Source organism: Ruegeria sp. HKCCA6837 (genome assembly GCF_013034475.1).
Lineage (GTDB): Bacteria > Pseudomonadota > Alphaproteobacteria > Rhodobacterales > Rhodobacteraceae > Ruegeria.
In genome coordinates this window covers 172,291-229,961 of sequence record NZ_WQGD01000004.1, presented here as the reverse complement: position 1 = coordinate 229,961, position 57,671 = coordinate 172,291, and the positions used below count along the sequence as shown (strand labels likewise).

General features: G+C 56.4%; 48 protein-coding genes, 1 pseudogene and 1 riboswitch (2 of these 50 only partly in view). Of the genes and pseudogenes, 30 read left to right on the top strand and 19 right to left on the bottom strand.

The genetic code is table 11. The features are described 5' to 3' along the window. The 3 genes from sthA to GOV91_RS08605 form a co-directional block, all read right to left on the bottom strand. Window positions 1-200, bottom strand: partial view of a Si-specific NAD(P)(+) transhydrogenase gene (gene sthA / locus GOV91_RS08615; RefSeq protein ID WP_171235186.1) — the beginning only. Its footprint begins 1,258 nt before the window's first position; the window shows 200 of its 1,458 coding nt (coding positions 1-200); its start codon is at window positions 198-200; its stop codon lies beyond the left edge, outside the window. Between the two features lie 3 nt (window positions 201-203). Continuing rightward, window positions 204-1,037: an S-formylglutathione hydrolase gene (gene fghA, locus GOV91_RS08610; RefSeq protein WP_171176888.1), complete on the bottom strand. Its 834-nt coding sequence runs from the start codon at window positions 1,035-1,037 to the stop codon at window positions 204-206. A gap of 103 nt (window positions 1,038-1,140) precedes the next feature. Next, window positions 1,141-2,070 carry an AEC family transporter gene (locus GOV91_RS08605; RefSeq protein WP_171235185.1) on the bottom strand — a complete coding sequence of 310 codons (930 nt, stop codon included), beginning with the start codon at window positions 2,068-2,070 and terminating at the stop codon, window positions 1,141-1,143. Between the two features lie 147 nt (window positions 2,071-2,217). Between GOV91_RS08605 and GOV91_RS08600 the strand changes: the two genes are divergently transcribed. After that, window positions 2,218-2,850, top strand: a complete 633-nt coding sequence (locus GOV91_RS08600) for a TetR/AcrR family transcriptional regulator (protein ID WP_171176892.1) — start codon at window positions 2,218-2,220, stop codon at window positions 2,848-2,850. 92 nt (window positions 2,851-2,942) lie between these two features. Here GOV91_RS08600 and GOV91_RS08595 read toward each other — a convergent pair whose 3' ends face one another. From GOV91_RS08595 to GOV91_RS08585, 3 genes are all read right to left on the bottom strand, one after another. Beyond that, window positions 2,943-4,313, bottom strand: a complete 1,371-nt coding sequence (locus tag GOV91_RS08595) for an HlyD family type I secretion periplasmic adaptor subunit (protein ID WP_171235184.1) — start codon at window positions 4,311-4,313, stop codon at window positions 2,943-2,945. Then, entirely contained in the window at window positions 4,310-6,070 is a 1,761-nt protein-coding gene (locus GOV91_RS08590; RefSeq protein ID WP_171235183.1) for a type I secretion system permease/ATPase, read from the bottom strand. Before GOV91_RS08590 ends, GOV91_RS08595 begins: the two co-directional genes overlap by 4 nt. A 63-nt stretch (window positions 6,071-6,133) precedes the next feature. After that, on the bottom strand, window positions 6,134-9,334 hold the full coding sequence (locus GOV91_RS08585) for an S-layer family protein (RefSeq protein WP_171235182.1): 3,201 nt from the start codon (window positions 9,332-9,334) through the stop codon (window positions 6,134-6,136). 361 nt (window positions 9,335-9,695) lie between these two features. Here GOV91_RS08585 and GOV91_RS08580 point away from each other — a divergent pair, with 361 nt between their 5' ends. Together GOV91_RS08580 and phnY are read left to right on the top strand one after the other, a co-directional pair. Further along, entirely contained in the window at window positions 9,696-10,715 is a 1,020-nt protein-coding gene (locus tag GOV91_RS08580; protein ID WP_171235181.1) for a LysR family transcriptional regulator, read from the top strand. Window positions 10,716-10,795: 80 nt separating this feature from the next. Beyond that, window positions 10,796-12,244: a phosphonoacetaldehyde dehydrogenase gene (gene phnY / locus GOV91_RS08575; protein WP_171235180.1), complete on the top strand. Its 1,449-nt coding sequence runs from the start codon at window positions 10,796-10,798 to the stop codon at window positions 12,242-12,244. Here the strand turns inward: phnY and GOV91_RS08570 are convergent. Further along, window positions 12,238-12,948 (bottom strand): GntR family transcriptional regulator, encoded by a 711-nt coding sequence (locus GOV91_RS08570; protein WP_171235179.1) that lies wholly within the window; start codon window positions 12,946-12,948, stop codon window positions 12,238-12,240. The genes phnY and GOV91_RS08570 overlap by 7 nt on opposite strands. Before the next feature lie 71 nt (window positions 12,949-13,019). Next, complete coding sequence (locus GOV91_RS08565) at window positions 13,020-14,384, bottom strand: formimidoylglutamate deiminase (protein ID WP_171235221.1); 1,365 nt, start codon at window positions 14,382-14,384, stop codon at window positions 13,020-13,022. Between the two features lie 81 nt (window positions 14,385-14,465). Between GOV91_RS08565 and hutI the strand changes: the two genes are divergently transcribed. From hutI to GOV91_RS22680, 12 genes are all read left to right on the top strand, one after another. Next, complete coding sequence (hutI, locus tag GOV91_RS08560) at window positions 14,466-15,677, top strand: imidazolonepropionase (protein ID WP_171235178.1); 1,212 nt, start codon at window positions 14,466-14,468, stop codon at window positions 15,675-15,677. Next, a complete protein-coding gene (hutH, locus tag GOV91_RS08555) occupies window positions 15,674-17,212 on the top strand; it encodes a histidine ammonia-lyase (RefSeq protein WP_171235177.1) in 1,539 nt (512 codons plus the stop codon). Before hutI ends, hutH begins: the two co-directional genes overlap by 4 nt. After that, window positions 17,209-18,003, top strand: a complete 795-nt coding sequence (gene hutG / locus GOV91_RS08550) for an N-formylglutamate deformylase (protein WP_171235176.1) — start codon at window positions 17,209-17,211, stop codon at window positions 18,001-18,003. Before hutH ends, hutG begins: the two co-directional genes overlap by 4 nt. Continuing rightward, window positions 18,000-19,682 (top strand): urocanate hydratase, encoded by a 1,683-nt coding sequence (hutU, locus tag GOV91_RS08545; RefSeq protein WP_171235175.1) that lies wholly within the window; start codon window positions 18,000-18,002, stop codon window positions 19,680-19,682. The genes hutG and hutU overlap by 4 nt, the downstream gene beginning before the upstream one ends. Window positions 19,683-20,139: 457 nt before the next feature. Continuing rightward, window positions 20,140-21,120 (top strand): biotin synthase BioB, encoded by a 981-nt coding sequence (bioB, locus tag GOV91_RS08540; RefSeq protein WP_171235174.1) that lies wholly within the window; start codon window positions 20,140-20,142, stop codon window positions 21,118-21,120. Continuing rightward, window positions 21,117-22,250 carry an 8-amino-7-oxononanoate synthase gene (locus GOV91_RS08535; protein WP_171235173.1) on the top strand — a complete coding sequence of 378 codons (1,134 nt, stop codon included), beginning with the start codon at window positions 21,117-21,119 and terminating at the stop codon, window positions 22,248-22,250. The genes bioB and GOV91_RS08535 overlap by 4 nt, the downstream gene beginning before the upstream one ends. After that, a complete protein-coding gene (gene bioD / locus GOV91_RS08530) occupies window positions 22,247-22,867 on the top strand; it encodes a dethiobiotin synthase (protein WP_171235172.1) in 621 nt (206 codons plus the stop codon). The genes GOV91_RS08535 and bioD overlap by 4 nt, the downstream gene beginning before the upstream one ends. After that, entirely contained in the window at window positions 22,864-24,150 is a 1,287-nt protein-coding gene (gene bioA, locus GOV91_RS08525) for an adenosylmethionine--8-amino-7-oxononanoate transaminase (protein WP_171235171.1), read from the top strand. Before bioD ends, bioA begins: the two co-directional genes overlap by 4 nt. Beyond that, window positions 24,147-24,767 carry a pimeloyl-ACP methyl esterase BioG family protein gene (locus GOV91_RS08520; RefSeq protein ID WP_171235170.1) on the top strand — a complete coding sequence of 207 codons (621 nt, stop codon included), beginning with the start codon at window positions 24,147-24,149 and terminating at the stop codon, window positions 24,765-24,767. Before bioA ends, GOV91_RS08520 begins: the two co-directional genes overlap by 4 nt. Beyond that, window positions 24,764-25,519, top strand: a complete 756-nt coding sequence (locus tag GOV91_RS08515; protein WP_171176927.1) for a methyltransferase domain-containing protein — start codon at window positions 24,764-24,766, stop codon at window positions 25,517-25,519. Before GOV91_RS08520 ends, GOV91_RS08515 begins: the two co-directional genes overlap by 4 nt. 355 nt (window positions 25,520-25,874) lie before the next feature. Further along, the gene (locus GOV91_RS22685; protein ID WP_254440623.1) at window positions 25,875-26,192 is read left to right on the top strand and encodes an inositol monophosphatase family protein; all 318 of its coding nucleotides are present in this window, start codon (window positions 25,875-25,877) and stop codon (window positions 26,190-26,192) included. After that, on the top strand, window positions 26,144-26,410 hold the full coding sequence (locus tag GOV91_RS22680) for an inositol monophosphatase (RefSeq protein ID WP_371732288.1): 267 nt from the start codon (window positions 26,144-26,146) through the stop codon (window positions 26,408-26,410). Before GOV91_RS22685 ends, GOV91_RS22680 begins: the two co-directional genes overlap by 49 nt. 257 nt (window positions 26,411-26,667) lie before the next feature. On the opposite strand, the gene GOV91_RS08505 is transcribed toward GOV91_RS22680, so the two are convergent. Both GOV91_RS08505 and GOV91_RS08500 read right to left on the bottom strand, forming a co-directional pair. After that, window positions 26,668-29,079, bottom strand: coding sequence for a YbcC family protein (locus GOV91_RS08505; RefSeq protein ID WP_171235169.1), 2,412 nt, complete (start codon window positions 29,077-29,079; stop codon window positions 26,668-26,670). Window positions 29,080-29,093: 14 nt separating this feature from the next. Next, the gene (locus GOV91_RS08500; protein WP_171235168.1) at window positions 29,094-30,644 is read right to left on the bottom strand and encodes a proton-conducting transporter membrane subunit; all 1,551 of its coding nucleotides are present in this window, start codon (window positions 30,642-30,644) and stop codon (window positions 29,094-29,096) included. A gap of 115 nt (window positions 30,645-30,759) precedes the next feature. On the opposite strand from GOV91_RS08500, the gene GOV91_RS08495 reads away from it, so the two are divergent. Then, a complete protein-coding gene (locus GOV91_RS08495) occupies window positions 30,760-31,650 on the top strand; it encodes a LysR family transcriptional regulator (protein WP_171235167.1) in 891 nt (296 codons plus the stop codon). A gap of 2 nt (window positions 31,651-31,652) precedes the next feature. Here GOV91_RS08495 and GOV91_RS08490 read toward each other — a convergent pair whose 3' ends face one another. The 9 genes and pseudogenes from GOV91_RS08490 to GOV91_RS08455 all read right to left on the bottom strand — a co-directional run bounded on the left by GOV91_RS08490 (window position 31,653) and on the right by GOV91_RS08455 (window position 40,306). Further along, window positions 31,653-32,663, bottom strand: coding sequence for an iron ABC transporter permease (locus GOV91_RS08490; RefSeq protein WP_171176935.1), 1,011 nt, complete (start codon window positions 32,661-32,663; stop codon window positions 31,653-31,655). Window position 32,664: 1 nt separating this feature from the next. Then, on the bottom strand, window positions 32,665-33,615 hold the full coding sequence (locus GOV91_RS08485) for an ABC transporter substrate-binding protein (protein WP_254440622.1): 951 nt from the start codon (window positions 33,613-33,615) through the stop codon (window positions 32,665-32,667). 12 nt (window positions 33,616-33,627) lie between these two features. Beyond that, window positions 33,628-34,404: an ABC transporter ATP-binding protein gene (locus GOV91_RS08480; protein ID WP_171176937.1), complete on the bottom strand. Its 777-nt coding sequence runs from the start codon at window positions 34,402-34,404 to the stop codon at window positions 33,628-33,630. Beyond that, window positions 34,401-34,757, bottom strand: coding sequence for a DUF1636 domain-containing protein (locus tag GOV91_RS08475; protein WP_171176939.1), 357 nt, complete (start codon window positions 34,755-34,757; stop codon window positions 34,401-34,403). The genes GOV91_RS08480 and GOV91_RS08475 overlap by 4 nt, the downstream gene beginning before the upstream one ends. 238 nt (window positions 34,758-34,995) lie before the next feature. Further along, a riboswitch (cobalamin riboswitch) is annotated at window positions 34,996-35,194 on the bottom strand. Between the two features lie 99 nt (window positions 35,195-35,293). Further along, window positions 35,294-35,959 (bottom strand): D-lyxose/D-mannose family sugar isomerase, encoded by a 666-nt coding sequence (locus GOV91_RS08470; protein ID WP_171235166.1) that lies wholly within the window; start codon window positions 35,957-35,959, stop codon window positions 35,294-35,296. 15 nt (window positions 35,960-35,974) lie between these two features. Continuing rightward, window positions 35,975-36,901: a carbohydrate kinase gene (locus GOV91_RS08465; protein WP_171235165.1), complete on the bottom strand. Its 927-nt coding sequence runs from the start codon at window positions 36,899-36,901 to the stop codon at window positions 35,975-35,977. Window positions 36,902-36,940: 39 nt separating this feature from the next. Continuing rightward, window positions 36,941-37,921: a glucokinase gene (locus tag GOV91_RS22675; protein ID WP_371732291.1), complete on the bottom strand. Its 981-nt coding sequence runs from the start codon at window positions 37,919-37,921 to the stop codon at window positions 36,941-36,943. Between the two features lie 45 nt (window positions 37,922-37,966). Continuing rightward, window positions 37,967-39,268 (bottom strand): annotated as a pseudogene (locus tag GOV91_RS22670) (GH1 family beta-glucosidase); the annotation flags it as partial. Between the two features lie 6 nt (window positions 39,269-39,274). Next, window positions 39,275-40,306 carry a LacI family DNA-binding transcriptional regulator gene (locus GOV91_RS08455; RefSeq protein ID WP_171235163.1) on the bottom strand — a complete coding sequence of 344 codons (1,032 nt, stop codon included), beginning with the start codon at window positions 40,304-40,306 and terminating at the stop codon, window positions 39,275-39,277. Window positions 40,307-40,524: 218 nt separating this feature from the next. Here GOV91_RS08455 and GOV91_RS08450 point away from each other — a divergent pair, with 218 nt between their 5' ends. The 14 genes from GOV91_RS08450 to GOV91_RS08385 all read left to right on the top strand — a co-directional run. Further along, window positions 40,525-41,883, top strand: coding sequence for an ABC transporter substrate-binding protein (locus GOV91_RS08450; RefSeq protein WP_171176949.1), 1,359 nt, complete (start codon window positions 40,525-40,527; stop codon window positions 41,881-41,883). A gap of 55 nt (window positions 41,884-41,938) precedes the next feature. Further along, window positions 41,939-42,946 (top strand): carbohydrate ABC transporter permease, encoded by a 1,008-nt coding sequence (locus tag GOV91_RS08445; protein WP_171235162.1) that lies wholly within the window; start codon window positions 41,939-41,941, stop codon window positions 42,944-42,946. A gap of 3 nt (window positions 42,947-42,949) precedes the next feature. Then, window positions 42,950-44,098: a carbohydrate ABC transporter permease gene (locus tag GOV91_RS08440; protein WP_171235161.1), complete on the top strand. Its 1,149-nt coding sequence runs from the start codon at window positions 42,950-42,952 to the stop codon at window positions 44,096-44,098. A gap of 9 nt (window positions 44,099-44,107) precedes the next feature. Then, window positions 44,108-45,763 (top strand): alpha-amylase family glycosyl hydrolase, encoded by a 1,656-nt coding sequence (locus GOV91_RS08435; protein ID WP_171235160.1) that lies wholly within the window; start codon window positions 44,108-44,110, stop codon window positions 45,761-45,763. Between the two features lie 3 nt (window positions 45,764-45,766). After that, window positions 45,767-46,849, top strand: a complete 1,083-nt coding sequence (locus tag GOV91_RS08430) for an ABC transporter ATP-binding protein (RefSeq protein WP_171235159.1) — start codon at window positions 45,767-45,769, stop codon at window positions 46,847-46,849. A gap of 81 nt (window positions 46,850-46,930) precedes the next feature. After that, window positions 46,931-47,680 carry a sugar phosphate isomerase/epimerase gene (locus tag GOV91_RS08425; RefSeq protein ID WP_171235158.1) on the top strand — a complete coding sequence of 250 codons (750 nt, stop codon included), beginning with the start codon at window positions 46,931-46,933 and terminating at the stop codon, window positions 47,678-47,680. Further along, window positions 47,680-48,720: a LacI family DNA-binding transcriptional regulator gene (locus GOV91_RS08420; RefSeq protein ID WP_171235157.1), complete on the top strand. Its 1,041-nt coding sequence runs from the start codon at window positions 47,680-47,682 to the stop codon at window positions 48,718-48,720. The genes GOV91_RS08425 and GOV91_RS08420 overlap by 1 nt, the downstream gene beginning before the upstream one ends. A 27-nt stretch (window positions 48,721-48,747) precedes the next feature. Beyond that, a complete protein-coding gene (locus GOV91_RS08415; protein WP_171235156.1) occupies window positions 48,748-49,497 on the top strand; it encodes a basic amino acid ABC transporter substrate-binding protein in 750 nt (249 codons plus the stop codon). Between the two features lie 63 nt (window positions 49,498-49,560). Then, window positions 49,561-51,207: an amino acid ABC transporter permease gene (locus GOV91_RS08410; protein ID WP_171235155.1), complete on the top strand. Its 1,647-nt coding sequence runs from the start codon at window positions 49,561-49,563 to the stop codon at window positions 51,205-51,207. Then, complete coding sequence (locus GOV91_RS08405) at window positions 51,204-53,189, top strand: beta-galactosidase (protein WP_171235154.1); 1,986 nt, start codon at window positions 51,204-51,206, stop codon at window positions 53,187-53,189. Before GOV91_RS08410 ends, GOV91_RS08405 begins: the two co-directional genes overlap by 4 nt. 123 nt (window positions 53,190-53,312) lie before the next feature. Continuing rightward, window positions 53,313-54,437: an extracellular solute-binding protein gene (locus GOV91_RS08400; RefSeq protein ID WP_171235153.1), complete on the top strand. Its 1,125-nt coding sequence runs from the start codon at window positions 53,313-53,315 to the stop codon at window positions 54,435-54,437. 116 nt (window positions 54,438-54,553) lie between these two features. Then, complete coding sequence (locus tag GOV91_RS08395) at window positions 54,554-55,666, top strand: ABC transporter ATP-binding protein (RefSeq protein ID WP_171176972.1); 1,113 nt, start codon at window positions 54,554-54,556, stop codon at window positions 55,664-55,666. 12 nt (window positions 55,667-55,678) lie between these two features. Next, window positions 55,679-56,599 carry an ABC transporter permease gene (locus GOV91_RS08390; RefSeq protein WP_171176974.1) on the top strand — a complete coding sequence of 307 codons (921 nt, stop codon included), beginning with the start codon at window positions 55,679-55,681 and terminating at the stop codon, window positions 56,597-56,599. Beyond that, window positions 56,596-57,671: the 5' portion of an ABC transporter permease gene (locus GOV91_RS08385; protein ID WP_171235152.1), read on the top strand. Its footprint extends 196 nt past the window's final position; the window shows 1,076 of its 1,272 coding nt (coding positions 1-1,076); its start codon is at window positions 56,596-56,598; its stop codon lies beyond the right edge, outside the window. The genes GOV91_RS08390 and GOV91_RS08385 overlap by 4 nt, the downstream gene beginning before the upstream one ends.

Sequence of the window (57,671 nt, the reverse complement as noted above, 5' to 3'; positions counted from 1 at the left end):
TCACGCCAGCCCGAGAGGTTCAGAACCGTTTCACGCAGGGTCTTGGACGGGATGGTGCCGGTATGAACCGAAACACCGCCGAAGCGATCCTTGCGGTCGATCACAAGAACGCGACGCTTCAGTTTACCGGCTTGAATGGCTGCTGACCGCCCCGAAGGGCCGGACCCGATGATAATCAGGTCATAGTCATATTCGCTCATGCCTCAGTCTCCGTACAGCGCTTCCGCATGGAATGTGATGTGGTCTTCCATAAATGTGGAAACGAAGAAGTACGAATGGTCATAACCGGGCTGGAAGCGATAGGTTGCCTGCTGACGGCGCTCGGCGATGGCTTGGGCCAGCGCTTCGGGGCGCAGCAGATCCATGAACTGGTCATTGGCACCGGTATCGATCAGGATCGGGCCGTCGAACCCTTTTTCCTTCATCAGTAAAGATGCATCATGCTTGGCCCACAGGGTTTCATCACTGCCCAGATAGGCGCTTAACTGTTTGCGGCCCCAATCTGCACCCGTAGGGTTCGAAATCGGTGCAAAGGCGGAAACCGAGCGGAACCGTCCGGGCAGATTCATCGCCAAAGTCAGGGCTCCGTGACCGCCCATGGAATGCCCGGTGATGGCCTGGCGTTCGCTGTCGATCGCGAAGTTCTCAACCAGCAAGGCAGGCAGTTCTTCGGCGATGTAATCCCACATCTGGAAGTGCGGGGCCCATGGATCTTGCGTCGCGTTTACATAAAACCCTGCGCCCTGTCCCAGATCATAGTCTTCATGATCAGCGACCCCCTCGCCACGCGGCGAGGTATCGGGGAATACGACGGCGATCCCTTGTTCTGCCGCCCAAGCCTGCGCACCGGCTTTGGTCATGGCGTTTTCATGCGTGCAGGTCAGCCCGGAAAGGTACCACAAGATCGGAACCGGTCCGTCCTTTGCCTCGGCGGGAAGAAAAAGGCCAAAGGTCATGTCGCATTGGCAAGCCGAAGAGGCATGGCGGTATACGCCCTGCACTCCGCCAAAACAGGCGTTTTCCGAGAGGGTTTCCATCAGGCATAATCCTTACATTCGAGTCGCGACATGGCTAACGATCCAAAGACGCCGCGTAAAGTCCGACCACCTTCGGCACGAGTATTTTTCGAAATGCTGAAGGTCAAAGACCGCTCAGCCAGGTGATGGCCAGTGGCACGGTCAAGATGCTGGCCACCGTCGAAAGAAGAATGGCGGCCGAAGCCCTGTGTGGGGCTACCCCGTAATGTGCCGCCAACATGTAAACATTACCTGCTACAGGCAAAGCGGCGGCCGCGATTGCAACCGTGGCCGAAAAGGTATCAATCGGCACCAGCCAGATCAGTGCAACCGCAACACAGGCTGGGTGAATCACCAGTTTACAAAAGCTCAACCAAACGGCGATTTCGACACGTTCAGCAGATTTGTCGGCTAGTGACGCTCCGATGGCAAACAACGCACCCGGGGTAGCAGCACCGCCAAGAATGGTTAGAAAATCATACAAAGGTACAGGGACCGGGATTTCCATTGATGACCAGAGCAATCCCGCCGAGATGGACACAATCATCGGGTTTTTGAGTAACCCAAGCCCAATCAGTTTTAAGGTCGCGGGGGTCAACTTGCCATCGCGGCCTCCGTTAATCAGGATCACGATGAGGGACGAAAAAACAACCAGATCCACTGTCAGGACCACCATTACCGGTCCGATCGCGGCCTCGCTGAACAAAAGCGCCAGCATAGGCAGCCCCAAAAAGCCAACATTGCCGATGGCCGCGCATTGTGCCTCGACGGCTGCCGTTGGAACATCCAGCCCGCGCATCCATGCGACACAGGTCGCCAGAGCATACACTGCTATTGTGCCGATCAAATACCCAACGACGAGGCGCGCATTGAAGATTTCGGCAAAAGGCAAAGTGGCCGCAAAGCGAAACAGCATAGCTGACAGAGCAAAGAAGAAGACGAATTTGGTCAGATAGGCGGTGGCCTCGGCGGTGAAAAACCGCGTGCGCCCCGCCCAGTATCCCAGGCCGATTATCGCAAAAAAGGGTAGGGTGCGCAGAAAGACATCGACCATGGATCGACTCCTAGCATGGTTTGTCTTCGCTGCAAGTCGGTGGCCTCGTAGAGCGCGCGGAAGGTTCGATTAAGACGGAGTCCGAAAATCGTTGTATCTGAACCGAGCGGTTTATAAACTGGTACAACGTTCAATCCCGGAGATGACATGACCCAGACCGCCACCATCCTGCGCACAGGCCGTAAGTTTGATCAGGTTTTGCGCGGGGCTCGAGAGGTTTTCATGGCGGACGGGTTTGAAGGCGCAAGTGTGGACGACATTGCCCGCGCTGCCGGCGTGTCGAAGGCAACGCTGTACAGCTATTTTCCGGACAAGCGCCTTTTGTTCATGGAAGTGGCACAAAACGAATGTCGCCTGATGTCTGAGCGCATTCTTTCAATGATTGATGAGACCAAACCTGCGCGTGAAGTCCTGCAGATCGCCGCCACGCAGCTTACGGCCTTTCTTGTATCCGAATTCGCACAGCAAGTGTTTCGGATTTGTGTTGCCGAGCGGGATCGGTTCCCCGAACTGGGCCGTGCCTTTTACGAGGCCGGACCGCAGAACGGTCAAAGACAAATGGCAGCGTACCTCGAAAAAGCGGTGTCCAAGGGAGAGCTGTGTATCGAGGATGTGCAGATTGCAGCGGAACAATTCTCGGAATTGTGCAAGGTGCGCATCTGGTCGCGCGCTGCATTTGGTATTCAAAACTGCTTTCGCCAAGACGAAATCGATGAAATTGCGACGCAGGCTGTGGACATGTTTATGGCTAACTACGGGTGCGGACCGTCGAAAAAGTGATGGCCAACGCCCTGAACAGGACGTCGACCATCGTTCACTCACCAAAACACTCGATACAGATAAGCTTAATTCCAAAAGCCTTTTGAAATCCTTTACTCGATAAATGTTCGCGCCAAGCGATCACTTATGGGCTGCGCCAAAAAGGCAATTACTGCGCGCTCACCAGTGGTTACAAAAAGGTCTGCAGGCATTCCGGGCACCAGGTCCAGTGCCGCAACCTCGTCAGATTGCTGATCGTCCAGTTTGACCCGCGCTTTGTAGTAGGCTTCGCCGGTCCGTTCATCTTCCAACGCGTCGGCCGAGATATCAAAAATGGCGCCCTGCGCTTCGGGAACGTCGGCCTGGGCGAAGGCAGACATACGAATACGCGTGGCTTGTCCGACCTTCAGCTTGTCGATATCGCCTGGTTTCACACGTGCTTCGACAATCAACTCTTGATCGGCGGGCACGATTTCCATGATGTGTTCACCGGGCCTTATCACCCCGCCCGTGGTTGACGCAGCAAGGTTTACAACCCGACCGCTGGTTGGTGCTAGGATCTCGATCCGCTTGCGGCGCTCCACAACACCGGCAAATTGCGGACGCAAGAGGTCAAGCTGTGCATCGACAACGGCCAACTCACCTGCAAGGACTTCATCCCTCAGCTTTTGCCGACTGATCATTGTCAATTTCAACTCGCTGACCTGGTTTTCCGCCTGGGCAATCTGTGTCCGAAGCGAAGCATCGGCGCCCGAAAGCCGTTCAACCTCGATCTGCCGCGCACTGACCCGTGTGACCGCAACCAAGCCCTTGTCCAAAAGGGTCCGCAAGCCTTCCAGCTCTGTCTGCGTGATGGCCATCTGGTTCTGCGTGCTGATCCGTTGCTCGTTGAGGCCATCGATTTGATCGCGAAGCGCCGAAATACGTTGTGCGTTGATTTCCACCTCGGTCGCTCGGGCGCGGTATTCGGCATCAAACAGTTGTTTTTGCGTCAGAAAAGCAGAGGCCCAGTGCACGCGGCTCATACCTTGTTCAAAGCGCTGAAACGCTTGGGATTCGTCAAACCGTGTCTGCCCTTTCATCTGCGCGATCAGCCTGGCGCGGCGTACAGAAAGTTCGCCGATTTGGCTGCCCAGGACGTTCAGATCAACGTCGATTTCGGTGCTGTCCAAGCGGATCAGCGGTTGTCCCTGTTCAACAAACGCGCCATCGGTGACCAGAATGGACCGTATGATCCCACCATCCAGATGCTCGACGGTTTTGCGGTCTCCTTCAACGACGAAGGATGCAGGGGCCACAACAGCACCGTCAAGTTTGGATGCGAACGCCCAGTAGATGCTTCCGCCGACAAAGGCCATCAGAGTGAAGAGACCAACCAGAACATATAGTCGAATACCGGTTGTAGCTTCAGACATGTCAACAACTTGCGCATCATGAAGATCGGGCGCGGTGTTGTTCGAAGTATAGGGAACGATCCGGGTCATTGGGCGGCTCCTTTAATGCGGGTGTTTTCTGAAAGGCGAAGGGCGGGCTTGCCAGATGCAGCGCGTTGCGCGGACGATTTAAGTACATTTTGAGTTTTGACCTTCAATACGTCGCCCTTGTCGCCGAATTGGGTTTGGGATCCGTTGCGAAGAACCATGACCTTGTTGGCCGCCTGCAAGGTGGCCGGGCGGTGGGTCATCACGATACTGATTGAGCCCCTGGCCTGAGCTGCAAGAATGGCGTCGCGCAACGCTTTTTCGCCATCGGCATCCAGATCCGAGTTCGGCTCATCCAGCACCAACACAAACGGGTCACCATAAAGCGCCCGGGCCAGAGCAAGACGCTGTCGCTGTCCGTCAGACAAGAAAAACCCTTTGCCAATGCGCGTTTCATACCCATCAGGCAAGCCGCTGATCAGCTCATGCAATCCGGCCTCGCGAGCAGCGCGCAGCACCTCAGCGTCGTCGATGAACATTGCAAAGCGACCGATGTTTTCGCGGATGGTGCCGTCAAACAGTTCTACGTCCTGCGGCAGATATCCGATCTGCTTGCCCAGATCTTCTTGGTTCCATTTCGACATTGGGCTGCTGTCAAGCAAAACCTCACCGCGCTGCGGGTGCCAAATCCCGGCCAACATCTTACCCAGCGTTGTTTTGCCGGATCCACTGGGGCCGATAATCGCCAACACATCACCCGCTGACAGGTTGAAATCAATGCCGCGAAGTGTGGCATTAACTGCACGTGGCGGGGCAGCCTGTGCGATTTTCACATCCAAAGATTTGAACGCACGGGGCAGGTGCAGATTGGCGGGTTTTTCTGCGAATTCTTCGGTCAGTTTGGTAATCTTTGTATATGAGCCGCGTGCCGCCAGAAAAGTGCGCCATTGCCCAATCAACTGATCGATTGGGGCCAGTGCACGGGCCAGTACGATCGTGGCCGCAATCATGACACCAGCCGTGGTTTCACCCGTGATGGCCAGTGCCGCGCCAAGGCCAAGCGCCGCAGATTGCAGCCCCATGCGCAGTGTCTTGGACATGACCGAAAAACTAGCAATCCGGTCAGCAACACGGGCCTTCTGGCGATGCGCATCAACCTGAAGGGCCGTCCAGCGCCGAACCAGATCGGACTTCATGCCCAGAGCATGGACCAGTTCGGCATTGTTGTCCCCGGTTCGAAACAACGCGTCCGAGCGCCCACGGGCCTCTGCGGCCTGCTGCATCGGTTGATGTGCACGGGCATTGTTAATCAGGGCCATCGCGGTCAGCGTCAGGGCTCCGGCCAGTCCGAGCAGCCCGAGAAGGGGATGCAGAACATACAAAACCAACAGGTAAATCGGTATCCAAGGGGCATCGAAGAAGGCGGTCAGGGTTGTACCCGAGATGAACTCGCGAAACCCGTTCACGTCTTCAACGAGATTGTCGCCCGCAGCGGCTTCACCCTGTACCCGGCGTTTCATGGCGGCCCCAAGAACGGGGGCGCCAACATTCATTTCGAAACGGGCCGCAAGCCTGCCCAGAATACGCATCCGGATCAGATCAAGGCAGGCGATCACCGCGAAGACGCCCGCCAACAGCAACGACAGGGCGATCAACGTGTCAGCATTCTGGCTGGTCAGCACGCGGTCATAGAGTTGGAGCATATAGATTGGTCCGGCCAGCATCAGCAGGTTCAGAAACAGGCTAAAGAAGGCGACCGCAACAAATCCTTTGCGCAGCGACCCCCAAGCGGCTTTGACGGGATTGGTTTTCTGCAACATCGTGTTGATCCTTTCCGGTTTGGAAAAACGGGGCGACCTCAAGCCGCCCCGCCTATTGCTTGCTTAAGCGACGAAATCGTCTTCGCTCAGGTCAGCTGAGTTGATGCCGGCCAGGCGGACCGAGCCTTCGTTTCCGAAACTGATCACCGCATCGTCACCGTCTTGGGCCACGTTGACTTGGCTGCCAAAATCAGATCCGAAATCACCGAATTGCAGCTGATCCCGACCAATTTCAAAATCCTCGATGGTGTCATTTCCGAAGTTCGTGCCAAACTGGAACGTATCCGCGCCTTCACCACCGATCAGGACGTCGTCACCGCCTTCACCATTCAGCAGGTCATCACCGTCCGCACCGTTCAGCACATTGGTCTGATCGCTGCCGATGATCACGTCGCCATCATCGGACCCAATAACGTTTTCAATGGAGCGCAGGATGTCGGTTTCAATCTGGTTTTCGATGACGTCCTGCCCAATGACACAGGTGCCACCTTCAGCATTCACGTCCAGCGTGGCCCCTGCATCCACCAGCGTATCCTGCATGACCGGTCCGTTCTGACCAGCAGGTGCATTGTGCAGATGGATGGCCGACACGACGCCAGGGATCGGAGTGTTCAGGTCAGCTTCGTTCAGCCCCACAACGCTCAGTTCACTTGAATACGTGACTTCGCCGGTGGCCAGGTTCTGAGTGATCACAACAGTTGCGTCACCTGTGGCTTCGCTGTCCGAAGTTGGCCCAGGTTCCTGCGCTGCATCCAAACCACCGCTGAGTGTCACAGTGCGAATACCGTGTTCCGTCACGTCGCTGTCGACCAGCAATTGGCCACGGATTTCACCACCGGGGAAGTCCGCGGTATGGATGTTATAGTACAGGTTGTCCTGAGCCGCCTGTTCGACAAAAGCCGCACCATCGGTGATGTTTGATCCGAACTGATCCGGCGCAGCAACGACTGCATTCTCAATAGACACGTTGAACCCGGTGTCACGTGTGGCCGTGCCATTGCCGTTGGCGTCCAGTCGAACTTCGACCGCAACATCCAGCTCCGAGAAGTCCGCAGTGTCGTTGCCGTCGCCACCGTCGATGAAGTCATTGCCCAGACCACCGGTCAGAATGTTGTCTGCATCGCCGGCGATCAGAACATCATCGCCAGCGCCACCGTCGATGTTGCCATTGGTGGTGCCCAGATCGACAAAGATATCGTCGCCAGCGCTCAACAGAACATTGCCGTCGATCACACCTGCGTCGTCGTTGACGATTGTAACAGTGCCTGCATCTGAAGCGTCGATGGCATTGACCGTGCCACGGATCTCGCCCTCGTTTAGGATTGCACCCAGCAGGTTCAGACCGCCATCGACGCGGATACCAGCGGCAGCATCCGAGTCTTCGGACCCAGCAATCAGACCTTCGTTGACCACAACACCCGCAAAAGAGGCGTCATCCTGGCTGGTGAACAGGCGCAGACCGTCCCCAACCTGGTTGCCTTCAGCCGCATCGCCGCGACCTTGCAGCGTACCTTCGTTCACAACAACCGCCGAGACCACATCGCCCGACACGTCACCTGTTTGCAGAGATACGGCAGAACCATTGTTGCCTTTGCCCGCATCCACCAAGCCGGTGTTTGTGAACGCATAGTTATCGGCTGTGCCATCCGCATAAACAGTGCCGTTGCGCTGGTTGCCCGTGCCAAGGATTTCACCTTCGTTGAGCACCTCAAGCCCAACGCCATCGATGTTCAGCGCGCGACTGTCTGACGTGACAAGGCCACGGTTAACGAACGATCCGCCGGAATGGTCACCGGTTCCAAAGTAGACGCCGTTCTGACCGCCTGCGAACACACCAGTTTCTTCATTGATCAACTGGCCCTGGAAATTAACATTGTTCACAGCTCGGAATGCGCCAACAGTGCCATTTGCGCCTTCAGATGTGACGCTACCACTGTTGATGATGTTCCCGGTGAACGAGGCAGGCGCAAAGCCACCCTTCTGACGCACACCTTCCAGACGAATGCCGTCGCCCGCCGTACCCAGCGCCGCACCCGCGTTACCACGACCGGCGATGACGCCTGCGTTCTCGATTTCAATGTCACCATTGCCTTCTTCGGCCAGCGATAGCGAGATGCCCGCGCCGTTGTTGTGCTCGCCCGCGTCAATCGTGCCTGTTGCCAGATTGTTGATCGAATAATCACGCGCTGTGTCGTCAGCGTAGATCGTTCCGTTGCGCTGGTCACCGGTGCCAAGGACATCACCGCCGTTGATCAGGTCGACGCCAGATCCGTCGATGTTAACCGCGCGACTGCCGGATTGGATGGTGCCAAAGTTCAGCACGTCCAGATCATGTTCACCATTGCCGATGTAAAGGCCGTTGCGAGGGCCTTCGATCACACCGGTTGAGGTGTTCAAGATCTCACCTTCGGCATTTGCGCCATCTGCGATGCGGATACCGGCGGCTGTGCCCTGATTGCTTTCGGTCGAGATCAAGCCGCTGTTAATGATCTCAGTTTCCAGGATGGTGCCTTCAGCGCCGTCGTCGATCCGGATACCGTCGCCCGCCAGCGGGGTGTTGGCAGCCGCCTGACCGCGACCCTGAATGGTCGCACCAAAGGCGTTGAACACGTCGGTTTCCACGCGGTCACCGGTTTCATCACCGATCTGCAAGGAAACACCTGCGCCCTGGTTGCCTTCGCCTGCATCAATCGTACCGCCGATGAAGTTCGAGATCGAGACGTCCTCGGCCGTCGAGTTGGTGTAGATGGTACCATTGCGCTGGTCGCCAGTGCCGACGATGTCGCCAAAGTTGCGCACATCGATGCCCTGACCTTGAATGTCGACGGCACGGCTGTCGGATGAGATGACGCCGCCACGGAAGTTGTCCAGGCTGCCCGAGCTTTCGGCACCAGCAAACTGCACGCCGTTAAACTCACCCGCGATTTCGCCGAAATTGCGAACCGCAGCGCTTCCGGTGACTTGGACACCAGTGGCCAGTGCGTCAGGACCATTGTTCGCTTCGATCCGGCCTGAGCGGAAGTTAAAGACATCCACGTCCTGCCCCTGAGCCTGAACGGCGGCAACAGCGTTGTTAGTGACGATCTCACCAAAGTTCAGCAGGCGTGAAAAATCATTGGCCAGAACAAAGGCAGGTGTGTCGTCGACGACTGTGGATTGAAAGAAGTTGTTGATGAGGGTTTGGCCATCGCGGGATGTCTCTTTTGCCAGGGTCGACGTGGTCAAGAGCCGGGCGCGCAGGCTATCTGCAAATTGGGACAACATGGATCACTCCGTCATTAAGTTGCGTTCGTGCTGGCGACCCATCTGCCGGGCCACCGACGCGACAAAGGACTAGGCCGCCCCGCGCGACATCTGAAATTCATGGTTCAAATCGGGTGTATAACCGGCGCGAATACTCACGGGTTTCGTGAGGTAGGCGCAGGCAGTTTCACAGCAAACAAAGGGATTGCGCCAAATCCAGCGCCAGCTGGAAGGCTATTCAATTTCGAATTCTGACAGATTTGTCATCGGATGTGAGCGCCAATCAGAACCGATAGGCCCCTGCAGCCTTCTGGAATCTGTCGCCAAATCGTATCTTGATAGCTGATTAAATCGCGAAATTTGCTTCAGGACGGGATACCCTTTGAACCTCAGAGATTTGGAATATGTCCTTGCCATCGCCAAACACGGCCAGTTCAGTCAGGCGGCGGCTGCGTGCAACGTGTCTCAGCCGGCAATGTCGAACCAGATCAAAAAGCTGGAACAGGAGCTGGGCGCTGACTTGTTCCTACGTCTGAACAACGAGGTGCGCCCAACGCTGTGCGGCGAACGCATTGTCGAGATTGCGCAGCGTATTCTGAAAGACGCCCAGAAAATCCGCGATACAGCGATCGAATTTCGCGACCCCGAGGCGGTTCCGCTGACAATAGGCTTGACGCCGACGCTGGCACCATATCTGACAGGTTACTTTTCAGAGCTTTTCAGCACGCTGTTTCCAAGGATGCGCGTTACGCTGATCGAAGATCTGCCCCAGAACATGCTTCATATGGTCGAAGATCACACATTGGATATGGCGCTGGTCGCCAAGGTCAACAACAGCGCCAATTTAGACTTCACTTCAATCTGGTCCGAGCCATTGTTCTTGGCTTTGCGCCAAGGGCATCCGCTGTCAACGCTTACCTCCATTGCCCCCGATGAGGTGCCGCCGCATGATTTTATCCGGCTGCCGCACAGTTTTGGCTACGATCTTGAAGATCATTTGCCAAAACAGGACGGGACAACCCGGATCAGCAAGCGTTTTGATCTGACAGCGTTGCGGTTTGAAACGATCTGTCGTCACATTTGCCATTCAGACGACTGCACAATTGTTTCGGCATTGGCGGCAGAACAGTTCAAGCGGGACAACTGGCCGTTGCACTTCATCCCCTTTGAAGCACCGGGGCACCTGCGCGATCTTGGCGCCGCCACGCGCCCCAATTGCCCAAGGAAACCAATGCTCGCACGCATCGGAGCCTATATTCGGGAAAATCCACCTGTGGGTGTGATCCCGACTTATCAGTCGGATGGCCTAACTGAAGGTAAAACCAAGCCTTCCGTCACGGTGCCTGAGAAAGCCTGGCGTTTTCAAAATGTACCGGGCTGCCCACTCAGCCTATTGACGTAAGCCAAAGTGCGGTTCTATCGGTTGGCGTGTCGAAAGCCACACATGTTTTAGTTGTGGCTCTTGGGGCAAGGGATCGGAGCATGACCAAATCTGAAATCCGCCACGACGGAATGCGCATCGGGGGGCAGGTCGTATTCACGGAAAACACTGTTCCGGTTCACTACCCTTATACGAATGCCGTGATTGGCACGGTTCCGGCTGGAACTGCCCAGCACGTGCGGCACGCTTTTGAAATCGCAGCGAACTACACCCCTAGTTTGACGAGGTACGAGCGCAGTCAAATCCTGCGGCGTGCTGGCGAGTTGATCGGAGAAAGGCGCGATTATCTGGCCAAGTGGCTGACGCTTGAGTTGGGGATTTGCCTTCAGCACTCGATCTATGAAACCAAACGCGCACAAGATGTGTTTCAGTTTGCCGCCGCCGAAGCTCTCAAAGATGATGGAGAGGCATTTTCTTGCGATCTGACTCATAATGGGAAGGCTCGTAAGATCTTTACGAAGCGTGAGCCCGTCAAGGCGATCAGCGCGATCACGCCTTTCAACCATCCTCTGAATATGGTTAGCCACAAGATTGCGCCTTCGATCGCGACCAATAACTGTATGGTTTGCAAGCCGACTGAACTGACGCCGCTGACAGCACTAACGCTGGCCGACATTCTGTATGAGGCGGGCCTGCCAACCGAGATGTTTCAGGTCGTGACAGGTTGGCCGCAAGACATTGGCGATGAAATGATCACCAATGACAATATCGACATCATCACCTTCACCGGTGGTGTTTCTGTGGGCAAGCTCATTGCATCAAAAGCAGGTTACAGGCGACAGGCGCTTGAATTGGGCGGGAACGATCCCCTGATCGTACTTAACGATCTGGATGACGCGGATCTGGAACGCGCCGCGACAATTGCCGTTGCAGGGGCCACTGGGAATTCCGGCCAGCGCTGCACCGCGGTCAAGCGTATTTTAGTGCAACACAGCGTGGCGGATCGTTTTGTTCCTTTGGTGCTGGAAAAGGCCAAGGCCATCCGGTTTGGTGATCCTCAGAACCCCGAAACCGAGCTGGGTTGCGTCATTCATGCTGACGCGGCAGAGCTGTTTGAGAACCGCGTGATGAAAGCGGCAGAGCAGGGGGCAGAAATCCTTTACCATCCGGGTCGGCAGGGCGCGTTACTGCCGCCGATTGTCGTCGACAAGGTGCCTCATGACAGCGAATTGGTCATGGAAGAGACCTTCGGCCCGGTCATTCCGATTGTCCGCGTGCCCGATGAAGACGCAGCAGTTATGCAGATATCAAACAGCACCGCTTTTGGCTTGTCGTCAGGTGTGTGCACCAATGATCTGAACCGGGCCATCGCATACATCAATGGTCTGGATGTGGGCACCTGCAACATTTGGGAGCAACCCGGCTATCGGATCGAGATGTCACCCTTTGGCGGAATCAAGGACAGCGGCAATGGGATAAAGGAAGGCGTGATCGAAGCGATGAAGTTCTTCACCAACGTCAAAACCTATTCGCTACCCTGGCCTCAGTAGGTTGTGCGCATCTGGTACCCCTGATGAAACGTCATACGTACGAAAGTCACAGGATCGTTGCGAAACCATGTTGTGCGCTCCAACTGAAACAAGGGTGTACCAGGAGGGACGGCAAGAAATTCCTGCAAGGGTGCCGTGGCGGGAACGGCGGAAAAGGCGATCTCGGCGTTCGAAAATGGCACTTCTGACAACAGCCACTCATTTGGCCCGATGTTCAGAAAGTCCTCGTTCACGACCTGAGGCACAGCACTAACGTTGATCCAGCGTTCTTCGAACTGAAATGGCCGATTGTCGGCGTGGTGCATGCATTGCAGATGTACGATCTGCGCGCCTTCTGGAATGTTCAACTTGGCCTGAAGCCACGCGGGGCAATCTATCTGAGCCCGACTGACCAAGGCATATCGGTACTTGGCGTTCATCTCTTCGATGGTCTGCCGTACCACCGTAATCGGCAGCTTGGCTTGTTTTACGGGCGTGGTTACAACGCGCGTGCCGCCCTTGCGCTTGCGGGTTACGATGCCCTGTTCCGCCAATTCGCGCAGCGCCCGGTTAACCGTTGCGCGCGCAACGCCAAATTCCGCCGCCAACTCCAACTCAGTCGGCAGCAGGCTGCCCTGCGGCCAGACACGGGTTTGAATTCGGTTGATCACCTCATCGCGAATGTCCTGAAAGCCGATGTGTTTTTGCTCGGTCACGCTGCGCATTTTCCATTAAGTATATTCATAATTCAATTATGAAATCATTTTAGCCTTCAGGTAAAGAGCCACACCAGAGGCTATAGCTTGGCAAGAAGATCCGTCATCGCCTGACGGTAGTTCGACACGATCTGATCCCGTGCGATATGGCGACCCTCGCTCACCCGGTGGCGACCCGCCGACCAAACGTCAGTGACGACCTGATCTTTTGCCGCAAACACCAACCCATCAAGCAACTGCTCTGATGTCAAAGCGCAAAGCGCTGGGTTTTGGCTGTCGATGGCCACCAGATCGGCCAGCTTGCCAACGGCGAATTCGCCCGAGTCGCGGCCCAAAGCTTTCGCGCCACCCATGGCCGCGCCACAATAGAGTGTCTTCCCGACCGACCCTTCGCCGGCAACCATGACATTGCGCGACAGATCGCGCAGACGCTGGGAATACTCCAACGTGCGCAGCTCTTCGGTCAGGGAAATCAACACGTTTGAGTCTGATCCCACGCCAAACGTTCCACCCGCGCCCAGAAAAACAGCTCCATTGAACGGCCCGTCCCCCAGATTGGCTTCAGTCACAGGACACAGCCCCGCAACAGCCCCGGTTGCCGCCATATCAAGGGTTTCCTGGTCGGTCATATGGGTGGCATGGATCAGGCACCAACTGTCATCGACCTGCACATTGTCCAGAAGCCACTCGACCGGGCGCGCGCCCAATCCGGCCTGAACTTCGGACACTTCCTTGGGCTGTTCGGCGATGTGAATGTGGCACGGACCGTCGCGTCGCGCGGCCAAAACGCGAACCAGGTCAGCGGGAGAGGTGGCGCGCAAAGAATGAGGCGCGATTCCGACGCGACAGTCGTCGGGCAGACCGCCAAGTGCGTCCCGCGCCTGATCAAACAGCTTGCAAAAGCGATCCACATTATTGCCGAACCGGGTTTGACCCGGCTCCAACGGCTTTTCGCCAACTCCGGCGTAAGAATACAGCACAGGCAGATGCGTCAGGCCAATGCCGGTCTCGAATGCGGCCTCCATGATCCGGTCAGATAACTCGGTCAGTCGATCATAAGGTTTGCCGTCTGGTTGATGATGCAGATAGTGGAATTCACCGACTGAGGCATATCCAGCTTCCTGCATCTCCATATAAACCAAGGCGGCGATTGCCTGAACCTGATCCGGTGTCAGATGTTTAGTGAATCGATACATCAGATCGCGCCACGTCCAGAAACTGTCTCGGCCCGCAAGGCGGTATTCGGTCATCCCAGCCATGGCGCGCTGAAATGCATGGCTGTGCAAATTGGCAAGTGCAGGCAACAAAGTGTCCACGCACACATCCCCTGGTTGGCCTGCTGTCGCCGGTTGAAGCGATACGATTCTACCGTCTTCAACCTCGACCCGCGTATTGCTTGCCCACCCCCCGCTCAACAGAGCACGTTTTGCAAAGATCGCCACGATTTTCACCTCATTTTATGGATAGACATATTGCATATAGAAATGTACGAGAAAAGAAAGAACTGCAAGGAGGCGCAGAGTCGGATGCACTCGCAAGATCGGGTTTTTTCAGATCTGAACGCGGCAACGATGGTTGCAGGACCTGCAGCTTATGGGCTGATCCATGACGCGGCGGTCGCGATCAAGGATGGTCGGATCGCATGGGTCGGGCCTGAAGCCAGCTTGCCAAAGCAGTTCAAAAAGTTTTCGCAAACATCTTTGGAAGGTCGCCTTGTCACGCCCGCGCTGATCGATTGTCACACCCATGTGGTGCATGGCGGCCATCGTGCTGTCGAATTCGAGATGCGGCTGAACGGTGCCAGCTATGAAGAAGTCGCGCGCGCGGGCGGGGGCATCATCTCGACCGTGAAGGCCACGCGCGAGGCTACTGTCGAAGAACTGATTACGCAGGCGCTGCCGCGTTTGGATGCGATGCTGGCCGAAGGTGTTTCAGTGATTGAGGTCAAGTCCGGTTATGGCCTGGATCGTGACACCGAATTGAACATGCTGCGAGCCGCCCGCGCGCTGCCGGACCGTCGTTCTGTTCGTATTGTTACCAGCTTTCTGGGCGCGCATGCGGTGCCTGCTGAGCATAAAGACCGACCTGACGCTTATATCGCCGAGGTCTGTATCCCAACCCTGCGCTCAGCACACGACGAGGGCTTGGTGGATGCAGTGGATGCTTTCTGCGAAGGAATTGCTTTCCTCCCGGACCAGCTGGCGCCGTTGTTTGATGCGGCGAAAGACCTTGGCCTGCCGATCAAATGCCATGCCGAGCAACTGTCCAATCTCGGGGGCACAAAACTGGCCGCCTCATACGGCGCTCTGTCCGCGGACCACATCGAATATTTGGACGAAGAAGGCGTTCGGGCGATGGCCAATGCGGGAACAGTCGGAGTGATCCTGCCCGGCGCCTTCTATACCCTGCGGGAAACCCAAGCCCCTCCAATTGATTTGCTACGCAAGCACAACGTGCCGATGGCGTTGGCCACTGACTGCAACCCGGGGTCGGCCCCGATGACATCGCTGCTTTTGACCATGAATATGGGCTGCACCCTGTTTCGCATGACACCGGAAGAGGCTCTGACCGGGGTCACCACCAATGCGGCCCGCGCCCTGGGTCTGTCCGATTGCGGCCAGATCGCCCCCGGACAGCGCGCCGATCTTGCGGTGTGGAACGTCACCCACCCGGCAGAACTAGCCTATCGTGTGGGCTTCAACCCTCTTCATACTCGCATACTTGGAGGCGCAATTTGACGACCCTGACACTCACCCCCGGTGCAGTCACTTTAGCGCAACTGGATCAGGTCTATCGCGAAGAATGCGCCGTGCAGCTGGACCCCCTGTGCCGCCCTGGTATCGAGTCTGCTCATGCGCGCATCGCCGAGGCCGCAGCGGGTGAGACTGCGGTCTACGGCGTCAATACCGGCTTTGGCAAGCTAGCCAGCGTCAAGATTGCCGCCGAGGATACAGCGACGCTGCAACGCAATCTAATTCTGTCCCATTGCTGTGGTGTTGGCCCGGCCATTCCGCGCACGGTTGCGCGGCTGATGATGGTGCTGAAACTGCTCAGCCTCGGGCGCGGCGCGTCTGGCGTGCGGCTGGAACTGATCGACCTGTTGGAGGCCATGCTGGACAAAGGTGTGACCCCGCTGATCCCTGCGCAAGGCTCGGTTGGTGCGTCAGGCGATTTGGCGCCGTTGTCGCATATGGCCGCAGTTATGATGGGCGCGGGTGAGGCCGAATTCGGCGGGACTGTTATGCCCGGTGGTGAGGCGTTGGCGGCGGCGGGTTTAACACCCGTTGAGTTGGGCCCCAAAGAAGGTCTGGCGCTGATCAACGGCACGCAGTTCTCAACTGCGTTTGCTTTGGCGGGATTGTTCGGCGCGTGGCAAGCGGCGCAGAGCGCGTTGGTCACTTCGGCACTGACCACCGATGCAATCATGGGATCGACCGCGCCGTTGCAGCCCGAGATCCATACGTTGCGCGGCCATCGCGGCCAGATCGAAGCCGGGTCCACGATGCGAGGAATCTTGGCCGGTTCTGTAATCCGCGAAAGCCATCGCGAGGGCGATACACGGGTGCAGGACCCGTACTGCATCCGCTGCCAACCGCAGGTTGTCGGTGCCGCGATGGATGTACTGCGGCAGGCAGCCAAGACGTTGGAGATTGAGGCAAATGCCGCCACCGACAACCCGCTGGTTTTGCCTGAGGCCGGGCTGATCGTCTCGGGTGGCAATTTCCACGCGGAACCTGTGGGCTTTGCTGCCGACATGATCGCTCTGGCGCTTGCCGAGATCGGAGCCATTGCACAGCGTCGAATTGCGCTGATTGTCGATCCAGCGCTCAGCTTTGATCTGCCGCCTTTCCTGACGCCAAATCCCGGCCTGAACTCGGGCTATATGATTGCCGAAGTGACAACCGCCGCGTTGATGAGCGAGAACAAACATCTTGCAAACCCCTGCGTGACGGATTCAACACCTACGTCAGCCAACCAAGAAGATCACGTTTCGATGGCGGCCCATGGCGCGAGGAGATTGGGACAGATGGTCACCAATCTGGAACGTATTCTGGGGGTCGAACTGCTTTGCGCTACGCAAGGGGTCGAGTTCCGCGCGCCATTGCCTACCAGTAAGACCCTTCAAGCTGTAATGGCCAAGCTAAGAGCTGTGGTCCCTGTATTGGGTGATGATCGATATATGGCGCGCGAGATCGAAGCAGCATGGACCTTGATCGCCAGTGGCGAGATCGCACATGGCACAGGCATCGCCATGCCGGAGCTTGGCGAATGACTGGTTCGGTTCAAGTCATACGTGGTGACAGCCCTGTCGTTCTGGGCCTGCCGCACACCGGCACCGACGTGCCCGCAACGATCGAGGCCAAGCTGAACGCGCGGGGCAGGGCGTTGGCGGATACAGACTGGCATATACACAGGCTATATGACGGGCTTTTGCCAGGAGCTACAACTGTTCGGGCGACCTTTCATCGTTATGTGATTGACGCCAATCGCGACCCGTCAGGCGTGTCGCTCTATCCCGGTCAAAACACGACGACCTTGGTGCCGCTTACGGACTTCGACGGGCAGGGCATCTGGGATATCCCACCTACAGAGAGGGATATTGTAGAAAGACGCGAGGCTTTCCACGCCCCCTATCATGCAGCGCTGCAGTCCGAGCTTGAGCGAGTCAAGTCGATCCATGGGATAGCAGTTTTGTATGATTGCCACTCGATCCGCGGCCACATCCCCTTTCTTTTCGACGGCATTCTGCCTGACCTGAACATTGGAACAAACAATGGCGTGACGTGCGCGCCCGCTATCGAAGCCATCTCACATGAGTTCGCGTCATCCTCACCGTACAGCACCATTTTGAACGGCCGATTCAAGGGCGGATGGACGACCCGGCATTATGGCAACCCTGCCGAGGGCATCCACGCCATACAGATGGAACTGGCGCAGTCCACCTACCTGAGCGCTGAAACTGCGCCTTGGACCTACGACACCGACAAGGCCAACCGCCTGCGCCGCTGGCTAAAAGACATACTGGACGCCATCCAGGACACCGCATTGGAGATTGCCGCATGACCGATCCTCGCAAGAACACCCGTGATGTTTACCCCCCCACCGGGCCAGAGCTAAACGCCAAAAGCTGGATGACCGAGGCACCAATGCGGATGTTGATGAACAACCTGCACCCGGATGTCGCGGAAAACCCGCACGAGTTGGTTGTTTATGGCGGCATAGGACGCGCGGCGCGGACGTGGAACGACTTCGACACGATCGTCGCCAGCCTCAAGGATCTGGAAGAGGATGAAACGCTGGTTGTGCAGTCCGGCAAGCCGGTGGCCATTGTGCGGACCCATTCGGATGCGCCCCGTGTACTGATCGCGAATTCGAATCTGGTACCCCATTGGGCCAATTGGGATCACTTCAACGAGCTCGATAAAAAGGGTCTGATGATGTACGGCCAGATGACCGCTGGCTCGTGGATATATATTGGTACGCAGGGCATCGTTCAGGGCACCTATGAGACTTTTGCCGAAGCCGGAAGTCAGCACTATGGCGGCGACCTGACCGGCAAGTGGATCCTGACCGGCGGACTGGGTGGAATGGGCGGCGCGCAGCCTCTGGCAGCTGTCTTTGCCGGGGCCTGTTGTTTGGCTGTCGAGTGCAACCCCGACAGCATCGATTTCCGCCTGCGCACCAAATATCTGGATGAAAAGGCCGAAACGCTGGACGAGGCGCTTGAGATGATCGACCGCTGGACCAAGGCGGGCGAAGCAAAATCAGTGGGCCTTTTAGGCAATGCCGCTGAAATCTTTCCCGAGATTTACCGACGGATGCAGGCCGGTGGCATGCGACCCGACATTGTCACCGATCAAACCTCGGCCCATGATCCGGTCAACGGCTATCTGCCGCTGGGCTGGACCATGGCACAGTGGCGAGACAAGCGCGAAAGCGATCCCAAAGCGGTCGAAAAAGCGGCGCGCGCATCGATGAAGCAGCACGTGGCCGCCATGGTCGATTTTTGGAATGCGGGCGTTCCGACGCTGGATTACGGTAACAATATCCGTCAGGTGGCCCAGGACGAGGGACTGGAAAATGCCTTTGCCTTCCCCGGCTTCGTGCCCGCCTATATCCGCCCGCTCTTCTGCCGGGGTATCGGCCCGTTCCGTTGGTGCGCGCTTTCGGGCGACCCCGATGACATCTACAAGACAGACGCCAAGATGAAGGAGCTGTTCCCCGAGAACACCCATCTGCACAACTGGCTCGACATGGCGCAGGAGCGGATCGCGTTTCAGGGCCTACCCGCACGCATCTGCTGGATCGGGTTGGGCGACCGGCATCGGGCCGGGTTGGCGTTCAACGAAATGGTCCGCAATGGCGAGCTGAAGGCACCCGTTGTCATTGGTCGAGATCATCTGGACAGTGGTTCGGTAGCCTCGCCAAACCGCGAGACCGAGGCGATGAAAGACGGTTCGGATGCAGTCAGCGATTGGCCACTGCTGAACGCGCTTGTGAATACGGCGTCGGGTGCGACATGGGTCTCTCTGCATCACGGCGGGGGTGTTGGCATGGGGTTTAGCCAGCACGCAGGTGTCGTTATTTGCGCAGACGGCACGGACGAAGCGGCCAAACGGCTTGAGCGGGTTCTCTGGAATGATCCAGCCTCGGGCGTGTGGCGTCATGCAGATGCCGGATATGAGGAGGCCAAAGCCTGTGCGCGTAAGCACGGGCTGCGTTTGCCGGGCATTTTGGGCTGACTTGTCCTTTCTGTCGTTGATTGTACTGACGGCCAGTGCTGAGGGCACTGGTCCCGAGCGGGAATCTTTCGGCCAGGGCGAGGCCGTTCAGCTGATCGTAAGGCTAACGACAATTCAACACAGCGGCTCGTCTGCTGCTCGATGCGACACATATCTGTTCTGTTCTTTAGGAGACCTTTGCCTTCACCTCGTCGGCAGTGCTGGCCAATGAGATTGAATACTCTTTTGCCAGCATGGACCGTGTGCCGAGCTTCCCGAGTTTTAGGGTTTATACGCCCTTTAGGTCGGCCATAAGCGCGCTGACACATTCGGCGCGTACTGTCGATCCGGGGCTGGGCTTTGAGGGCGTGGCATTTCCGCTTGATTTGGGTGCGTTTGCGCCAACACGGTTGCGCATTTTTATTTTATCAATAATAAATCTGCAGCAACGCAAGCTGCAGGAAGTTTTATAGATAAAATGATCATCCCTCATTCCGGCTGGACCCGAAAGTCTGCGCAAGCTGTTCATGATCTTCCGTTGATGGATCTTCTGTTTCGGGCGCAAACCGTGCACCGCGAGAACTTTGATCCCAACAAGGTCCAAACGTCAAAACTCCTGTCGATCAAGACTGGTGGGTGTGCCGAGGACTGCGCCTATTGCTCGCAATCGGCCCGCAACGGATCAACCCTTCCGGCGTCCAAGCTGATCGAGGTTCAGCGCGTTCTGGCCGAGGCCAAGAAAGCCAAGGATGGCGGCGCAACCCGGTTCTGTATGGGTGCTGCCTGGCGCGAACCCAAACAACGTGACATGCCTGCCTTGGTTGCGATGGTCGAAGGCGTCAAAGCGATGGGTATGGAAACCTGCATGACACTGGGCATGCTGGATGACACTCAGGTAGTCCAGCTGCGCGACGCCGGGTTGGACTATTACAACCACAACATCGACACCTCAGAGCGCTATTATTCTGAAGTGATTACCACCCGCACTTTTTCGGACCGGATCGATACGATGAACCGGGTGCAGGAGGCCGGTATCAAGGTCTGCTCGGGCGGTATTCTGGGTATGGGCGAACATACCGGCGACCGTATCGACATGTTGCTGACCCTGGCCAACATGACCCCTCCGCCGGATTCGGTTCCAATCAACATGTTGATGCCGCAGGCTGACACGCCGTTGGCCGATGCAGAGCCGATCGATCCCATCGACTTTGTGCGGATCATCGCAACCGCCCGTATTCTGATGCCCAAATCTTATGTTCGCCTGTCTGCCGGACGCAGCGATATGAGCGACGAGATGCAGGCGATGTGCTTCTTCGCCGGTGCCAACTCGATCTTTGTGGGCGAAACGCTCTTGACTGCGGAAAACCCCGAGGAAGACACCGACTCGGTCCTGTTTGCGAAACTTGGCATTCAGGCTGAAACGGCGGAAGACCACAAGCGCACGGAAGCTGCCGAATGAAAGCAGTCGATCGACTGGAATCCATGCTCGATGCGCTTGAAGCCCGGCACCGCCGCCGGGCTTTGATCCCTGCGCAGGGTTTGGATTTTGCGTCGAACGATTATCTGGGTTTGGCGGGGTCAAAACTGTTGCAAGATGCCGCAAAGGCCGCCTTGGCGCGCGGCGTGCCGGTTGGCTCTGGTGGCTCGCGCCTGCTGCGGGGCAATCACCCTGAACATGAGGCGCTTGAACAGGAAGCTGCCGCATTCTTTGGATCTGAAGCCGCGCTTTTCATGGGTGGAGGGTTTCAGGCCAATCAGGCGATCTTTTCCACCCTGCCAGCAGCCGGAGATCTGGTGCTTTATGACGCACTGGTTCATGCCAGTGCCCATGAAGGGATGCGTGCCAGCCGCGCGGATCTGCGTGCCTTTCGCCACAATGACGTAGAAGATGCGCGCAAGGTTTTGACCGAGTGGCGGGCGACGGGTGGATCGGGCCACATCTGGATCGCAGTGGAAAGCGTGTATTCCATGGAAGGCGATCTTGCACCGCTGGAGGATCTTGCCTCCTTGGCTCGCGAGGCCGATGCCGTACTGATCGTGGATGAAGCACACGCCACTGGCGTTTTTGGCCTGAACGGCAAAGGTCTGGCGCATGATCTGAGCGCGGATGTTCTGACACTCCATACCTGCGGCAAGGGTCTGGGCGTTTCGGGCGGTCTGATCTGTGGTCCGCGTGTAATGATTGATACGCTGATCAATCGCGCGCGGCCCTTTATCTTTGCAACCGCGCCTTCGCCTTTGAACGCTGCTTTGGTGCGGGCAGCTTTGCGGGAATTGGCGACCAACGCGCAATTGGTCGCTGCTGCACATGACCGTCTGCGTCATGCCCATCACGTGGCCCGGCAAACAGGACTGCCGGATTCGGCCCTGACCAGCCAGATCATCCCAGTTATTTTGGGTGACGAGGCCAGAACGATGGCGACGGCCTCTGCCTTGCAGCAACAGGGCTTTGACATCCGGGGTATTCGCCCCCCCACCGTTCCCAAGGGAACGTCCAGACTGCGTGTGTCGATCACCGGAAATGTAACGCACGAGGACACTTCGGCACTGTTTACAAACATCGCCAGCTACCAATCGGAGGCCGCATGAGCGCGTTGATCGTCGTCGGAACCGACACGGGCGTCGGAAAAACCGTTTTTTCCGCTGGTCTGACCGCAGCGTTGAATGCCCGGTATTGGAAACCCGTTCAGTCGGGTTTGGAAGATACGACGGACACAGAAACCGTCCGCTTGTTGTCCGGTGCAGAAGTTTTGCCTGAGGCGTATCGCCTGAACCTGCCGGCCTCACCCCATCTGTCTGCCGAAGACATGGGTGTTGAGATTGATCTGTCGCGCCTTGCTGTGCCGCAGGTTGACGGGCCGCTGGTCGTTGAGGGGGCAGGGGGCCTGATGGTGCCGCTAAACCGCCAAAGCTATTACCTGGACCTGATCGCGCAATGGCAGGCTCCGGTGGTTTTGGTCGCACGCACAGCGCTGGGAACGATCAACCACACCACATTGTCTCTGATGGCCTTGCGTGGCGCTGGATGTGAGGTTGTGGGTGTTGCCTTTGTCGGTGAGGCTGAGCCGGATGTTGAACAAACCATCGTTGAGATGAGCAATGTCCGTCACCTTGGGCGCCTTCCGGTTCTAAGCGAACTGACACAGCAAACCCTAAAAGATGCCTTCTCAGAAATTGACGTTGTCACCATTCGGAGGTTCCTGTGACCCCGCTTGAGTTTGACGCCCGCCACCTGTGGCACCCTTATACCAACGTGGCCAATCCCGGCGCGATGCACCTTATCGACCGGGCCGAGGGCGTTTATCTGTACCGGGAAGACGGCGTGAAGATGATCGACGCCATGTCCTCGTGGTGGTGTGCGATCCACGGTCACAAACACCCTGCGATCACATCTGCGATGCAGAAACAGCTCGAGAAGATGCCCCATGTGATGTTCGGGGGGCTGACACATCATCCAGCCATTGATCTGGGGCGCAGGATGATCGACATGCTGCCCGAAGGGCTGGATCGCATTTTCTACTGTGACAGCGGTTCGGTTTCTGTCGAAGTGTCGATGAAGATGGCTGTGCAGTACCAAATGGCTCATGGCCGCGGCGGCAAGTTCGAGTTCGCCACCATTCGGGGCGGTTATCACGGCGACACTTGGAAGGCGATGAGCGTCTGCGACCCGGTCACCGGTATGCACGGGTTGTTCCGTGGAGCCTTGTCGATCCAGCACTTCCTGCCGCGCCCGCACGTGCGGTTGGGTGACGAATGGCCCGCAGATTCGGTACAGAACGGGCTGGAGCCGCTGGAGCGCTTGCTTGCCGAAAAAGGCGACCAACTGGCCGCCCTGATCCTTGAGCCTGTGGTTCAGGGCACCGGAGGTATGTATTTTTACCACCCACAATGGCTGCGCGCGGCACGTGCCTTGTGCGATGCCCACAATGTGCTGATCATCTTTGATGAGATTGCAACTGGCTTTGGCCGCACCGGTAAGCTGTTCGCCATCGATCACGCTGACGTCAAACCTGATATTTTGTGCTTGGGCAAAGCGCTAACCGGTGGGCATATCTCGTTCGCGGCAACGGTTACCAGCGAGCAGGTGGCTTATGGCATCGGCAACAGTGAGGCAGGCGTGTTCATGCACGGCCCGACTTATATGGCCAACCCTCTGGCCTGTGTCGCGGGATCGGCAAGCCTTCGTCTGCTGGCCGAGGGGAACTGGGAACGGCAGGTTTCTGATATTGAGGCCCAGATTCGCACCGAACTGGAGCCAGCTCGCGTTTTGCCTGGCGTAGCGGATGTCAGAGTCCTTGGCGCCATCGGCGTTATCGAAATGAAGGATACGGTTGATCCTTCTGTCGCCCACCGGCTGGCCCCAAAGACCGGAGTGTGGCTACGCCCCTTTGCGCGCAACATCTATTGCATGCCCCCTTACGTAATCTCTCCTGACGAGCTCAGCCAGGTCACGAGTGCAATGGTCGCGCTGGCCGGGGGGCAGGGATGAAACACAGGTGGCTGGAGAAATCAGGCGACGGCATTCTGATCCTTGTGTTCGGGGGTTGGGCGCTTGGCGCTGCACCGTTCCAGGGTCTATCCGGTGGCGCGTCTGTTCTGTTGGTTGATGACTACACCCAGCTTGATGACCCCTTGCCTGATTTGACAGGGTTTGACCGTGTCGACATGCTCGCGTTTTCCTTTGGCGTGGCATCTGCCGCGCATTGGCTGGCTAATACGCAGTTTCGCCCCGACCGGCTTGTTGCCGTCAGTGGCACCCTGCATCCGACCTGTCCGGACCGTGGGATTGCGCCCGAAATGATACGGGCGACGGCGGATCAGCTGACGACCTCCAGTTTTTCCAAGTTTTGCCGCCGCGCGGGGTTGTCTGTTGAGGCACCAGAGCTTGACCTCGCAGCAGCGCAACAAGAGCTTCACGCAGTGATCCGTCGCGGATCGGCCCTGAATCCCGGGTTTGACCTGGTGTGGATACCCGATCGGGACCGTATCATTCCAACGAAGGCGCAAGAGGCTGCCTGGGCGGAGACCTCAGCTTCGGTCAAACGTGTTGCAGGGTCACATGTACCCTTCGGGTCAGGCCAAAATTGGGCGGAGTGGCTGTCATGACGGCGCAACCGGCAGATAAGGTCCAACGCAGCTTTAGCAGAAGCTTTGACACCTATCACGACACAGCCAGCCAACAGGCGTGGGTTGCTGATAAACTGGTTTCTGAACTGCGCCGTGTGGGCGCACCAGGCCAATTTCGCACCGCATTCGAAATGGGGTGTGGCACCGGGCATCTCACCCGGACGTTGCGGCAAAATTTCGATCTGCCTGACCTTGTTCTGAACGACATCGCGCCGCAAGCCCAGGCAACGGCAGACGCCGAAGCGGCCGTATTTATCGCAGGCGACGTGCGTATGGTGCAATGGCCCGGCCAGATCGACCTGATCGCTTCAGCCTCGATGATCCAATGGATGGACGACCCGACCGGGCTGCTACAGCAGGCGGTCGATGCATTGGCCCCCGGTGGCTGGCTGGCCATTTCAGGATTTGGACCTCAGCAATACAAAGAACTGACAAGCATCGGATCAACAGCCCAGGCGCCTGGCCTTTGCGGGGCAGACGCCCTTGTCGCGGCCATTGAGGGGTCAATGCGGGTTTTGACCGCCGGGGAACGCATCCGGCCATCATATTTCGAAACTCCGCGTGACGTTTTGAAATACTTGCGCCGAACCGGGGTGAACGGTCGCGCGCAAGGGGCGTGGACCAAGTCCACTCTGGCCCGGTTTGAGAAAGACTATGTACGAAGCTTTGCGACGGATGACGGGGTGTCTTTGACATATCACCCGGTTTGGATCATTGCCCAAAAGCAGTAAGCGGCTATTCGGCGACCACCAAACCATTTCGTTTGCAAACAACATTTGGCAAATGCCCTTTGACGGGTGAGGGTCCGTAAAAAGCAGATTGATATGTCTGTCTGAATCCAGAGTGACCAGCGCGCACTTACCCGGCTTTTCCCGTCAGTTACCACGATCTGGACCTGCGCATTCCGAGCAGCAATACGCGCCAGATTGGTTTCTTGCAGTTCATGAAGCCTAAAGCTGGATTCGGCATTGACGGCACCGCCCGACAGAACTTCAAATCGCCGGGTGCGGCTGAAGCGCACGCTTACTGCAATTGATGAAACCCGTCTTTGAAATCTCACAGGTGCTTCCATCCTAAAAGATTGAAATGGTTGTCACACATACGCTTAAAGAACACTCCATTCAGATGACGAATATTGGATCCACGAACGGGATGCGGTTCCTTCGTGGATCTCTGGGTGTTGAACTCAAGCTGGATGAACGCCCTGTGACGCAAGCCGACAAGCCGGTTGAAGCTGAGGTTCGGTCCTACTTGAAACGACATTTCCCCGAGCATGGAATCTTTGGTGAGGAACATGGGCAGGAGGCTGGAGACGGTCGGCATATGTGGTTCATTGATCCAGTTGGCGGCACCCGTTGTTTGGCTTCCTGTGTGCATATCCGGTTGAGGGACAGCCTAGGCTAGGGTTGGTTGGAAGGCCTGCCTTGGATGAGGTATTTGTGGGTGTCATGGGGGAGGGGGCCACAAAGAATGGCCAGCCCATTCAGACCCCGCAGCAAACGCGTTTGGATCAGTCGATCCTGTCTGTGAACAAAGATGACAAGATTCAGCGCGATCATCCGAACCTGTTCGACCGATTGATGCAGGCTTGGCAGAACCGTCGGTTTACCTCTGACTGTTAACCTTATGCGCTGTTGGCTGCGGGGCATGTGGATGCCGTGGTGGATTTTGAACTGCAACCCTAAGCATTTCTGGCAGTCACGCCATTTGTTGCGGCAGCCGGTGGTGTGAAGACCGATTGGCAGCGTAGGGCTTTGAAACTGAAGTCTGATGCACGGTCGCTTCTGCGGCGACGCCGGAATTACGTGCTAACCTACTGGCGTTGATACACGGATAGAGGCCCGGCAGAATGCGCCGGGCCTTGGCTTCATGGTCTTGGTCATTCGGCTGCTATGGCCTGTTCATAACCAGTCGTCTTGGCAATTGGGCTCCATTCCAGATCACCCGTGTAACGCCATGCCAGATCACCCTTTTCGTCCATCGCGATCAGGTGAAGCCAGCGGTTGTCAAAGAGCGCTTTGACATTGGCGTGGCGCTTGAGAATGGCGTTCATGGCCTCACGTGGGGCTTCGATCACCACAGACAGACGCAGAGGGTCGTGTTGGAACGCCTCGCCATCATGAACTGATTGCCAGGGCAGCCCCGGACGCAAAGCGCCGCCGTTCCCTTCAACAACACCAATCCCGCCGACTACGTTGTGGAGCAACTTGTTGCCCCCACCGAATAACCCCGGCGCGACAGTCGAACCATAGTATTGCAAGCTGATCCAGCTGGCCACGACAACCGGGGCGGTCATGATCAACTCTAGCACGCCAAACCCATCATCCGAGCGCCAGTCATAGCTGTGAAGGAAGGACTGCCCGGCCAAACCGGTCCCGTCAGTCCGGCTTCGCGGCGCTGCGATAAAGGTGCGGCACCCTGCCAAACCCCATTCGGGTCGAAGCTCTGCCCAATCCTTGGCGCGATGGGCGATATCGTCGCCCCCATGGGCCCGAGGCAGCCGGGCCGCACGCTCGTTACGTGAGAGGCGTCCGGCTTCTGCCAACCAGGTTTTCAGCTGAGCGATCTGCGGCGCCCACAATCCCGCGGGGTGATCCTGATCAAACAGAGTAACGCCATCTGTCGTGGTATTGTGCAGCGCTGGCAGAAACAGCGTGTCAGTGGGGATGTCGATCCCTTTGTCTCGCAGTCCGTCCCGTACTTGGTTGTCGTTCAGCAGGCTGGCAAGTAGCCGGGCGCTTACATCCCCCGCGTGACCGCCGCAGGCACCGCATTGCAACGCGCTTTCATGGGGGTTATTGGTGACGTCCGCCCCATGTCCCGCCAGCATCACGATGCGCGCGAAATTATCTGTCAGAGACATCGCGCCCAGAATGGCTTTGGCGGTACCGATGCGCGTGACCAGATCCATTAAAGGGTCCAGTTTAGGCGCAGGGTCAAACTTGCTGCCACTACCACTCGCAGCCAGCGAATCCCGCAACAATTTACCAGCGTATATCGGACCAGTCGCCTCGACAAAGGCAAAGGATGAAACAGCGGCCAGCTTGAACCGCCCCCACGCCCTTTTGGCACGGGCCGTATAGCGACGATCCAGGTCGGACAGTGTGTCTTCTGCTGCTTTGGACTTAACATTGGGGTTCAGCAGAACCGGACCCCGCAATTCGGTCACGTCTGATCCCGCGCATTTATGTGCGCTGGCCAACCCGAAGAACCCGGCAAAGCCGATGGTTTCGATACCCGAGTCCTGTGCTTCCAACGCCCGGCGAAAAACTTCGGACCGGACATCGATACAGAACGCAGCCTGCACCAGTGGGCGGCCCTCGGTCGCCCGTGGCTGACGACTAGCCAAAACCTGACCCAGCTTGCGCTGTTGAGCCCGTTCCGCAGCATCCTGCAGAATGGCATCAATCACCATGTCACGGGACGGAGTGATCGGGGTCTCGTGCATTGCGACGGTTTCCAGCCAACGCGCCGAAATCTGATCACGGTATTGGTGGAACAGGGCCTCTTCAAATACCATCCGAATGGCCAGAAGTTCCGCCGTTGTTGTGTCGGTCTGACCCTGAAGCTCGGCCTGCCACAACAAATAGCGCGCGTATTGCGCCCAACCGCCCAGCGTGATTAGCCAACGATGAAATGTTGTTCCAGCCGCGTCAGGCGTCACGCCCAGCGTTTCCGAGGCCCGCCCGATGGCGCGCCATTGCGAACGGTTGGTGGCCGCCACAAATGCGCCAAAGCCTTTCAACCCATTGATTTCAGGTGTCAGGTCGCGCGATGCGAACTCCCGCCATGCACTGAACGCACCGCCGGCACGGCTGGGTTGCCAAAGGGCCTGGCCTTCGTCGAAATGACTTGCGGCCCAAGCTCCGATACGTTCTTCGATTAATCCGGGCCAGTCGATGCCAGACACATCTGCGGCCAATTCCGCCACCGTCAGAAACGGGGCAAGAGGTGCGGCATCATCCGTCAAAGCGGCTGTGACTTCTTCAAGCCCCGGAGGATCAAAGCGACTTTCTACATGCGAAATCGCCTCACGCAGATCCCCTTCGGTCATCTCACCAGAGTTCAACTTCTCGGCCATAATGCGCCTGTCAGGGGTGATGCGCACACCGGCAACACGGCCAAGACGTGCGGCCGTTACAGCGAGGGTATCCCCTGTCTGACCCAAAAAGGGGTTCACAGCGACATTCGCAGACAGCGGAAACAGAGGAGGGATCTGACGCACAGCGTCATTAGCAATCGCGACGAGTTCCAAAAGCGGAGCAGGATAGCTTTCGTGTTTCATATACATATCTGATCCCCTTTTCACACAGTCCGGCGCGTGGACCGCCCGTCCAGCAGCCGATCAAAGATTGCGTTGGCATAAAGTCCATTGGACAAGTGCACCCGCATTCCCGCCGCCGCCGGATGCGAGGCCCAGAGCGGGAAGGTCGATTGGGCCAGCGCCACGGCGCCAAAACTGATGAGCGCAAGAACGATCAAAGCCCATTCCAGCGGTCCTGCAGCAGGCGTAGGCGGCAGGGTGCCCGCCGTTAGATTCTGCGCAGCGATTTGCAGAACGAAGTAGCTGACCGATGTTGCACCCGCATAGATGACAGTGCGCCGGGTCAGCGCACCGGGCGCTGCATCCGCAAAGCCTTGCGCCAGCAGGTAGGCGACGCCAAAGATCAGGATCACGCCCAATGCAATGGCCTGAACAGATTTCCCGTTGATTCCGAACACCCAAGCCACCGCACCATAGATCAGAATGCCGGTTGCAAAGGCCAGCAGTACATTGCGGGCACTTGGTACTGCCACCGGCCCCGGACGGCGAATGGCAGCCACGTTGCGCACAGCTTCACCCGCGCTCAGGAAGGCGTGGGCCTTATAGAGCGAATGCGCCACAATGTGCAGCAGCGCCAGCGGGAACAGGGCAAGACCGCACTGCATGATCATGAACGCCATCTGGGCAATTGTTGACCACGCCAGGGATGTCTTGACCGCGGGCTGCGTCAGCATGACCAAGCCTCCGAACAGCGCGGTGAAACCGCCCAGCATGACCAACAAGGCCATAATTCCAGGAGCCACCAGCATCACATCCGCAAAGCGGATCAATAGAAACCCGCCCGCATTGATCACGCCCGCGTGCAACAGGGCCGAGACCGGGGTTGGTGCTTCCATCACCTCGGTCAGCCACCCATGGACCGGGAACTGGGCCGAAGCCAGTACGGCCGCCAGTGCGATGAACAGGGCGGCGACAATTGTGGTTACTGTCGGCTGTGCTTCTGACAGGATCGTAGCGATGTCGCTGGTGCCGTAGCCGATGATCAGCAAGGCAACGGCCAGACCAAGCGCAACTTCGCTGATCCGCGCCACAACAGCCTTTTTGCGCGCTGCGCGTTGTGCCGTGGTACGTTCGGGGTAGAACAGCAGCAGTTGATGCAATGCCAGGCTTGTTGCAATCCAGGCGACCAGCAGTTGCACGATGTTGCCGGACGTCACCAACAAAAGAACGGCGGCCAGCGCGACAGACATCCAACCGCTAAAGGCACCCTGCCTTGGTTCTCCGTCCATGTATGTTGCAGAGTACCGCAATACGATCCAGCCAATGAAACTGACCAGAACCAACATTGTGGCGCTTACAGCATCCAACCGGACCGAAAGGCCCACTCCCCAAAAGCCGATCATCGTCGAGGTCCCGGACCCTTTTGCAATCAGCAGCATGACCGCCAAGGCAGACACGCCAAAGGCCGCCAGGGCCGCCCATTCTGCGACTTTCGGCAAATTGCCCGGACGAATCCCCTGATGTCGGCTGCAGTAATATGCAGATCCCAACAAGATCATTGGACTTAGGAGGGGTAGAAGCAGGTAACTCATGCGTGTGTCCCTTGACTTTCGATACTGACTCGACTTGTTCCGTTCGACATATTTCGCAGTGCAACATAAGAAAAATACATTGTTTGATGTGTTTCGTTCATATAAATAGAACGATATGCCGCTCAACTATCATCACCTGCGCTACTTCTGGGCCGTCGCTCATGACGGGAACCTGACCCGTACGGCGCAGCGTTTGAATCTTTCTCAATCTGCCTTGTCCGTGCAGATAAAAGAGCTGGAAGACCGGCTTGGTCATCCGCTGTTTGAACGCCGGGGCCGCAAGCTGCATCTCACCGAAGCCGGACATATCGCTCTGGACCACGCCGATGCGATTTTTGCGACAGGTCAGGAACTTGTGGCAACCTTGCAGGACGCGGGGAATACGCGGCAAGCTCTTAGGGTTGGGGCACAGTCCACCCTTTCTCGCAACTTTCAGATTCGTTTTTTGCGGCCCATTTTGGCGCGCGCTGACGTCGAGGTTATTTTAAGGTCCGGAAGCCCAAGCGAGTTGCTGGAGGGGCTCGAAACGCTGAATTTCGACCTGGTCTTGATGAACCACGAACCCGCAAGCGACAGTTTAACCAGCTTTGTCACTCATCATTTGGCCGAACAACCGGTGAGCATCGTCGGAACCCCCGATCGTCTGAAACCGACACGTTCAATACGGGATCTTTTGGAAGAACAACCCTTCATCCTGCCCACAACGAACAACAGTGTCCGCACGGCCTTTGACGCCATGGCCAGCCGCATGTCGGTGCGCCCTCAGGTGGCGGCCGAGGTGGACGACATGGCGATGATGCGGCTGCTTGCACGGGAGGATATCGGGCTGGCTCTGGTGGCTCCGATCGTTGTTCAGGATGAGTTGAATTCGGGTCGTCTGGTCGAGGCGCAAGAGCACCCGAAAATCAAGGAAAACTTCCACGCGATCACGTTCAAACGCCGGTTCCCGAACCCTTTGGTGCAAGAGCTCTTGTCGCATGGATCGGACACGCAGGTCGGTGTCTGAGGTCAGTCACCACGCGCGGATTTGAACAGGTACAGGAAAACAAAAAGAGACCCGATAGACGTTGTCACGATACCCACGGGCAGTTCCTGTGGGGCCAGGAGCAGCCGGGACAGAATATCCGACAGTGTCAGCAGAATCGCCCCTACGATGGCCGAGGTAATCAGCAGGTTTCGGTGCAGCGTACCAGCAATGCCGCGCGCAATATGAGGCACCATCAGTCCAACAAAACCTATGACACCAGCCACGGACACAAAGCTGGCCGTAGCCAACGCAGCCACAAAGAACATTCGGAATCGAAGGCCTTGGACGGGAATTCCCAGCGACGATGCAGTGAAATCTCCGGTCAAAAGGGCATCCAGCCAGCGGCTGCGATAAAGCGCGTAGCTCAGGATTAGGGCAAGCCCGGTCAGGACCAGTGGAAAAGTCTGCCATCGGGCAAGACCCAATCCGCCCAGCATCCAGAAGATAACCGAATGGGCCGCACGACTGTCGCCGGAGAAGATCAAATAATTTGTGATCGCGGAAAACAGGAAAGACACAGCCAAACCGGCCAGGATCAGCTTTTCCGGCGCACTTGTGCGCAAACCCTGAACCAGAGCCAGAACAATGCCAGAGGCTATAAGCCCCCCGCAAAAAGCCGCCAAAGGCAGGGTCCAGACCCCCAGCACATCGCCAGTGACCGTTATGACAAGAACGGCCCCAGCCGCCGCGCCCGAGGACAGGCCAAAAAGGAACGGATCGGCCAGATCGTTGCGCGTGGTTGTTTGCAAAACCACGCCAACTACCCCCAGCCCTGCGCCGATCACAGCGGCGAACAAGGCTCGGGGGAGGCGAAGGTCGAAAACGATCCGATGCACCGGGGACATTTCACCTTCTGTCAGGCCGGTCCCCAAGCCAATGGCGGTAAAGACCTCGGCCATTGGGATCGAGGTTGTGCCATAGATCGTAGACAGCAGCAAAAGGGCGGTCAGAATGACCGCCCCCAGCAAGATCGATCGGCCCAAATGGACCATGTCAGTTGGTCTCCGGATGCATCGCATTGGCCATCTTTTCAATGGCTTCAATATTTGCCGGTCCGGGTGTCAATTCCTCGTAACGCAGGCCGATCCAGCGCGCGTTCTTGACTGCATCGGTTTGTGACATGACAGGATGATCTTTCAGAAACTGGAAGGTATCTTCTGCACCATTTCCTGTTTGATAGTCCAGTAGCACCAGGAATTCCGGGTTTGCGGCTGCCACGGTTTCCCATGAGGTGCGACCCCAGCTGGTATCCATGTCATGTGTGACGTTTACACCCCCCGCAGCGGCAATCATGGCGTCCGGGATGGCGAATTTACCTGCGGTAAAAGGCGCATCTGCCGGCCCGTCCAGCAGGAAAACACGAGGTTTTGCCAGATCAGCGGTTTTTGCCTCAATGGCCTCCAACTGGTCTTTCCAGCCCGAAACAAGATCTTCCGCCTTGGCTTCGACGCCCATCACCTGACCCAAACGCAGGACGTCGTCAAACAGCAGATCCATGCTGGCTTCGGGGCGGTCTTTGTTCAGGTGCACGCAGCTTTCGGTCAAGACCATGGTCTTGATGCCAAAGGGTTCCAGCGTGTCTGGGGTCACTTCGCCACCTGGCTGCATTCCGTAATACCAACCAGCGAAAAACATATCGGGTTCGACAGAGACAAGGTTTTCAACTTTAGGATATTTCGGAGCCAACTCGGGGATGTCACCGCGCTGTGCGTCAAAATCCGGGCTGGTCTTGTACCAGCCTGTGATGCCGGTCAGGCCGACGATCTTGTCTTGCAGACCCAAAGCAAACGCCATGTCAGTCATGTTCATGTCGTGAACAACGAGCCGTTCTGGCGTTGTTTCAAAAACCAGTGGCTCGCCGCAATTGTCCACTGTAATGGCATCCGCGGCTGCGCCGCTTGCCAGGCCAGTGAACAAAGCCACAGGCCAGAGTTTCCGCATCATTGTAAGCTCCTGTTATGATGACAGTTTACGTTTTCGAATATCCAGAGCAGGGATCATGCGGCCCTCATGCTGGAAACACAGATAATCCACTCCAAATGTATCGCGGACACGATCCGTTGTCAGAACATCGTTGACAGGGCCAAACCCTGTCAGGCGTGTTGACTTCATCAATGCCACATGTGTGGCAAATTCCGGGATCATGACCAGATCGTGGACGATCATGACAACCGTCACGCCCAATTCAGCGACCAAAGACAACATGTGCCCCTTGGCATCCGGGTCTAGGTGATTGGTCGGTTCGTCCAGAAACAACAGAGACGGGTTTTGAGCCAGCGCACGTGCGATATGCGCCCGTTGCCTCTCACCCCCCGATAGCTGACCCATAGGTTTGCGGGAAAGGTGCATTAAACCCGTTGTTTCCAAAACCCGGTCAAGATCTTCCCTGTGTTCAGACGCGGACTTGTCAGCCTTGATCGGAATTTGGCCAAGTGCAACATAGTCGTGCAATCGCAACCGACTATCCGGCATTTCCTGTTGGCCAACCACAGCGATCGTCCGCGCGCGTTCATGGGCCGACAAGGTGCGCAGGCTTTGACCTTTTATCTGCACATCACCCAGCGCAATACGTTCGATTCCGCAAAGCAGCTTGAGCAGCGTAGTCTTCCCAGCCCCATTCGGTCCCGCAATCGCCAGAATTGATCCTTCTTCCAAGCCAAAGGACACATCCTGAAGCAGCACATCACCGTTCAAGGCATAGTATTCTAGGTTTTCGACAGCCAGGAAACTCATGACGGCCTCTGCGATGGCAAGGCAGGCATGCGCGACAAGGTTTTGGTGAACAGTGTTAGTGGGCGGTCAGTTGCGTTTGTCCAACCATCGGAACTGAGCTGATATTGCCCGGCGAATTCCACCACTGCATCCAGATCCTGTTCCGAAACGATGTCACCAAACAAATACTGCGCCTTGCCCGGTGCCTGAAAACCGACGGTGGTTGGCCGGTCGCAGCCCGCCATGCACGCGACCTCCCGGATTGCAAACCCTTCGGGCAGTTTTCGCGCCAATGCGCCACTCACTTGATCGGTGGACATCGCGCCTGTGCATGTCGTGCATACAAGTAGGAAATGATCTGCAGTTTTCGTCATTGTGCGCACCGGTTACCGCTGATCAAACTACAATACAATGTTATAACATTACTGTTTTGAGAATCGCGATCTTTTCGCGAGGCCACAGCACAATAGGTATTGGGGTTGAGGATAAAGCTATCAGTCACCTGTTGCATTGTCCGCTCTGCTTGAAACCAAGCGCGGACAGAAGGTGCCAAAAATGGAAACACGCGAAAACCGTGCCATCAAAGCCTCCTTCCAGGACGCCCCGCCCCGGGTTGGTTAAACATCGGATGGCAGGTCTCCTGACTTGCGGGTCAAAGCTTGGCCCACCTTCCCAACCCTTTCGGGGTCAGTGGCGCAGTGGCGTCGCTCTCCGCTTACAGTTGCGGGGGCAGTCACGGACTTGGCGCAATACAGCGCCGCACCGTATTCCCATTTTCATCCCTTTCGGAACCATCCAACTCAGCTAGGCTGGCGGTGCTGGACTTGTCAAGAAGGAGAAGCAGTCGAGCCGATCCAAAACATCTGGGCGCGGCACACATTCACGTTGGCCGGTTCTAGCCTTGTTGATGTCAGTAGTCGGAAACCAACAAGAAGTCCGGCGCTGCATCTTCCTCGATCTGTGAAAACCGAGGGATGGGATCTTCGAAGACATTGTCCGTACGGTCATCATTCACGGTCGAAACCTCGCCTATTAGGCAATCGCCGTGTTCTGCCCAGAATGCGTGCCAGACACCCGGCATCAGGGTCACGCTTTGCCCCGGTTTCAGCCGCAAATGCTCACCTGGTTGCAACGTAGCAGGGCAGGCATCGCTGGGTACCGTCACTGGCGTGTCCCGGTCGATGCCCCCGTCAGGGTCAGATGCGTAAATCTCCAGCACCAGATCACCCCCGCCGCGATTGATGATGTCCTCGGCCTTTACGATGTGACGATGCATCGGAGACAGTTGTTTATCTTTCGAGATCAGCAATTTTTCCGCATACAACATCCCGCGACCTGATTTCAGATCATTCACCTCACCATTGCGCAGAGTGAAGAGGAACAGGCCGAGTTCATCAAACCGGCCCTGAGCGTAATCGGTGATGTCCCAGCCCAGCCCCCGACTGCGGATGGTTTCAGCTACAGGACTTCGCATCTGATCGGGCGACCAATCGGCAAAAGGTGGTAACACGGCTCCAAAGGATTGTATGAAAGCCTGCGCTTCGGACTTGATGCGGTTAATTTCGGATCGTTTCATTGGTTTTTCCAAGAATTAAAGCTCATGCGCCCAGGGCGGCTCAGCCCCGGCACGGGATACGGTTACAGCTGCGACTTCGGCTCCCAGTCCCATGGCCGCGCGCAACGCTTCTGGGGTCAGGTTTCGCAGGCCTTGTTTGGTCAGTTGCTCAGCACGGCTGAGTGCGGTGAGCACACCGGCATTGAACGTATCGCCGGCACCGATCGTGTCTACGACCTGCACCGGTTTCACCGGCACCGAAACCTTTGATCCATCTGCCAGATACCCATGTGCGCCATCACCGCCCCGGGTCACTATCAGGGCCGTTGGCCCGGCCTGCAACAACAACGCGGCTTTCGCCGACTCGGGCTCGGAACCGGGAATGATCCAGTCCAGATCCTCGTCGGAAACTTTGACGATATCGGATTGCGCAATCATGTGGTTCAGGCGTGTTCGGAACCGGGTCTGATCCTCGATGAAGCCCGGACGGATGTTCGGATCCAGCATCACCGCACGTTCGCCACCATGACGCTTCAACAATGACGCGTAGGCATCCGCGCAGGGCTCACACGCCACACTAATACCCCCTAGATACAAAGCAGAAACCGCTGGAAGCTGATCTGGCATATCTTCCGGCGTCAACATACGCCCAGCCGTGTTTTCATCGACAAAGCTGTAGGTTGCGTGCCCATCTTGAAGTTGAACAAAGGCAAGCGTGCTGGGGCGATCCGAGACGATTACATGCGATGTATCAACGTGACTGGCGTTTAATGCGGTGATCAACTGCTGACCGAACATGTCCGTTGAAATGCCCGTCAACATCCCCACAGGTACGCCCAGACGCCCCATGGCGACTGCTGTATTCAGGATCGCCCCGCCAGTATGTGGAACAAAGCCGTGCGCACCGGAAACTGTCGGCTCGGCGATCATATCAATCAGGGCTTCCCCGCAGCACAAGATCATTCGACAGTCCTTTCCTAGAGTTCCTGAGGGGCACGTCGCTTAACGCTTGAGGGCGTTCTTGCAAAAGTTGTTTGCACCAATGATGCCAAATTCGGCTTGTTCTGAGACGTACAGGTTCAATGACTTTCGCAACTCACTAAAACGTCCACCGCCGTTGAACGCGTCCTTGAAGTCCTGATCAAAGAGCCAGCGGTTTTTCTCGGCGACGCCGCCCACAAGAAATACCCCACCGGCAGGCATCAGAGTAACTGCCATGTCGCCCATAAGTGCGCCCAGATGCGTGGTGAACATCTGCGCTGTTTTGACTGCGATGGGGTCCGCGGCATCGCGGGCTTCGGCCAAAATCTCTTTGGCAGAGCGCAATGAAGGCTGTGCGTTTCCAGCCGCCAATCCAACGGCTTGATACAGGATGGGCAAGCCCGTTCCGCTGAGGAACATTTCCGCTTCCAGAGCCAGGCTGTTCCCGAAAAAGCATTCAGGTGCAATTCGGCGGGCTGCTTCAAAGATCTCTACCTCGTCGCGGTGACGCGGATACAGTCCCACGTGGCCGCCTTCGCCGGAAACCGTGTGATAATGCCCTTCAGAAAACAACAAAGCTCCGACACCAAGCCCAGTGCCGGGGCCAACCACCAAACGCGTGCCCACAGGCGGTTTCGCCTGACCTTGCAAAACCGAAACTTCGTTCTGTTTGACGTCAGCAACTGACCAAGCTGCCGCTGTGAAGTCATTAATAACAAAAGTATGCTCCGCCCCGGTCGCCTGCGCCAGTTCAACCTCGGACAAGTCCAGATTAGCGTTTGTAAGACGGATGACTCCGTTTCTTACAGGACCAGCCCCAGCAGCAACGACCGCCTGAGGATTTGTGCCAACCTCATCTCGCAGAGAGTGAAATGCGTTCAGCAGATCGTCCAATGTGCCCGTAGGGTGCTTGCGCAGGTCCGTTAGCTCGCCATTTGTCACAACGCCAAGACGGGTGTTTGTTCCGCCAATGTCTGCAACCAAATTCCAGTGTTCATGCACAGAACCAGATGGTTGCGCTAACGGAAGAGAGACGTTCTGCCCCTCTGAAAGGGCGGATTTCAGCGCCGCGAACGACGCTTTGGGCGTTCTTTCCAGAGTTTCAAAATCCACGTCCACCAGTCCAAACCTTTTCTCGTATCCGAAGGCCCATTCGTAATTGTCCAGCAGAGACCAGACAAAATAGCCTTTAACCGGAACACCTTGTGCCAAAGCGTCCAGCACGGCTGCAAGGTGTGTATCAAGATATTCGATACGGTCCTCATCCCGCACGCGCTCTGCGCTCGCCATACCATTTTCGGTGATATAGATTGGCAACGCGCCCGTATAGTCCTTCTGTGTGCGAACCAGAAAACGGTTTAGGGCAGAAGGGTCTATTTCCCAACCCATTTGCGTTTTTGGCAAAGGCCCGGGAACATCGGTCAAACTGGGCCACGCGGTATCGCTTGGGGCAATCAGCTTTCGGGTGTAGTAGTTCAACCCGCACCAATCGACCTGAGACCCAATCGTTTCAAAGTCATCCTGCCAACCAGATGGCAAGTATGGCTCAAGCCCATCCAACACCAGTTTGGGGTACTGTTTCTTGAAGACACCACCAAGAAAGAACCGATTGTAAATCGCATCATACCGGTCCGCAGCAAGCCGCGCCTCGACGCTGTCATCGGCCGGGTCTGCCCATTCGAGGTTGAACACCGCGCCCAGATTGCTCATCCCAAGACTACGCATGGCCTGAATGGCGCGACCATGCGCCAGCAAAACGTGATGCATCGCGCGGGCCGTTGCGCGGATGTCGCGCAGGCCCGGGGCGTGATGACCTTCGAAATGGCTTAGCCAGCTGACACACCATGGTTCGTTGATCGGTGCGGCACTGTACATCCTGTCCCCGATGCGGCCCATGATGACCTCGGTGAAGTCTGCAAACCATCCTGCAATGTCGCGATTGCGCCACCCCCCCTGGTCCGCCAGGGCCGAGGGCAGCTCCCAATGATACAAGGTTACGCAGGGCCGTATTCCGCGTTCCAGCAACGCGTCGGCAAGTCGATCATAGTAATCCAAACCGGCCTGATTTACCTGCCCGCGACCTTCCGGCATCACCCGCGCCCAACTGGTTGAGAACCGATAGCAGTCAAACCCCGCCTCGCGCACCAGATCGAAATCCTGTTCGAACCGGTTCAAATGATCACAGGCGAGATCGCCATTTTCTCCACGAACCACGTTTCCAGGTGAGGCCGCAAACGTATCCCAGTGTGTTTGCCCGGCACCACCCTGTGCATGCCCTTCGATCTGATAAGCTGAGGTTGCGACCCCGAAAAGGAAGTCTTTTGGGAAGTCAGAGCGAGTGTATTTCATTCTTTGTTACGTCCTGTTGGGCACAGGGCCAGTTGAGCGTCCGACAACCAGTTCAGCCTCCAGCAATCTGGTGTTGGCCGCATCATCGGGGAACTTGATCCGTTCAATTAACATCTCTGCCGCCATTTCCCCGGCGTGACGGACGGATGATCGGGTTGCAGTGAAAATAGGAACGTCTTGACCGTTCTTCAGATAAGACAAGTCGTCGTCATGCGCTATGACCGAAACATCGCGCCCCATCTTCAAGCCCGCTTCATCCAAGGCGCGCCTTACCCCTATGGCGGAAATCATCGAGGACGCCAATATGGCGGTTGGCGGATTCTCAAGCTGTAACATACCTCGCGTTTCGTGATGGCCATACACTTCCGTCATCTCTGCGCTGCGCATCAGTTCGGGATCGGCGGCAAGGCCAGCTTGCTTGAGCGCTTCCAGATACCCGGCGCGTCGGCGCTGTGCGAAATCCATATCTTCCAGGCCATTGATCAAGGCGATCCGGCGATGACCCAAATCAATCAAAAACCGCGTCGCCCGTAGAAACGAGCTTTTGTTGTTCACGTCGATCCAGTCGTAAGGCGTATCTACGCCAGTCGAACGCCCATGCACGATGAACGGCACGCCCATGCGTTTCAGAACAGCGATCCGAGGCTCATTTACTTTCGGCCCCTGCAGGACAACGCCATCGACCGCACCCCGCTGAAAAAGACTGCGATAGGCTTCTTCGATCGAAGTGTCGTCGGCGTTGGTAAACATCATGTCGTAGCCATATTCCGCATATTTCCGCGCGGCTCCGGCAACAAAGTCACCAAAGATGGGGTTCACCATTTCATGCTGCGACGAACTGGGGATCACATGACCGATGACCATGGATCGCCCTGTTGCCAGCCCTTTCGCCCGGCTGTTGGGGCGATATCCATGTTTTTGCGCGGCGGCTTGCACACGTACACGCGTTCCTTCACTGACCTCCGGATATCCGTTCAGCGCGCGGCTCACCGTTGTTTGCGAAAGGCCCAGGATTTCCGAGAGCTGCTTCAGGTTCATTTTGCTATTCAAAGCGCCTTCAATTATCTGCAACATTTGTTGTGTGGCCAATTTGAGCGCCCGTCAACTTGTTTTACCGTTATTGCCAAATTTATTAATATTGGCAGCATAAGGCAGCAAGTGATTGACAGGATGAAAGTGTTAGCGGATAACACGTCGCATCCAAAGCGCTTTGAAAGTGAGTCTTTAAGCGCGTGAAAATTCGGGAGGAGGATTAGATGAAACACTCGCTTTATGCAGGTGCGGCGATGTTCGCCCTGATGGCTGGGTCGGTTCAGGCGGAGGGTGAGTTGATCCACGCCGCAGGTGAAGGCAGCTTTGACTGGGACGGGTTCCAGGCCTTTGCCGATGCTAACGATCTGTCCGGGGAAAGCCTGACCATCTTTGGCCCCTGGCTAGCGGGTGAGGGCAAATCCTTTGAAAACCTCGTCGCGTATTTCGACGAAGCAACAGGCGCGAATTCCAGCTATGTGGGTTCAGATTCGCTTGAGCAACAAATCCTCATTGATGCAGCGGCGGGCTCGGCGCCGAACCTGACAGTGTTTCCACAGCCTGGTCTGGCGGCAAACCTTGCGAAGCAGGGGTACCTGACGCCACTTGCGGACGGATCGGCTGACTGGATCAAAGATAACTTTGCTGCAGGTCAGTCCTGGGTCGATCTGGGCACGTTCGAGAATGATCAAGGCGCTGCCGAGTTCTATGGCTTTTTCTTCAACGTAAACGTCAAGTCTCTGGTTTGGTACATCCCCGAGAACTTTGAAGATTTTGGATACGAAGTACCGGAGACCATGGAAGAGTTCAAAGCTCTGATGGACCAAATGGTCGAAGATGGCGAAACCCCATTATGCGTTGGTCTGGCTTCAGGAGGCGCAACCGGTTGGCCTGCGACTGACTGGGTAGAAGACCTGATGCTGCGCACTCAGCCACCGGAAGTCTATGACCAATGGGTGTCGAATGAGATGAAGTTTGACGATCCTCGGGTGATCGCCGCAATTGAGGAATATGGCAGCTTTACCCGCAATGACGACTATGTTGTCGGGGACGCCGACGATACTGCCGCGATTGACTTCCGCGACAGCCCCAAGGGTCTGTTCGACAGCCCCCCGGCCTGCATGATGCACCGCCAAGCGTCGTTTATTCCGGCGTACTTCCCTGAGGGCACCGAATTGGGCGTTGATGCTGATTTCTTCTATTTCCCGGCTTATGCCGAAAAGGATCTGGGTACTCCGGTACTTGGGGCGGGAACGCTGTTTACAGTCACCAACCCGAACCCTGCTGCCGAAGCGTTCATGGAGTTCCTCAAGACACCTTTTGCGCATGAGATCATGATGTCGCAAGACGGCTTCCTGACACCGCATCTTGGTGCGAACCCCGAAAACTATTCCAACGACACTCAGCGGGGGCAGGGTGAAATCCTGACCAATGCCACCACCTTCCGCTTTGACGGATCTGACCTGATGCCAGGTGCCGTTGGCGCCGGTACCTTCTGGACCGGGATGGTAGATTATTCATCGGGTGCAAAAGACGCAGCAACCGTGGCCGGCGAAATCCAGTCGTCCTGGGACGCAGCCAAGTGATAAACGTTTGGGGCGGTCTTAAGATCGCCCCGCTTGCCAAACGGATGAGCGCACCATGACACCGGCACTTCAAGGCCTGCTGACGATCGCCATCGGCGTGTCGAGTTGCGTGGGCTATTTCTATCTCTCCAACCAGTTTCTGGACAAAGTTCTGTTCCCGCCGCGCGGGCCGAATGCGGGGCGCAACATCAACCGGGCCAACATGATCCGGCCATGGCTGTTTCTGTTCCCTGCGCTTGCTGCGCTGGGGCTGTATCTGGCCTATCCGGTTGTTGAAACACTGCGCCTGTCACTCACGGAGCGTGTGCCCGGCGGCGGGTACAAATGGGTGGGTCTGGACAATTACTCACAGATGGCGGCTGAGCCCAAATTTTGGGAGGCCATGCGTAACAACATGTTTTGGCTGATCGTCGTACCAGCCATGTCCACAGCCTTTGGTCTGCTTGTTGCGCAACTGACTGACCGGATCCGCTGGGGCAACTTCGCCAAATCTCTGATCTTCATGCCGATGGCGATTTCTTTTGTGGGCGCGTCGGTGATCTGGAAACTGGTTTATGATGCGCGTCCTGCAGAACAAGACCAGATTGGCATCCTAAACGCGCTCTATATCTTTTTCGGTGGGGCCGAACCGCAAACCTGGCTGACGGTCCCGTTCTGGAACAGCTTTTTCCTGATGATCGTTTTGGTCTGGATTCAGACCGGTTTTGCCATGGTCATCCTTTCGGCAGCCTTGCGGGGCATCCCCGAAGAAACCATCGAAGCAGCCATTCTGGACGGCGCGAATCCGTTCCAGATTTTCTTCAAGATCAAGGTGCCCCAAATCAAAACAACCATCCTTGTTGTTTGGACGACAATCACAATCACCGTGCTCAAGGTCTTTGACATCGTTTTTGCCATGACCAACGGCCAGTGGGAGACACAGGTGCTGGCCAACTACATGTACGACAAGCTGTTTCGGGCCAATGACTGGGGCGTCGGGTCAGCCTCGGCCATGGTGATTATGCTGCTGGTTGCTCCGATCCTGGTGTGGAATGTGCGCAACGCCCGCAGGGAGATGGAGTAAGCCATGAGCGATATTGCAGGAACCAAACCGGCGCTCAGATGGGTTGTGCACCTTTCGGTCGTCTTTCTTGTGGTGTTGTGGGTTATTCCGACTTTGGGTCTGTTGGTCTCGTCCTTTCGGACAGCCGACCAAATCTCATCAAGCGGGTGGTGGCGATCGCTGTTTCCATCCGAGCAGAATCTGACCCTTCGCAGCGCCGCGCCTGAAACACAGGCGTTGGAAAACGGGTTGTATGTCATTGAGGGCGCGCTGTTCAGCGCGGATGAGCAAGCCACAATTTCGAGATGGGGTATCAGCTCGCGTGATGTGGATGCGTTTCAACCCGGAGAAACGGCCGAACTGCGTAGAGGTGGCACGATCACCGTCGATGCGGTTGGAAACTATCGGATGGAAAACACCGAAGAGTTCTCCGGAAACCGCGGCGCGCGTATCTTTGTGACGGCCGAGTTGCCGCCTGAGTTCACCTTGGACAATTACCAGAAAGTTCTTCTGGATCAGAGCAGTACGGACAGCATGGCCAAGGCGTTTTTCAACACTTTGACCGTGACGATCCCAGCGACGATCATCCCCATTCTGGTGGCTGCTTTCGCGGCCTATGCGCTGGCGTGGATGGATTTTCCCGGTCGGGCGCTGTTGATCGCGGCAGTTGTCGGCCTGCTGGTTGTTCCGCTTCAGCTTGCCCTGATCCCCTTGCTGAAATTCCACCTGAACATTGGGATCGGGAAGGGCTATCTGGGCGTCTGGTTGGCACATACCGGGTTCGGGATGCCCCTGGCGATTTATCTTTTGCGCAACTACATGGCCGGGTTACCGCGTGATCTGATCGAAAATGCCCGCGTCGACGGCGCCACCGAATTCCAGATCTTCACCAAACTGATCCTGCCACTCAGCTTCCCGGCGCTGGCGTCTTTCGCGATCTTCCAGTTCCTCTGGACATGGAACGACCTTCTGGTTGCGAAGGTCTTCCTGATCGATGCGACTGGCCAGACGACCGTGATGACCAACCGCATCGTCGAGCTTTTGGGGACGCGAGGTGGCAACTGGGAAATTCTTGCGACCGCCGCCTTTGTCTCGATCTTTGTGCCGCTGGTCGTTTTCTTCGCAATGCAAAAATATCTGGTCCGGGGCCTGTTGGCCGGATCTGTTAAATAGAGGCGTCTGATGAACGTGCAGAACAACCTTGAACACAGCAAAGCAACAAAACTGTCTTTGGATTGGTGGCGAGGGGGTGTGATTTATCAGATTTATCCCCGCAGCTTTCAGGACAGCAACGGGGATGGGATCGGCGACCTGAAAGGCATCACTGCGCGACTGGATTATATCGCGTCGCTCGGCGTTGATGCGATCTGGATTTCACCGTTTTTCAAGTCGCCTATGAAAGACTTTGGATACGATGTCAGCGATTACCGCGATGTCGATCCAATGTTCGGAACGCTTGAGGACTTCAAAGAGCTTCTGGATAAGGCGCATGCCAAACGGTTAAAGATCATGATCGATCTGGTTCTGTCGCACACGTCGGACCAGCACCTCTGGTTCACCGAAAGCCGCAGCAGCCGTGAAAACCCGAAATCCGACTGGTATGTGTGGGCTGACCCCAAGCCGGATGGCACGCCACCAAACAACTGGCTGTCGATCTTTGGCGGCTCGGCGTGGCAATGGGACTCTCGTCGCCTGCAGTACTATCTGCATAACTTCCTGACATCGCAGCCGGATTTGAATTTCCACTGCCCGGATGTTCAGGATGCTTTGCTGGACGTCGCGCGGTTCTGGCTGGATCTGGGCGTCGACGGCTTTCGGTTGGACACAATCAATTTTTACTTCCATGACAAGGAATTGCGCGACAACCCAGCCCTGCCAATGGATCAGCGCAACGCGACGATCGCACCAGCAGTCAACCCGTACAACCATCAGGACCACCTGTATTCGAAAAGCCAACCCGAGAATATTGCATTCCTTGAACGGCTGAGGGCGCTTACGGACGAATACGAAGGCCGTGCGTGTCTGGGCGAGGTCGGCGATGCGCAGCGTGGGCTCGAGATCATGGGTGAATACACCTCGGGCGATCAGCGGATGCACATGTGCTATGCGTTTGAGTTCCTCGAGAAACGCGCGTTGACTGCCAGTTACACCAAACATGTCTTTGACCAATTGCAGGCCAAGGCAGGTGATGCATGGCCCTGTTGGGCGTTTTCAAACCATGACGTGCAACGCCATGCCTCTCGCTGGAACTTAGATGACGCCGCAGCCCGACAGCATGCGGTTCTCATGATGTGCCTACGCGGTTCGGCTTGCCTGTATCAAGGCGAAGAATTGGGCCTGCATGAAGCAGATGTGCCGTTTGAGAAGCTTCGAGACCCCTATGGCATCGAATTCTGGCCCGAATTCAAAGGCCGCGACGGTTGCCGTACGCCAATGGTTTGGCAAGCGCAGGATGAACAATCAGGCTTCAGCACCGCAGAACCCTGGCTACCGGTCAGCGTCCAACAAGCTGAACACGCGGTCGATCGGGCCGAGGTGGACCCGCAATCGATGCTGAACCACTATCGTCGCGCTATCGCGCTGCGTCACGCCCACCCGGCTCTGGCATCTGGACGTCTTTCTGAGACGAACGAAATAAGCTCAGTTTTGACTTTCATTCGTGAAGACAGCTCCGAGCAAATTTTCTGTGCGTTCAATCTCGGATCAGATCAAACCGAGATCAAAGTGCCTGACGGCAATTGGCAGACCATTGGTCAGGAACTGGGTGGCATTGAAGGCGGAAATTCAATCACTCTGACAGCTTCGCAGTTCTGCCTGATGGCTCGGAAAAAGGGGTAAGGCATGTCTGAACTCAACCTTACAGGTGTCGCCAAGTCTTATGGCCCTGTTGACGTTCTGAAGAACATCAATCTCGACATTGAGCAGGGCGAACTGGTCGTTTTTGTTGGTCCTTCCGGATGTGGCAAATCCACCTTGCTGCGGATGATAGCCGGTTTGGAAAAGATCACAGGCGGGACGCTGGAGATCGAAGGGCAGGTCATGAACGATGTTCCGCCCGCACAACGCGGCATCGCGATGGTGTTTCAAAGCTACGCCCTGTACCCCCATATGACCGTGCGCGAAAACATGGCGTTTGCCCTGAAAATTGCCAAGATGCCTGCGGGTGAAATAGATGCTGCGGTAGATCGAGCCGCCCAAATTCTGCAACTCGAACCCTTTCTTGACCGTTTACCCAAAGCTCTGTCCGGCGGTCAGCGCCAGCGGGTCGCCATCGGGCGCGCCATTGTGCGCGACCCAAAGGTGTATCTGTTTGATGAACCCTTGTCGAACCTTGACGCAGCCCTTCGGGTGGCAACACGGATCGAAATTGCGCGCCTGAAAGAGGCCATGCCCGACAGTACCATGATCTACGTGACCCATGACCAGGTCGAAGCGATGACATTGGCCAGCCGGATTGTGGTTTTGGCCAACAAGGGTATTGCGCAGGTGGGCACGCCGCTTGAACTGTATGAGGCTCCCGATAACGAGTTTGTGGCCCAATTCATTGGCTCGCCGTCAATGAACCTATTACCCGGAACGATCACCGGAACGGGGGTGACAACGACTGTGGAGCTTGCGTCTGGCGGCACCGCCGTTTCCGCGATCCCGACCGAGGACAGCGATCTGGGCAAGCAGGTCAATATCGGTGTACGCCCCGAAGATTTTGTCATGACTGACGATACCGCGATCATGACCGGAAAGGTGGATTTCACCGAGGCTTTAGGCGAGGTCACACTGTTGTACTTCGAAAAGACCACGGACGCTGACGCGCCGATTGCCAAACTGCCAGGAGTTCAACGGAACATGCGCGGACAGACCGTTTCCATGACCGCAGCCCCTGAAAAAGTACACTTGTTCCACAACGGCGTATCGATGCGAAAGTGAGAACGGCGGCTAATCAACGCGAAGCTTGACAACTCAACTGCTCATATTCCACCATAATTGAAACGTTTCAATGGTGGGGGAATGAGAGTTTCAGCCCAGCTTTATACAGTGCGGCAATGCGGTGATCTGGCAGACCAGTTACGTCTGGTTGCAGCTTGCGGATTTGAAGATATCGAAACCACAGGGCTGCATGAACTGAACCCGCAGCAGATGGCGGGTACCATTCATCAATCAGGTCTTAACGTTCGGTCTGCACATTTTGACTGGGAAGAGTTCGACACGCGTTTCGATGACATTGTCGAGGTCATGGACCTTTTGGAATGCCAGGTGGCCGTCATGCCTTGGCTGGCGCCCCAGGCGCGGCCCGACACTGCCCGGGGATGGATGGCAGTGTCGGGCCAGTTGTCAGAATGGGCTGATCGACTAAGCGGGCACGGCATCCGTCTGGCCTATCACAATCACGACTTTGATCTGGTGGGAGCAGAGGGTGAAACGCCCCTGGATCAAGCCCTTTCGCAAGGGAATATCTACTGGCAGCCAGATATAGGTTGGTTGCAAGTTACTGGCGTAGATGCCGCCGCAATGATCAAACGTCATGCGGACCGAATCCTGTCGGTTCATGCAAAGGATGCGGATCCAGACTGTGGCACAGGTGACGAGCGCTGGCGCAATCTGGGGGAAGGCGTCGTGGATTGGGACGCTGTATTGAAGGCACTCGCAGACAGCAATTGTTCCGATTTGTTTGTCGAACATGACGAAACCTTAGATCACAGACGTACGTTGAACACGGGACGGGGGTTCCTGACCGAACGTCTGATCGGGATTACCTGATGGCGCGGGCGACAATAAAATCAATTGCAAAGAAGACTGGCTATTCTGTCGGAACGGTTTCGAACGCCTTACGGGATGCGCCCTCGGTGAAACAAGAAACGCGGGATGAAATCCACAAGGTAGCGACCGCTCTGGGCTATCGGGTAAACCTCGATGGGCTTAAGTTGCGGACCAATAAATCCTATCGGATTGCTGTTCTGGTCAGTGTTTCGGAAGATGCCGCTGAGGAATGGGAAGGCGTTGAATTCACACGGATCCTAGCCGGGATTTCAAAGGCAGTTCAGGGATCGCGCTATCAATTGAGTGTTTTCAGCACAAGCGATGATGATACTGAACTGAAGACTCTGCGTTCGATCGTGCAAGAAGGGCTGGCCGATGGTGTGATTTTCTCGGGCACGCGAGTGAACGACCCGCGGATAGCGTATCTTCAGGCTGAGGCATTTCCCTTTGTCACCTACGGCATGAGTAGCAGCGACCTGCCACATGCATATGTTGATCTCGACAGTGAGACTGCGGCGTATGAAGCGACGGCCAGATTGATTGGCCTTGGCCATCGCCGGATCGCGTTGATTAACCCCCCGGATGACCTTGTCTATGCCCTGCAACGACGCCGGGGCTATGCCGATGCTCTGTCAAAGGGTGCGCTTGGCTTTGACCCTACGCTGATTGCGACCGGTCCAACAACAGCGGAGACCGGCCAAACGGCTTTCGCGGCACTTATGCAGTTGCCCAAACCGCCAAGCGCCATCATTTGCGCCAACGAGGCGATGACCCTTGGGGCCTTGTCGGCGGCAGCAAAACAAGGGGTGAGGGTGGGGCAGGATGTTGTGGTCATTTCAAACGATGATCTGAAACTCAGCCGGTATTTCGTACCCCCGCCCAGCACCTATTATCTGCCCATTGGCGAGACCAGCCGCCTCTTGGGCGAGTTTATGCTGCAAGCCTTGGCCGGAGCCGACCCATCTAAGATTCAAAAAAAGATCAGGGCCCAATTGATCGAGCGGCAACCTGACACGCCACCGCCGGAACCGGCGATTTGACTTAGTCCAACAAAGGAGAAACCAAACATGTTCAAACATTTAATTGCAGCGGCGGCGCTTTCCGCGATGACCGCACCTGCCGCCTTTGCCGACGACCTGGAAGGCCGTGTGCTCAAGATCGGGACGGACGCGACATATCCACCGATGGAAACCGTGGATGAAACAACTGGCGAGATTGTCGGTTTTGACGTCGACGTCATGAATGCCATTTGCGAGCGCGTGAACTGCGTTCCGAATTTCGTCAACACGGCTTGGGACGGGATCTTCGCGGCACTTCAGCAGGGTGAGTTCGATCTGGTGATCTCGGGCGTTTCGATCACACCGGAGCGGGAAGAGACCATGGATTTCTCCGAACCTTACATCGTTGTCAGTCAGGCCATTCTTCTTCAGGTCGACAATGCGGATATGACGCTGGAAGATTTCAAGGCAGGAGGCCAGAAGCTTGCGGCGCAGACCGGTACGACCAACGCGCAACTCGCTGAAGAGCTGGTGGGCCGCGAGAATGTGAGCCTGTATGACAATTTTTCGGCCGCCATTCTGGCACTTCAAAACGCCGACGTGCAAGGAGTCATCATCGACGGCACCTCGGCGTCGGCCTATGAGCAGGAGTTTGCAGGCGAGTTGACCGTTGGGATCACTGGCCTGCAATCCGACCCACTGGGCATCGTCTTTCAGGAAGGCGACCCAACCGTTGATGCCATCAACACGGGACTGGCTGCGATTCAGGACGACGGCACCCTGGACAAGCTGAAAGCCAAATACTGGGGAACAAACTGAACCCTGAATACCTAACGGCCCCGGCGGAATTTTCGCCGGGGTTTTGACCTAGCGGAGAACCCCATGTCGCGTCTCAGCTCGATCCGCCCGAGCAACCTTGTGTTGCTCGCAGCAGCGCCATTCATCATTTACCTGTTTGCTACCTCGTCCAAATATTTGCGATCTCTGGTCGCGATCCTAGGGATCGGCAACAACGCGGGGCCGATTTTTGTTGGGTTCTTGCTGATCCTGACCGCGGCGATCCTGGGCTATCTCTGCGCCCGCCATTCCCGGTTCCATTCGCAAGCCCCGGCCTGGTTGCGCGTGGCGGCGTTGGCTGCATTTCCTGCGGCGGTTGGCCTATCGATGCTTGCCTTTGTCGCACCTCAGATCCTGATGCCATTCGCCGAGTCGGTCTTCTTTCATGCGCTGAGTGAAAACACATCGGCACTTATCGACCGAACCAACCAGACCTGGGTGCTTTTCCCTGAGGTTGTGGCGCAAGTGCAGACTGGTTTGCAGGTCTTGCTGGCAATCTATGCGGTGATCATCGCGCTGTGCGTGTTATCCACCCGTCTGAACAACCCGTTGCGCGGCTATTCTCAACTTGGGTTTGAAATCCTGACCGGGGCCACCTTGTTCTATTTGATGTTCATGGCGCATTGGCAGTTTGCAACTGGCGTTGCCATTACATTCCGCGCGGCGATCTTTGCCTATATTTTTGCAGCGATCCTGGGGCTGATCTGGGTGGGGCTGCAATCGTTCAAACCCAAAGCGCGTACTACGATGGTTTACGGCGCAATCAGCCTGGCTCTGCTAGCGGTTTCCACGTTTTTCTTCATGCAACCACAAGTGAATTACATCCTTGTCGGGAGCACCGAAGCCCGCATTGCCATTGTGCGCGGCACACCACAAGCGCAGGCAGATATCATCCGGTTTGGTGAATTCGAAGGCGGTGGAGAGCAGCAATACCGCATCCGCAGTGCAACAGACGCCGCAGCGGCCCTGGAGCAAATCGAAACCGTTGAAAGTGTCTCGGGCGCGTTTGTCCCCGTTCAGGCACACACGCAGGGCTATCCGGTGCTTTGGCAAACCAGCTTTTTGCCCGACAAGTACCGCAACCCGGCGCTGGCTTTTGCTGTCTTTGGCTTTTTGTTATTGACGCTGACCATTGGTGGCGCACAGCACAAACTCCACCCGCTAGCCGTTGGCGCAGAGTTCTTTGTGGATACGATACGGGGCATCCCGATGCTGGTGATCATCCTTTACATCGGCCTGCCTCTGGCGGGTGCAGTCAAGGATGCCACAGGCGGCGGCATCGACATGACCAATATGACCCGCGGTATCATCGCCATTTCGGTTGGCTATTCAGCCTATATGGCCGAGATCTTTCGATCCGGGATCGAGGCCATACCCAAAGGGCAGTTGGAAGCGGGCAGCTCTTTGGGCTTGTCTCGATGGCAGACTGCTCGGCTCATCGTCTTGCCGCAGGCATTGCGGATCGTGACCCCGCCCTTGGGCAACGAATTCATAGCAATGATCAAGGACACCTCGCTGCTGTCGATCCTGTCTGTCCGTGACATGACGCAAAGAATGCGAGAGTTTCAGGCGGCAAGTTTCCTGCCTTTCGCCCCCTTCAATACGGCAGCAATTCTTTACGTCGTGATCACATTGGGTTGCGCCAGCTTCCTGAAATGGATCGAACGTCGTACCGCAAAGGATAGCAGATGAGCAAGCTTGAGCTGGGGGTTTGCTACTACCCTGAACAATGGGATCGGTCGCAATGGCAAGAGGATGCCAAGCGTATGGTCGAGATGGGGTTGGATTGGGTGCGTATTGCCGAATTCACCTGGGGCCTAATCGAACCTGCACGCGGGCAGTTTCGCTGGGGTTGGCTGGACGAAGTCATTGAAATTCTGGGTCAGGCCGGGCTGAAGGTCATAATGTCGACCCCAACGGCGGCCCCGCCAAAATGGCTGATCGACGCGCATCCTGAAATCCTGCCGGTTGGACCGGATGGACGGGTCAGGGGATATGGCTCGCGCAGGCATTATTGCTTTTCCTCTGAGATTTATCTGGCAGAGGCAAAACGGATCGCCACCGAATATGCCAGCAGACATGGAAAGAACCCTCATGTCCACGCCTGGCAGATCGACAACGAATACAACGACCACGACACGGTACTCAGCTATTCAATGGCTGCGCGCAACGGGTTTCAACGCTGGCTTCAGAAGCGATACGAAACAATCGATGCCCTAAACCAAACATGGGGAACCGTGTTCTGGGGATCGCTCTATTCCGGATTTGACCAGATTGAGCTGCCCAACGGTCTGGTCGCAGCTCCGAATCCAACACATGCATTGGATTTCATGCGTTATTCTTCGGACAGGGTACGTCTGTTCAACAAAGCGCAGGTCGACATTCTGCGGGAACATTCTGCGGGCCGAGACATCACCCACAACTTTATGGCAGGCAGTTTCGAGTTTGACCATCACGCCGTTGCGGCCGATTTGGATGTGGTTGGCTTTGACAGTTACCCGCTGGGCAACCTTATGGGTTCGACCCTCTCCGACGATGAAAAGCGTCGCTATCTGCGGACAGGTGCGCCGGATTATCAAGGCTTTCACTGCGATTTATACCGCAGTCAAGGACGTGGGCGGGTGTGGGTTTTGGAGCAGCAGCCGGGTCCGGTGGACTGGGCGGCTAAAAACCCTTCTCCGGCAGAGGGCATGGTGCGGCTTTGGACCTGGGCAGCTTATGCGCATGGTGCGCAAGCGGTTATGTTCTTTCGTTGGCGACAAGTAAAATTCGCGCAGGAACAATATCATACGGCGTTGCTGCGCTCGGATAACAGCCCAGATCAAGCGGCGGTTGAATTGGCACAGATCGTAAAGGATCGCGAAACTATACCATCTGCGACGCGTTCAAAGGCCAATGTGGCGATACTTTTGGATTACAGCTCAATCTGGGCTGCGGATATCCTGCCGCATGATGACGAGTTCCCAAACAGTCACATTATCCGTGAATGGTATGCCAGCCTTCGTCAATTAGGGGCAGACGTCGACTTCCTAGGCCCTGAAGATGATCTGGACGGCTATGCACTGATCCTATTGCCGCAGAGCATGATCGTCAGCGCAGACCTTGCTGCCAAGCTTTCAGATTCGGACGCGAAACTCGTGATTGGAGCCAGGTCAGGCAGCAAAACACCCCAGATGCACACACCTGCGAACCTTGCCCCTGGCACATTAACAGAGTTGACCGGCGTTCATGTCACACGCGTCGAGTCACTTCCCCTCCTGGCACAAGAACATGTGCAACTGATCAGCGGCCCTCGGCACGCTTTCGTAGGTTGGCGCGAGATCGTCGAGACCAACGAAAGTGTCTTAGCGCGCTTTGAAAGCGCCTATTGCGACGGAAGCCCTGCGGTCGTGCAGTCAAACCGGGCAATATACATGGCGATGCTTCCACGTGGTGCGCTTTTGCAATCCATTTTACATCAGGCTTTGGAGTGGGCTGGCCTGAGCGCACTGGACTGTGATCACGACATCCGCATTGCCCGGCGCGGTACGTTGCATTTCGCGTTTAACTTTGGTGACACTCCCAAACCCTTGCCAGCCGGTGATCATCGTAGATTGTTGATAGGAACCGACCCGGTGGATGTCCGGGACATGACCGTTTGGCAAGAAGATGTACCCCTTAAAAAATCAATCTGAACGCGTTCGATCAGGAGGCTGGGCTAATGAATTTTCAAAACTGTCACTTTTTCACTGCCGAATTGACACAGAAAGTCCTATAAAAAAAATAAAAACAAACAGTTCATCAATGGGAGAAAGCACATGGCTGACAAATTGACTCTTTCCAGACGCAAGATGCTAAAGGGCGCGGGTGCAGCTGCTTTGGCAGCGCCGCTTTACAGCAAAAGCGCGCTGGCGTCGTCGGGCGAGATTAATATTCTGATGTGGTCGGATTATCTTCCGCCCAGCTTCATCGAAGAGTTTGAAACTCTGACCGGCATCAAGGTGAACTACACCGGCATCGGTTCGAACGAAGAAATCATCAACAAGATGAAGGCCACCAAAGGTCAGGGCTTTGACATTGTCTCGCCCACCAACAACCGGTCGTTGCAATGGGAGCCGCTGGAGCTTCTTCAGCCCTTTGATATGAACAAGGTTCCGATTGACTTAGTGAACCCAGCCATGGCCAAGATCGGCACAGACGCTTGGAACTTTGGTGGATCAGGGGCGCATTGGCTGCCGCATATCTGGGGCACCGAAGGCATTGCCTACCGCACCGACCTGTGGCTGCCGGAAGGTGACGCACCGTCTTATGGCGACGTTTGGTCCGAAGAAAACGCCGGAAAAACTATGGGCCGTGCGCATTCGATGATGTTGGGCGCGGGTCTTTACATGGAGCGTTCGGGCGAGATGGAGCCGGGCTCGGTCTGGGCGGCGTATGGTGACGAAGAAACCATGCGCAAGGTTTGGGGCCAGATCACCGACTGGTGCGTTGCGCGCAAAGATCGCATCAAGCTGATCTGGAATGACGCTGACACACAGAAAAATGGTCTGTTGAACGAAGGCGTGATTGTCGGTCAAACTTGGGATGGCCCGCCGCTGGCGTTGAAGTCTGCAGGTGAACCAGTGCACTACCAAGCGCCGGTCGAAGGCGCGATGGCCTGGGTTGACGGCATGTCAATTCCAACAGGTGCCGCGAATATCGACCAGATCTATGCGTTCATTGATTTCGCCTATCAGGCCAAGCCTGCCGGTGTTGCCATCGACAGCCACGGTTACAACTCGCCGGTTCTTGGAGCTGATCAATATTCGGGCGACACTTACAAAAAGAACTTCGCCGAAGCCTATCCGGGCGACTCGTTGGCCAACCTTAACCCGTGGCCGGCCGAAGCACCTTGGTATGCAGAAACACGGACCGAGTTCGTCAACAAATTCAAGAGCGCTTAAACGCATTGAAAACATGCCCTCCGCCTTGCGCGGGGGGCTACACTCTGTGCGCCGTCCCGGCGTAACGGACAGTAATGTGGTGTGAAGACAATGTGCACCCCAGGGAGATACCAAAAATGAGTGCAGGGGTCGGCGTCGATCTTGAAAAGCTGTGGATCCGTTTCGGTGACTTCGTTGCCGTGCGGGACGCGAATGTGAACATCAACGGGGGCGATTTCTTTTCGTTCCTCGGGCCGTCTGGCTGTGGAAAAACAACGATCCTGCGCGCCGTTTCAGGTTTCCTGGAGCCAAGCGAGGGCAAGGTATTGATTGGCGGCAATGACATGCGCGGCATCGGACCAAACAAGCGGCCCACGGCGCTGATTTTCCAGAACCTGGCGTTGTTTCCGTTGATGAAAGTTTGGGAAAACATCACCTTCTCGATGGAGATTAAAGGGGCCAGCGCCGCTGAACGCCGCAAGCGTGCAGATGAGCTTCTGGACATGATCGCTTTGCCCGGGCAGGGCGACAAACTGCCCAGCGAACTGTCAGGCGGGCAACGTCAGCGTGTGGCCATCGCCCGCGCGCTTTGCGCAGAGCCGGATGTGTTACTGCTGGACGAGCCTCTGTCAGCGCTGGATCTGAAACTGCGCCAACACATGCGCACAGAGCTGCGCGAAATCCAGCAGCGCGTGGGTATCACCTTTATCTACATCACTCACGATCAAGGTGAGGCGCTGACCATGTCCGACAACATCGCCGTTATGCGCGCGGGTGTGATTGATCAGATTGCCGACGGCAAGACCATCTACAACGATCCCAACACGGCGTTTGCGGCTTCATTCGTCGGCGAAAACAATGTGTTCCGGGGTAAAGTTAAACAAGTCATGGGCAATGAGGCTCTGATCGCGACTAACCGCTCAGGCGATCTGGTAGCGAGGATTTCGACGGCCAATCAAGGCAAGATGAAAGAAGGCGACGATGCCATGATGTTCGTGCGCCCCGAGGCATTTGCCATCGCCCCCGATGGCGCGTCGGGCGACCATTTCGTCACCGCGCGTGTCAACCACGAAGAGTTCGAGGGCAACGTCTTTAACATCTTCACCGAAGGCGAGGGCGGAAAAGAGATCAAAGTATCGATCCCCAACCACGGGCAATCCTTCGAAGATCACACCGGACAGAACATCACGTTGGAATATGAGACGCACAACGCCGTCGTCGTTCCTGCGGGTGAGCTGGCTGCGGAATAAGGGGAACAGTTCATGCCCCAGTTTCTAAAGGATTTCTTCAATCGCAATGGCACCGGCATGGGGTTGGCGATTTTGGGCCTGGTCCTGTTCTGGACCATCGGGCTGATTATCTTGCCGCAGTTGTCGATGCTGGACTTTTCATTCCGTCCGAACCTGCCGCCGCCAGAGATTGGCGGGCCCAAGGACGTCTATACGCTGGAGAACTACAAGTACTTGATATACGGCCCCGAGGGCGGCAGTCAGGATTACAACACGGTCGACCTGAGAGTGTTTTTCCGAACCCTTGTGGCGGCTGTCTGTGTGACGATCTTCAATCTGATCATCTGCTATCCAATCGCCTACTACCTGGGACAATCCGAAGGTAGCCATATCCGCATCTTTGCGATCATGCTTATCATTCCCTATTGGATCAACGAGATCCTACGCGCCTTCGCGCTGCGCATTATCTTCGGTGAAACCGGCGTTCTGAATACGTTGTTCATGGGCATGGGGATCTGGGATACACCGTTTGACTTCATCCGCAACGATATCGCGCTCTATGCGGGTTTGGGCTATGCCTATATCCTGCTGATGATCTTCCCGATGTATAACGTCATTGAAAGTCTGGATAAAAACCAGATCGAAGCCGCTCGGGACCTGGGTGCGCCATGGTGGCGGATTCACTGGCGCGTGGTTATTCCTTACGCCAAGCCGGGCATCAGTTCAGGCTGTACTATGGTGTTCATGTTAAGCGCTGGTGCGCTGGCCGCACCGCAGATTTTGGGCGGTCCGTCGAGCCTGTGGTTCACGCAGCTGATCTATCAGCAATTCAACGACAACAATGACTGGCCACAAGGAGCCGCTTACGCGATCGTGCTGTTGGTGACCTGTATCCTGTTCGTGTTGGCGGTGATGCGCCTGTTTAAGGTGAATATGGGGGATATCGGGAAATGAACAATTCCTTCCTCCGCATAAGCATCTGGGTCTATCTGGCGATCTTCTTCCTGTATCTGCTGGGACCGCTTGTGATCATGTCGATCACCGCGTTCAACTCGTCCGGTTTCCCCCGGATGAGCCCGTGGGAATGCCTGACCTTCCAGTGGTTTGGCGAACTGTTTCAGGATCAGCGCATCCTGAACGGTATCAAAAACTCGTTGATCATCGGGCTTGGAACGGTTGTTCTGTCCGTGGCGATGGGTCTGGCAGGTGCGCTGATGCTGACTCAGATCTGGTCCAAGTTGCGCGCGACCTATTACACGATCATCATCGCACCGATCCTGATCCCGGGCGTGGTTCTGGGTATCTCGACACTGGTGTTCTGGGATCGGATCAACCGTATGCTCGGACTGGGGGCAGACAGCTTCTTGTCAAATGGCATTTTTCTGACGGTGATCGGCCAATCCACCTTTATCGCCAGCTACTGCATGCTGGTGTTGGTGGCACGGTTGCAGCGCTACGACGTAGCTCTGACCGAAGCGGCCCTGGACCTTGGCGCGAGTCATGCCCAGGCTTTCCGCAAGATCTTGCTGCCGTTCATGCGCCCGGCGATTGCCTCGGCGGCGGTGTTGGCATTCCTTGCCTCGTTCGAGAACTACAACACCACCACCTTTACGTTTGGCGAATACCCGACGCTGACAATCGAGCTGGCCCAGAAGGTCCGGTATGGCATCACACCCGCGATTTCTGCGCTAGCATTTATCATCGTAGCCTTGACCGTATTCTTTGCCTTACTGAACGAAGCCAAGCTCAAGCGTCAGGAACTGGTCGCAGCGGCGCGCAAGAACGCAACGGTTGAGGAACTGGCCGGCAAAATCAAAGTGCCCAGCTTCTTTGCCGGAAACGCAGCGGCGGTTCTGGTGGTTGTATTTGCCATTGCAACGATCACAGTTGTGGGCACTGCAACGGCATACGACCCCGGTCAGTGCATCGCCGATGTGCGTGAGCAGAAACAGCTGGAAGCCGAACAACGCATTCAGGAACTGCGCAAGCAGCGTGAAGAGCGCCGTAAGCAACGCGAAGCCGAAGA

Excerpts from the sequence above, each read along its gene's own strand:
- bioD (WP_171235172.1), top strand. The coding sequence starts at position 22,247 with ATGAGCGCGTTGATCGTCGTCGGAACCGACACGGGCGTCGGAAAAACC.
- bioB (WP_171235174.1), top strand. The coding sequence starts at position 20,140 with ATGATCATCCCTCATTCCGGCTGGACCCGAAAGTCTGCGCAAGCTGTT.
- GOV91_RS08450 (WP_171176949.1), top strand. The coding sequence starts at position 40,525 with ATGAAACACTCGCTTTATGCAGGTGCGGCGATGTTCGCCCTGATGGCT.
- GOV91_RS08590 (WP_171235183.1), bottom strand. The coding sequence starts at position 6,070 with ATGTTGCAGAAAACCAATCCCGTCAAAGCCGCTTGGGGGTCGCTGCGC.
- GOV91_RS08410 (WP_171235155.1), top strand. The coding sequence starts at position 49,561 with ATGTCGCGTCTCAGCTCGATCCGCCCGAGCAACCTTGTGTTGCTCGCA.
- GOV91_RS08420 (WP_171235157.1), top strand. The coding sequence starts at position 47,680 with ATGGCGCGGGCGACAATAAAATCAATTGCAAAGAAGACTGGCTATTCT.
- GOV91_RS08490 (WP_171176935.1), bottom strand. The coding sequence starts at position 32,663 with ATGGTCCATTTGGGCCGATCGATCTTGCTGGGGGCGGTCATTCTGACC.
- GOV91_RS08520 (WP_171235170.1), top strand. The coding sequence starts at position 24,147 with ATGAAACACAGGTGGCTGGAGAAATCAGGCGACGGCATTCTGATCCTT.
- GOV91_RS08505 (WP_171235169.1), bottom strand. The coding sequence starts at position 29,079 with ATGTATATGAAACACGAAAGCTATCCTGCTCCGCTTTTGGAACTCGTC.
- GOV91_RS08455 (WP_171235163.1), bottom strand. The coding sequence starts at position 40,306 with ATGAACCTGAAGCAGCTCTCGGAAATCCTGGGCCTTTCGCAAACAACG.
- GOV91_RS08440 (WP_171235161.1), top strand. The coding sequence starts at position 42,950 with ATGAGCGATATTGCAGGAACCAAACCGGCGCTCAGATGGGTTGTGCAC.
- GOV91_RS08430 (WP_171235159.1), top strand. The coding sequence starts at position 45,767 with ATGTCTGAACTCAACCTTACAGGTGTCGCCAAGTCTTATGGCCCTGTT.
- GOV91_RS08425 (WP_171235158.1), top strand. The coding sequence starts at position 46,931 with ATGAGAGTTTCAGCCCAGCTTTATACAGTGCGGCAATGCGGTGATCTG.
- hutI (WP_171235178.1), top strand. The coding sequence starts at position 14,466 with ATGCACTCGCAAGATCGGGTTTTTTCAGATCTGAACGCGGCAACGATG.
- hutU (WP_171235175.1), top strand. The coding sequence starts at position 18,000 with ATGACCGATCCTCGCAAGAACACCCGTGATGTTTACCCCCCCACCGGG.
- GOV91_RS08495 (WP_171235167.1), top strand. The coding sequence starts at position 30,760 with ATGCCGCTCAACTATCATCACCTGCGCTACTTCTGGGCCGTCGCTCAT.
- GOV91_RS08600 (WP_171176892.1), top strand. The coding sequence starts at position 2,218 with ATGACCCAGACCGCCACCATCCTGCGCACAGGCCGTAAGTTTGATCAG.
- GOV91_RS08570 (WP_171235179.1), bottom strand. The coding sequence starts at position 12,948 with ATGCGCAGCGTGACCGAGCAAAAACACATCGGCTTTCAGGACATTCGC.
- GOV91_RS08585 (WP_171235182.1), bottom strand. The coding sequence starts at position 9,334 with ATGTTGTCCCAATTTGCAGATAGCCTGCGCGCCCGGCTCTTGACCACG.
- GOV91_RS08480 (WP_171176937.1), bottom strand. The coding sequence starts at position 34,404 with ATGAGTTTCCTGGCTGTCGAAAACCTAGAATACTATGCCTTGAACGGT.
- GOV91_RS08515 (WP_171176927.1), top strand. The coding sequence starts at position 24,764 with ATGACGGCGCAACCGGCAGATAAGGTCCAACGCAGCTTTAGCAGAAGC.
- GOV91_RS22685 (WP_254440623.1), top strand. The coding sequence starts at position 25,875 with ATGGTTGTCACACATACGCTTAAAGAACACTCCATTCAGATGACGAAT.
- GOV91_RS08605 (WP_171235185.1), bottom strand. The coding sequence starts at position 2,070 with ATGGTCGATGTCTTTCTGCGCACCCTACCCTTTTTTGCGATAATCGGC.
- GOV91_RS08500 (WP_171235168.1), bottom strand. The coding sequence starts at position 30,644 with ATGAGTTACCTGCTTCTACCCCTCCTAAGTCCAATGATCTTGTTGGGA.
- GOV91_RS08470 (WP_171235166.1), bottom strand. The coding sequence starts at position 35,959 with ATGAAACGATCCGAAATTAACCGCATCAAGTCCGAAGCGCAGGCTTTC.
- phnY (WP_171235180.1), top strand. The coding sequence starts at position 10,796 with ATGACCAAATCTGAAATCCGCCACGACGGAATGCGCATCGGGGGGCAG.
- GOV91_RS08415 (WP_171235156.1), top strand. The coding sequence starts at position 48,748 with ATGTTCAAACATTTAATTGCAGCGGCGGCGCTTTCCGCGATGACCGCA.
- hutG (WP_171235176.1), top strand. The coding sequence starts at position 17,209 with ATGACTGGTTCGGTTCAAGTCATACGTGGTGACAGCCCTGTCGTTCTG.
- GOV91_RS08535 (WP_171235173.1), top strand. The coding sequence starts at position 21,117 with ATGAAAGCAGTCGATCGACTGGAATCCATGCTCGATGCGCTTGAAGCC.
- GOV91_RS08390 (WP_171176974.1), top strand. The coding sequence starts at position 55,679 with ATGCCCCAGTTTCTAAAGGATTTCTTCAATCGCAATGGCACCGGCATG.
- GOV91_RS08595 (WP_171235184.1), bottom strand. The coding sequence starts at position 4,313 with ATGACCCGGATCGTTCCCTATACTTCGAACAACACCGCGCCCGATCTT.
- GOV91_RS08400 (WP_171235153.1), top strand. The coding sequence starts at position 53,313 with ATGGCTGACAAATTGACTCTTTCCAGACGCAAGATGCTAAAGGGCGCG.
- GOV91_RS08465 (WP_171235165.1), bottom strand. The coding sequence starts at position 36,901 with ATGATCTTGTGCTGCGGGGAAGCCCTGATTGATATGATCGCCGAGCCG.
- GOV91_RS08475 (WP_171176939.1), bottom strand. The coding sequence starts at position 34,757 with ATGACGAAAACTGCAGATCATTTCCTACTTGTATGCACGACATGCACA.
- GOV91_RS08395 (WP_171176972.1), top strand. The coding sequence starts at position 54,554 with ATGAGTGCAGGGGTCGGCGTCGATCTTGAAAAGCTGTGGATCCGTTTC.
- GOV91_RS08485 (WP_254440622.1), bottom strand. The coding sequence starts at position 33,615 with ATGATGCGGAAACTCTGGCCTGTGGCTTTGTTCACTGGCCTGGCAAGC.
- fghA (WP_171176888.1), bottom strand. The coding sequence starts at position 1,037 with ATGGAAACCCTCTCGGAAAACGCCTGTTTTGGCGGAGTGCAGGGCGTA.
- GOV91_RS08405 (WP_171235154.1), top strand. The coding sequence starts at position 51,204 with ATGAGCAAGCTTGAGCTGGGGGTTTGCTACTACCCTGAACAATGGGAT.
- GOV91_RS08445 (WP_171235162.1), top strand. The coding sequence starts at position 41,939 with ATGACACCGGCACTTCAAGGCCTGCTGACGATCGCCATCGGCGTGTCG.
- GOV91_RS08435 (WP_171235160.1), top strand. The coding sequence starts at position 44,108 with ATGAACGTGCAGAACAACCTTGAACACAGCAAAGCAACAAAACTGTCT.